Here is a 55,456-nt window from a genome sequence, read left to right as displayed (position 1 = left end):
TTTATCAGCTGGCCCTGAAATTCTACATCCTCAATTGCCCAGCGGGAAGTACTGTATTCCACAGGCCCGTTATAACGCAGAAGCTCCTCTACGGCATTATGGATGAGTTCCGGCTTCTCCCTCAGGAGCTGAAGCTGGCCTGGATTTTCAAGCAGGGAGAGGATTCCGTTTCCAATCAGGTTGACAGTCGTTTCATGGCCCGCAATGATCAGCAGGGAGACGACGCCATACAATTCTTTTTCAGTCAGCTTATCGCCATCATCCTCAGCATTGATAAGCTGGCTGATAAGATCATCCCGCGGATTCTCGCGCAGAAAGGCAAACCACTCGCCCAGATACTGCACAAATTCATTCATATGCTGCTGGATTTCATGCCAATTTTCGCCATTCGACCCTTCAATCAAAGAGTTGGACCAAATCCTGAATTTGTCCTGGTCTTCTGATGGGACGCCAAGGATTTCCGAAATGACGATGATCGGGAGGGGGAAAGCATAATCATCGATCAAGCTGATTTCTTCCTTATTTTCCATCCTGTCCAGAAGCTCGTCCGCTATTTCCTTGATCCTGCCGCGCATACCTTCGATCATCCTGGGAGTAAATGCTTTCTGGACGAGGCCGCGCAGCCGTTTATGGTCAGGAGGGTCAGAGAAAAGCATATTCTCTGTAAAAATGCTCTCATGATCCATATGGCCGCCGTACAGCTTGGAAAAGTCCTTGATGAAGCGCTTGTCCTTTAATGCTGCGACTGCGTCTTCATATTTCGTAATGACCCAGCCTGTCTGTCCATCAGGCATGACGGTTTTATAGACTGGCTGTTCTTCTCTGAGCTTCCGGTAGCCGGGATAAGGGTTTTGAATAAACTCTTTTGAAAAGATTCTGTATACTTCCGGGTTGTCATGATGGTTTCCGTTAAACACGCTAATCGCTCCTTTGCTAGTACATCTAATGCATAGGATAAGCGTAGCATAAAAGAGGATGTTAAAATATAACAATAACCATCGTGCTGGTGAAATTTCGTGCCATCGCCTCAGATGACCAGTCATGAATATAGGCTTATTTCCAGAACTTCCAACCTTTTTTTTCCTTTTCCCCGGCAGCAGCCTGGCGGAAGCCGACGACAAAATCCTGGAAGATATCTTCACGCTGCTTGATATCCACCCTATATTGCTCTCTCTCCTCATTCATGGCATGAAGATAGGCATCACGGTCCTTATTCAGTGTATCAATGAGACTGGTGATCTCGTGATTAGTTATTTCGGCAGATTTTGAAATATAGTGGATCATCGTTTTGAACTCTTCAGAAGCCGCTTCCGAGGAATCCGACACACGGGCCGTCAATTGGCGGATCTGTTCAGAAGTGCCTTCCGAAGCCCTCGCAACTTCTTCTGAAAAAGCTCCGAATGTTTCGGAAGTTTCCTCCGAAGCCTGTTCAATCTTGTGCGACAGGCTTTTCAGCTGGGATTTCGTCCCTTCAGCATTTTTGTATATAGAATCGGAAATCGTTTTAACCGTATGCAGCGATCCCCTGGAAATTTCTTTTTTCACTTCTTCAAGCACTTCTTTCCGGATGCCATTCCTTATTTCTGAACGTATATCGGCAAGAAAGCTTTCTTTGTAGCTATCAAGGGCCTCCATAAAGATTTCCATATCATTAACAGGAGTCGCCTCCGGGCTTCTTGTAACGGCCGGGGGGGATGCAGGCACTGGGCCGGCGTCTTCTCCGCGCCCGTCCAGGTGGATCTGCATTAGATGGCGGATCATTTCCTTGCTGAGGTTCTTCTCGCGCATCTCTTTGATTTTACCTAAAAGCTCAATTTCTGTATCTGTAAAAAACCTTACTCCCTGCTTGGACCTGGGAATGACAAGGAGCCCATTCAAATCTTTTTCCCATTGACGGAGCGTCCCGGAAGGAACCCCTATTTTCTTCGAAACCTCATTAATCGTGTAAGCTTTCATAAATTGAGTTTCCATAAAAAACACCCTTTCAATTATATTGAATATAAAACATGATTTTGCCAAAACGGATTAGAGCCGGTTTTATCATTGCCTGTTATATTCCGCAGTGCTGTCCTTATTCCTGCCGACTGACAAAAGCTCACAAAACTAGACGGAATCCATCATAGAAAGAGAAATAGCACGAAACTGGGGGAAAAAGGGAGGAGGATGGCAATATCAGCCGAGGCACCCTTATCTGTCCTTGACTGGAAAAAAAGGGAGGGAATGTGTCGGTAGAGTTAAGTTATCTTTAAATCGAGGCAAATTTCTTGAAAGAGCCCTCAGCAGCCTTAATAATGAAACTATTAGAATGTATGCAGCTAAGGAGAATTTGCAGATGAACAAAGCTTGGGGAACCGCTATTGCCGCCACAGTGGGTCTTTCTATTACTCTGGGAGGCTACCATTGGATGGATGCAGAAAACAAGGAGCCGGGAAAGGCCCTGGCAGCGGAATTACATAGTAAAGCAAAAAATGCGCCACTATCGAAAAATGAAATTATAAAGGAGGAAGTGATGCTGGACGTCCCATTGTTTAACCAGATGGCTGCCCCCCGGCTATATAACGGCTGTGAGGTGACAAGCCTCGCCATGCTTCTGAATTATAAAGGCTATAAGGTGACGAAAAATGAATTGGCGGATAGTATAGATACCGTCCCGCTCCGCTATAGTGACGGAAGCTACGGAAGCCCGAACGCAGGGTTTGTGGGGGACATGGCCAACGGGCCGGGTCTTGGCGTCTATAATGGGCCAATTTTCAAGCTGGCCCAGTCTTATGCCGGCGACAAGGCGGAAAACCTGACTGGCAAGAGCTTTGCTGAAATTCTGAAAAAGGTTAGTGAAGGCTCGCCCGTATGGATCATCACAACGGCCAGTTTAACGCCGGCCGCCTCCTTTGAAAAGTGGGACACGCCCGAGGGAGCGGTACAGGTCACATTCAATATGCACAGCGTCGTGATCACTGGCTATGATGATGACCATATCTATGTTAATGATCCTTATGGCACCAAAGACAGGAAAGCGGAAAAAGAAGCTTTCATAAAAGCATGGAAGATGATGGGCAGCCATGCTGTAACTATTAATTAGATCAATATAAATAATAAAGTGGGCCTGATCAGAGTTTTCTTGGAGAAACACTGTAAATGGCATTAGAGTCAGCATGTCTTTCAGCGCATAAAACAAATTGTGTTTGGTAAGACAACAATATTAAGCAAATGGCACCCCAAATAACACTTTGACAAAGAATATTGTCATCGTACAATTCAGGGTGCTATTTTACTTGCTATTTGGGATGTGATCTCCAGCTGCTTCAAGAAAACTATATGGCTATAATTGCTTTTAGCAGACACAAGTGGTTTTTAGGGAGTATAAGGGAAGATCATCCCACTATAAATCTCCAATAGCAGGGAACCTGGTTTCATTGTTTAAGAATGCAAAAGTTTAACGGAAAATCGCCTGTTCAACTATTGAGCGATTGAGTGTGTTTATTGAATAAGAACAACATATTAAATGTAAAAAGCCTGGGCTTATCCCAAGCTTTTTTGGTTTGTTAATTATCCCTGCTATTTACGTTGCGAAAACAAATGTTATTGAGATGTGATTTTAAGTTTTTAACGTTCTCCTTCGTGTCCGCCGGCGGAAATACCAGCGCAGTGCAGGCGGTACGGCGAAAAAGATAAAAAAGATCCGGAAAAGCTGATAGCCGGTAACTGTTGCCAGGTCTGCATGAACCTCATGTGCCAGGATTCCCATTTGGTCCATTCCACCTGGAGCAAGGCTGAGAAAGCTGGTGGCAGATGAAAGATCATACTCGAATGCCAGCAGGATACTCAATAATAGGGATATTCCGATAAGCAGAGCGCCGCTCAAAAGGGCAAGCGAGATGGTTTTGGTTTTGTGGTTGAGCTTTTCCGGCCTCATGAGGAGGCCGATATGGCCGCCGATGAAAAACTGGGACAGATCCAGCAGGGAAGGAGGAAGCGCAGGTCCACTCGTAAAATAAATCCCGATCAAGGCGGTTGCGACAATGGGGCCGAGCAGATAAGGTGTCGGCAGCCTTAATTTTTTCCCAAGATAAGCACCTGCCAGTGAAGCGATGGCAAAGGGTATGACAGCCGGAAACAAGGCATTCCACCCTGGTATTTCTTCCTGCAGAGTGGCAGCTGGCCCCGCTTCTCCTGATAAAAGCGGACCTAATACTAAAAAAGGGACAAAGAAGACGATCATCAGCAGTCTTGCAACCTGCAGAAAGGTAACAGTCGTCAAGTCGATGCCTTCTGATTCTTCTGCAAAAACAAGCATTTGCGAAAGCCCGCCAGGTATGCTGCCTGTAAGGACAGTCGGGAAATCAATACCGGAAATACGGGAAACGATGACGGCAAGGAGGACCGAAAATCCAATGGTAAGCAAGGTCATGGCGAGCATGCTTGGCAGTTTTCCTGACATCTGGATGATTGCATCCTTTGTGAATGACAAACCGATGCTGTATCCGACTATCAGGATTCCTGCATCCCTCAGCTTTCTAGGCCATTCCAGCTTGAAGGGGATGAACCGGCTGGCAGCAAGAATGGCCGTCAGACTGCCCAGCAGCCAGGGAATCGGCAGGTGTAGGACTGTAAAGATCATCCCTCCGGCAAGAGCGATGAAAAAAGCAGCCAGGATTCCTTTATTATTTGAAATGATTTGCATGTTGCAACCTTCTTTATTTGTTTAGTTTTCCTAAATATATCTTACCATTTTTTTGCTGATACCCCAAGAAGTGCAGGCTGGAATCTTTCCATAGAAAAAGCGCAAGCCATAAGGCCTGCGCTTTCAGCTGCATATGCAGCTCACGGAAGGTTCAGCTTTGCGGCCGAATCGGTTCTAAGTCCACCGATTAAGCACCAGGGTTCCTTGTGAACGGAAAACAAAGGAACCTTCCATCATGATGCCAAAATCAGAAGTCGCTGCTAATCGATCCATCGTTTATCAGTCCCTTCGATAGATTGGCTTTCCTTCTTTATTTACCCCATGCCCTGCTCATAAAACATTTAAATACAGCAGTCAAAAGATTAACACAATAAAAATCTGTCATGAATGCTATAATATACTAGTAGTGTTAATTTTTTCCTTGTGCTATAAAAAGGGGGACGCATTCTTGGCAGGTGAAATGATTCTGCTGGTTGATGATGATCCGGATATACAGGTTATTCAAAAGGCATATTTATCTAAAGAAGGCTTCCGGCTGGCATTCGCATCAGCAGGGGCTGAGGCGGTGCGACTGGCAGGAAGCCTGGAGCCGGACCTGATCATCCTTGATGTGGCTTTGCCGGATATGGATGGGTTTGAGGTTTGCCGCATTCTCAGGACAAAGACAAATGTTCCGATTCTTTTCCTCAGCGGAAGGGAAGATGATATAGACCAGATCCTCGGACACAGGATCGGCGGCGATGACTATGTTACTAAGCCATTCAGCCCTCCAGTGCTAGTGGCTAAGGTAAAAAGCCATATTAGAAGATTCAAAGAGCTGTCAGGAAGCAAGAAGGCTGATAACGGACAGGCAATGATTTTTGGGAAGCTGGCAATTGACAGGGACAGCTGTGAGGTTACGAGGGAAGGAAAGTCCATCTCTCTGGCTGCGAAGGAATATCAGCTGCTCTGCTGCTTTGCTGAAAACGCGGGCCGTGTCTTCAGTGCGGAGCATTTATTCGATTCTATCTGGGGAAAAGACAGCTTAGGGGATATCAGGACGGTCATGGTCCATATCAGCAATCTCCGCAAGAAAATCGAACGTGACCCATCCATGCCGGAATATATCATCACAGTCAGGGGCATGGGCTATAAATTCAATGGAGGTTGAGCCTTTTGGCGGATTTGAAGAATTCCCTGACTTCCTCAGCCGTCATGCCAAGCTTTCTTGCTTCTTCCATTAAACATATCCATTCACACATATTTTGTTCATAAGAGAGCGCTTTTTCTTCTTTCTTCATGCCCATTCCTCCAGATCATTCTCGTTGACTATATTATAAAATGGAAAGTTAAAGTTTTGTTAAAGCAGCATTAAAGTTTCGCTTAAATAAGAAGGTGGCCATTATGATTGAGAACATTAATCTCCCCGGATACCAGCTGATTGGCGCAGAAACAGAAAATGATGAGTTCTTGTTTTTGAAAGGCTACTCAGTCAAAGGCAGGGAACAGGTGCTGATTAAGACATATAAAAACGATGTGCTGTCAGATATGGAGATAGCCGCTCTTGTCCACGAATACCAGCTCACAAAGGAAATGGAAGAAGACAGCATCTTAAAAGCCGAAGAGATAATCATACACTTAAAAAAGCCATATCTGGTCTGCAAATACTTTCCTTGTATAACCTTAAGGGAGCTCTCCAGCACAAAAAATGCCGGCCTGACAGAGATGCTGGATATTTCAGCCAAACTTGCAGGGGCAATCCTGCAGGTGCACCAGCAGCATATTATCCATAAATCGATCAATCCTGGAAATATTCTTTTTAACCCCGTTGATGGCAGGCTGAAAGTCACTGGTTTCGGCCAGTCGACGCTTTTGAAGGAAGAACATCCTTCCTTGAACGCTGCCAGTCTGGCCAATTTTGCCCATTTGCCGTACATATCCCCTGAACAGACTGGAAGATTGAACAGGCTCGTTGATTATCGTTCAGATTTCTACTCAGCAGGAACTGTATTCTATGAATTATTTACCGGCGAATTGCCTTTCAAGGCTAAAGAACCGCTTGAGCTTGTATACGAGCATCTGGCAAAAAGTGTGAAAGATCCCTGTGACTCAAATCCCGACCTTCCCCCTATAATTAGCTCTATCATCATGAAGCTGCTTGAAAAAATGCCTGAAAATCGATACAGCAGCGCTTTCGGGATGCGCGCCGATCTTCTCCGCGCCGCCGAAAACCTGAAGTCCGGCAAGCAGCAAGAAGTATATCCACTTGGAAAAGACGATGACAGTATGCTGTTTGAAGCCGGAAGGAAGCTATATGGACGGGAAAGTGAAAAAGCAGAAATCCTTCATGTTTTTGAGGAAGTCAGCCGCGGTAGAACAGGCGCCGTGTTCCTGCCAGGTTCCCCCGGGATGGGAAAGACGGCTCTTGTACATGAAATCCAGAAGCCGCTCATCCGGGATAAAGGCTATTTTGTTTCCGGAAAGTATGACATGCTGCAAAGGCAGATGCCATATGCCCCAATCATTGCCGCATTCCGTTCTCTCGTTCTCCAGGTTATGCTTGAAAGCGGGAGCCGCAAAGAGAAATGGGCAGCTAAATTAAAGGAAGGCTTTACCGGCAATTATGCCGTCCTTTTCCCGGTTTTGCCAGAGCTGGCCTTGCTTATGGGAGAGCAGCTGGAAGAAGAAGAGCCAAATGAGGCTGACGCACATCAGCAATTTTTGTTTCATATCCATCAGTTTGTATGCCTGTTTGCAGATGAACAGCATCCGCTTGTCCTATTTCTTGATGATCTTCAGTGGGCGGATATTGCTTCGCTGGAGCTGATCGAATATCTCCTGCTGAAGGGCATGATACCCCATTTTATGCTTATCTGTGCATACAGGGACAACGAAACAGGGCCAAGCCATCCAGTAAGAAGGACACTTGCCAAGCTGGGTGAAGGAGAAACTCCCATTCATCACATCCCGGTCCGCACTCTCAGCCAAGGGGAGATTTATGAATGGGCAGGAAATGCCCTGAGAGATGATGGGGAAACGGTTCTGGAACTGGGAGGGCTTTTACACAGGATTACCGGGGGTAACCCGCTGTTCATCAGCCAGCTCCTTCTTTCCTATTTTGAGGATGGCTTCATCACCAGCGATCCAGAAGAAAGAAAATGGAAAGCTGATATCTGGAAAATAATGAACAGGCCAGTAAATGACGGAATATCCGGTTTTATGTTAGAGCGTTTTCAGAAGCTGCCTGAAAAAGCAAAAGAGGTTTTAAAGGCTGCCTCCTGCTTTGGAAACAGATTTGAATTCAAAACTCTTTCCCTCCTGTTCGAAGACAGGCCGGGCCGGCTCGCTGAATCTCTTTGGCTGGCTCTTGAATCAGGCTTTATTCTCCCTAAAGATCCTTTATATAAATATATTCATTCCAGCGGCTATGTGGATGCTATGCCAACAGAGTACAGCTTCCTTCACGATACCGTCCAGCAGGCAGTCTATCAGTCTATGAACCTGGAAGAACAGAAGGCCTCCCATTTAAGGATCGGCAGGCTGCTTGTCAGCATGAAGGATAATTCACCGTCCCGCATTTTCCAGATTGTCCACCATTTGAATTTCTGCAGTGAACAGCTTGAAGCGAAGGAAAGGCAACCGCTTGCGGAATGGAATGCCGCTGCCGGGCAATTGGCCAAGGATGCTGCTGCCTTTCGGGAAGCACTCTCTTATTTTCAGGCTGCACTTGAGCTCGCCGGGGAAGACTGGGACGGGAAATATGAACTGACTTTCCGCATATTTAAAGGTCTCGGTGAATGCTTTTATTTGACAGGAAAATTGGGTGAAGCTGAAAAAACCTTCGCTATAGTGCTTGAAAATGCGGAAACTGATTATGAGAAATTATCCATCTATAACCTGCAGATCACATTATTCACCCATATGCACAGGGTGAAAGAGGCGGTCAGCTCAGGAATAAAAGGCCTCAAGCTCTACGGGATCACTTTTGCACCAAGCATCGGCAAACATGCCATTATGCTGGAGTTTCTCCGTGCAAAATTTGCTTTGCGCGGCAAATCCGAAGAAGATATCATGTCCCTTCCTGAAATGACGGACCGGGACAAAAGGCAAATTCTGCAGACGCTCATCAACCTGAACGCTCCATCCTACCATGCAGACCAGAATCTTGCCTCCATGCTGATGCTGAAGGCGCTGAACTTCACCCTCGACAATGGATTGACCGATTTAAGCGCTCTGGTATTCAATAATTACAGCCTGATATTAAGCGCAGGTTTCAGCGATTTCAAGGGCAGCTACGACTACGGCAGGCTGGCAATCAAACTGTCTCATCATTTTGGTGTCACAGGCATTAAAGGCCGGGTGCAGTTTGTCTTCGGAAGTTTTGTCAGTCACTGGAGAAACCCGATTTCAGACAATCTGAACCACCTCACAGATTCACAGAGATACTGCCTTGATGCAGGAAATATCCATCTTGCCGGTGCTAATAGCTCATTCATAGTTATCACATTGCTTATGAAAGGATCGCCGCTTGAAGAGGCGCTGGATGGAATCCGGAGTCAGATCAGGTTCGTCAATAGAATTCAATATCCTATTTCAATCGGTTTTTTGACGGAGATGGAAGAATGGGTCCTCTATTTGATGAAGGAAAAAGAGAGTCATGATTGGACCTTTACTCCTGTGCTTGATGATGACTCTGCAAAAATCATCCATTACACGATCCGGCTTCAGATGAGCTATCTTTTCCAGAAAAATGAGTATGCCGGGGAGCTTATTCAGAAACTGGCACGGCTTGTCAGCAAAAGGCTGACACTTGTCATCATCCCTGAATACCATTTTTATCACGGTTTATGGCTTGTCCGTTTTTATGAACAGGAAAAGCTGAAAAAAAACAAAGCTTCCCATTTGGCTAAATTGAAGGACTCTTTATCAAAAATGAAACGCTGGGCAGCTCTTTCCCCTTCAAATTTCCGGCATAAATACTTGCTTCTGAAAGCCGAATACCGAAGGATTGCCAAGAGAGATCCCAATCTTTTCAACGTTTATGATGAAAGCATCCAGGAGGCGGAAAAGAACGGCTTCCTGCAGGATGCTGCAATTGCAAATGAATGTGCAGGCCGTTATTTTTCTGCACAGGGATACAGCAGGATGGCAAGCTCCTTTTTCTCAGAAGCGTTTAAAGGATATTGTCTTTGGGGTGCAGGAGCCAAGGCTGATATTCTGCGGAAAGAGACTAAAATTTCCTTGCTGAAGGAGCCGGAAAACAGGCATTCCATTCAGTTTGATGAGTACGCCCTTGTTTCCGCCGCCCAGAACATATCCAGGGAAGTAGTACTTGAAAATCTGCTGGCCCGGCTTTTGGAGGTTACCATGCATTACAGCGGGGCAGACAGGGGGATCCTCCTCTTTAAGCGGGATGGAATTTGGACCATCGGTGAATATGCAGGTGACGGTAATCGGCCAGAACGCTTCGAGCAGGTCCTCGGAAGAGAAATGCTGTCCGAACAGGCAGTAGAACTTGCAGAGCTGAGCAGGGAAGGAGTCATTCTGGATCATGCTCACGAAAACAGTCTGATCTCAGGGGACCCTTATGTCAAAAGGATGCTGCTGAAGTCGCTCATTTGTCTGCCAATCCTGAATAAGGGTGAAGTAAAGGGTATGATGTACCTGGAAAACAATCAGATTTCGCATGCATTTTCAAAAGATAATCTCCGGGTTCTTGAATTGATTGCATCTCAGGCAGCCATATCCTTGGAAAATGCCGATCTGTATGAAAGGATGGAAGCAAGGGTTGCCCGGCGGACAGAAGAGCTGCATGAAGCAAATATCAGACTTGAAAAAGCCAATAAGGAACTCGACTTCGCGAGGCAGGAAAAGAACAGCATAATATCGGACATCTCGCATGATTTGAGATCCCCACTAGCCGCGGTCAGGGGCTACATAGAAGCAGTGCAGGAGGGGACTGCCGAATCAGATGAGCAAAAAGGGGAATTTCTGCAGCGAAGCATCAGCCGCCTGGATGAACTGAATGCTTTAATCCGCGATTTGTTTGATTTATCCCGTATGGAAGCTGGCCAGATCAGGTTTGAGATGGACTATCTGCCGTTTGGCCAGCTGCTTGTCCACATATGGAAGCAATTCGAATTCGAAGCGGAAAGCAAGGGGCTTTTATTCACCCTGGACCTGAAGGAAACAGATGAGGCAGATATGGCTATGGTGGAAGCAGATCCCGGCCGGCTGCTTCAGGCCTTCTCCAATCTGATCTCAAACAGCATCAGGCATACGGAATCCGGCGGTATGACGCTGAGCGCCAGGCTGGCCGGCCAGGGCGACCTGGTCAGGATCTGCCTCTCAGATACCGGCAGCGGGGTACCTGCTGCCAGGCTTCCTTTCATATTTGACAAAAACTATACGAAAACAAGCAGAAGCAGCATGACGGCCGGGAATGGCCTCGGCTTATCAATCACAAGGGAAATCATTGCACAGCACAACGGGAAAATCTGGGCAGAGAGCAATGAAGGAGAAGGAACATCCATTTTCATTGAACTTCCTGTCTTCCGCTTTTCCGCAGAGGTGGTTTAGAAAAAAGATAATCGCTTTACGCGGGGGAGAAAAAAAGATACTATATAACTGATAATCTAATAAGCAACTACTGGGGGTGCCTGCGGTAAGCAGGCTGAGAGAAAAACTGGCCCGTTTTTTAACCCTTTGGACCTGATCTGGATGATGCCAGCGTAGGAAAGTAGCGAAATGAAACTATTTGCTAAGTTTTTATGCACACTTGCCAGGTCCTCTCAGGGGCCTGGCTTTTTTTATTGAAAGGAGAAAGTGGAATGAACAATAGAGAAATCGCAGATATGCTTGAAAAGCTGAGGGCTGAAAAGCCGCTTGTACATAATATCACCAATATGGTTGTCACCAATTTTACCGCTAACGGCCTGCTGGCACTGGGGGCCTCGCCTGTAATGGCGCATGCTGCAGAAGAAGCTGCCGATATGGCCGGCATTGCAGGGGCGCTGGTCCTGAACATCGGCACTCTCACTTCCCCTGTAGTGGAAGCTATGAAACTTGCGGGAAAATCAGCTGGCAGAAACTCTGTACCGATCATCCTCGATCCGGTTGGGGCAGGTGTAACAGCATACAGGACCGAAACAGGCAGAAGCCTTCTTGAAGAGCTGCCGATTTCCATTTTGCGCGGCAATGCGGCGGAAATCTCCCATCTTGCCGGAAAAGGAGGAGAAATCAAAGGTGTTGACGGGGGGGAAGCCGGCAACCCGGAAGAGGTAGCCCAGTTTGCTGCAAAACGGTTCAACACCATAACTGTTATTACAGGGAGGGAGGACATCGTATCTGATGGAAGAACTATTGTCCGTATTACAGGCGGAAGCAGCCTCCTCACGAAAGTTACAGGAACCGGCTGTCTGCTGTCGTCAGTTATAGGCGCTTTCCATGCAATCGAATCAGATCCACTGAAAGCCGCGGCGGCTGCGCTGGCTGTATATTCTGCAGCGGCAGAAATGGCAGCAGAAGCAGCGGGAAGCAAGGGGCCTGGAACATTTCAAATTGAGCTGCTTAACACCCTTGCCCTAATTAAGGCGGAGGATCTTGAGAAAAGGACGGGGATTACTGTCCTGAAAGGGGATATACAGAATGACAATTAAGAAAGCATTGACGATAGCAGGTTCGGACAGTGGAGGCGGAGCCGGAATCCAGGCTGATCTTAAGACCTTCCAGGAACTTGGTGTCTATTGCATGTCAGCACTGACAGCGATCACCGCTCAGAATACTACTGGCGTGCAGGGGGTCTTCCCAATGACGGCAGCAGCTGTCAGTAAACAGATTGAGAGCATTGGAAGCGACATGGGGACGGATGCCTTAAAAACGGGCATGCTTTTTGATGCAGACATTATTAAAGCTGTTTCTGCCGTAATCAGCCATTATAAATGGACGAAGCTGGTTGTCGACCCTGTGATGATTGCCAAGGGAGGGGCAAGCCTCCTCCAGGAAAGCGCCATGGCTGCCTTGAAGGATTATTTGCTGCCGCTGGCCCATATCATCACTCCCAATATTCCTGAAGCAGAAGCAATAACCGGCATAAAAATCTCTTCTTTAGCCGACCGGAAAGAAGCGGCCAGGAGATTGTGTGCGCTTGGCGCTGACCATGTAGTCATTAAAGGGGGGCATGATACAGTAAATCCAGAAGCTGCTGCTGATTTGCTTTTTGATGGGAGCAGCTTTGATGTGTTTGAAGGCAGGAGGGTTGATACAGTCAATACCCATGGGACCGGCTGCACCTTTTCAGCAGCCATCACGGCGGGGCTGGCGAAGGGGCTTGCTGTAAAGGACAGCGTCCGGCTTGGAAAAGACTTCATCCAGGCAGCCATTGAAGATGATCTTCTGATCGGAAGCGGCCATGGCCCGACAAACCACTGGGCTTATAACAATAGACAGAAAGCAGAGGGCTTGGCATATGGCGCGAATTGACAGTCAAAGAATGAAAGAGCTTTTAAAGGTTTATTTTATCATGGGGAGTACGAACTGCCTGAAAAATCCGGAGATGGTAATGAAAGAGGCGATTCAAGGCGGAATCTCCCTGTTTCAGTTCAGGGAAAAAGGGGCAGGATGCCTGAACAGAAAGGAAAAGTATGTGCTTGCAGAGCAGCTTCAGCAGTTATGCCGGGCCAGCGGTATTCCGTTCATTGTAAATGATGATATACAACTGGCATGTGAAATCGGCGCAGACGGCGTCCATATCGGGCAGGAGGACGAGCCGGCCGAAGCCGTGCGGGAAAAAATCGGCGATAAAATATTAGGGGTATCCTCCCATACTATTGAGGAAGCGAAGTCTGCTGTCAAGGCAGGCGCCGATTATCTCGGACTTGGCCCCATCTACCCGACTTCCACTAAACCAGATGCCAAGGCTGTCCGGGGAATGGCGCTTATCCAGGAATTGAGGGAAGAAGCCATCCTGGTTCCAGTTGTCGGCATAGGCGGAATCACCCCCCTCAATGCACGTGCTGTGATTCAGGCCGGGGCAGACGGCGTGTCTGTGATAACAAGCATCAGCCAGGCAGCAGATATAAAGGATGCTGCTGCAAATCTTAGAAGAAGTGTAATGATATAGAAGATTCAGAGCCTGCATACAGTGCAGGCTCTTTTATTTAGTCTATGATCAGGACAGTTTTCCCCATTCCCTGTCTGCTCTCTATCCAGGTATGGGCCTCGGCTGCCTCTGCCAAGCTGAAAGTTTTTCCGATTTTCATGCTCAGCCGGCCGGTTTCCAGCAAACACATGATTTTTTCGGCTGAAGCTCTTACAAGATGCGGCCTGTTCTTGCGCACCGTGCCAAAGCTGAAGCCAAGAAGGGAGCGGCAGCTGCTGTGGAGATCACTTGTCTTTACAGTGCCAGCTTTTCCGGAAGCATTGCCGAAATTGACGAGCCTTCCAAAAGGTGCAAGGCAATCCAGACTTTTTTCCGTCACTGCACCGGCAACAGAATCAAGGATAACATCAGCTCCTTTTCCTTCTGTCCATTCCATTACTTTTTCCGAGAAATCCTCCTCTGTATAACACACTCCGTAGTCGGCGCCTGCTTCCAATGCATATGCTGTTTTTTCAGGAGAACCAGCCGTAGTGATTACTTTTCCAGCGCCAAGTATTCTGGCAATCTGAATGGCTGTAGTTCCGACCCCGCCTGCGCCGGCATGTATTAGTACGGTTTCTCCTTTCTTAATTCTAGCGACTTCTTCAAGCAGCTTGAGCGATGTTATACCGGCAACCGGAAATGCTGCAGCCTGTATATCTGAGATGCTTTCCGGGATGGAGAATGTCAGCATAGCCGGGGCGACAGCATATTCGGCATATGATCCTTTAGAAGGAAACGCAATTACCCGCTGCCCTGGAATAAGACCCTCCACACCGTCCCCTAAAGCTTCTATCGTGCCGGTACAGTCTATACCAGGGATATAAGGGAGGGAACCGCCTCCTTTTTTGCCGTATCTCGCCTTAATATCGGCAAAATTCACACTGGCCGCCTTCACTTTAATCAGAACTTCCCCCGCAGCAGGCACCGGCCTTTCAGATTCAGCCAGAATCATATTTTCAGAACCGCCATACTCCGTAACATGTATCGCCTTCATGATAAGCCTCCTTATGTATGTATCTGCTAGTTTCTATTTTAGCTTTTAAACAGGAAGCTAGAAATGACCAGAATATTATAATTAACTATAAGAAAAACTTATGTTGTTATATGAGAAGAAAGGCGTTTCGAAAAAAAGTTAATTTTTGCCTTGCAGGAGTAAGAGAATTTTTTAAAAAGAGCCAATCCAGCCACGGAGGAACTAACCATCTTATAACTGCAAAATTGCCAACAAAATTATTAAACTCTGTTGATTGCAGTAGAAGGCACGCAGACTTCTGCGGGAGAAAGCGGCAATGCTGAGACCCCGCATGAGCGGAGCGAAGAGGAGGCTCAGCGTCGCCCCGCGGAAAGCGAAGTGCCTGGAACGGAAATCAACAGCCAGCATTAACAAGCAGATTTGAAATAAGGCTGCAGGGAAGTTGTATATATAGTTAGCATTTCTCTAAGAGTAAAAAAGTAATAGCCACAAAAGCTTTTTAAAGTCATTTCCGGTATAATTTTCTTTAAGATTACCAGGAAAAGAGGACTATGGATGAATTTCATTCGCAGCAAGTTCAGCTGGCGGTTTTTTATTTTTTTAATAGTGGCCGTCCTTATTACAAGAATGCCGGTCATTGGTGACTATGCAGGAATCATCAACACGCTCATCCACGAATCCGGCCATGCGCTTGTCGCCCTGTTCGGGGGGGAGGTCCACCATATCTCCCTTTTTGCCAATACAGAAGGTGTCACATATACAAGACATTCTAACTGGTTTGGGGGAGTGTTCACTGGAGCAGCGGGATATGTTTTTTCATCTTTTATGGCTTTCATCGCCTTTTGGCTGCTTGGGAAGAAAAAAGATAAAGTGCTAATTTTGATTCTGCTTGGCTTGATCGTTCTTAATCTGATTTTTTGGGTGCGTAATGCCTACGGAATTTTCTGGCTTATTTCATTTGGTGCCGGCTTTGCTTTTCTTTTGAAAAAAGGAAGCCCAACAGTCGTCCAGAATGTCCTGCTCCTGATTGCATCTATCATGCTCGTTGAATCTGTCACAAGCTCTTTTGAAATTATGCTGCTGAGCTTTATGACTCCGCAGGCAGCAGGGGATGCGACCAATCTGGCCTCTTCCATCCTGCTTCCAGCACAGATATTTGGCATTATCTTCTTCCTGCAGGCGATTTGGTTCTGTTATTTGTCCATTAGAAAAGGCGTATTCAAATTCAGCATTCAATAATGAAGTCATCTGGACAATCTGGCTGTCCTGTTTTAACATATTAACTAAAGAATTCTGTTAAATCCAACCAATATACAGCTCTGCTGAATGCTCATAAAGAAAGAGGGAGGCTCGATGAAACTGACGACTGTTATAAATCCTGCTATCCTTGTGGCTGTAGGGTTTGCTGCTTCTTATGCTTATGAAAAAGTACAGCCGGTCTCCTTAAAGTCAATAGCCATCTTCGTTTCTATGGGACTCATCGTGCCAGCAGCTGACTTTGCTCTAAAAAAGCTGTCACTGGACAAAAAGGAAATAAAAATGGAAACTGGCGTTTGGCTGATCATTGCCATTTTTCTTGGCCCGCTGGCACTTTCTTTAATTATGGATGTGTTCCGAGCAGGAGTATAACTAAATGAATAAGAATGAGGGTCAATATGAAACAAATTGTACAATATTATGTGATTAACTCTGATTTAAAGATGTCAGCCGGGAAAGCTGCTGCCCAGGCCGCCCATGCAGCAGCCATAAGTGTGCTTACATATATGGAAGAACCTCTTTTTAAAGAATGGCTGATGAGCGGACAAACAAAAATTATGCTCTCCGGCCGCGAATCCGAGCTCAAGAAGCTGGAAGATAAAGGTTATGTAACGGTCAAAGACGCCGGAAGGACTGAGGTTGCACCCGGAAGCCTTACAGCAGCAGCCCTGCCGCCGATGGATAAAGAAGAAGCCAAAATGATCGTCGGGCATCTTCGGCTGTATAAATAAGCTGGGAAAAGAGGTTTTTATGAAAACAACTATTCTCAAGGCATTGATTCTGCTTCTGGTACTTTTTCTGTTCCAGGAACGCCAAGAGGCTTTTTCTGCTCCCGATCCAGCTGAGGTAGAAGAAATGAAGCTGCAGGCGCCATTGCATCTGATCGGCAAGGTGGAAAACGACGAATTCTTTGGGGATGTACCAAACCAGGAATATCTCCAAACCAGAAAAATGACGATTTCCGCTTCAGAAGTTGTGAAGGCGCCCGGCAGCGCTCAGCAGGAAACAGTTTTCGAGATTTTTTACCGTTATATTCCATCCTGGATGGCAGATGAATTTATTGGTCCAGTCCGGATGGATATTACTAAGGGAGACATAATTGAGATTTGGCTTGAAGAAGGGAAGGAAGGATGGGAGCCTGTCCTGTCCGGTGCGACTGTCAATCATCTGTATTATGCGCCAAATCGTGATGAGGCACTCAAAGAGCCTTTTCTTCATAAAGCGGAAAGATTAGCACAAAATATTTACAGAAAAAGCGGTGTTTTCACTGCGCTGATATTCTCTGTCCTTCTTCTGGCCATTTTTCTTTTATCCAAAAGGAATTCCGGCAGAAAAGTAATTTGAATCGGAGACTTGCAGAGTTTGTATATTAAGCAAGAGGGAGAAGCTGTGTTCAACAATATGGCCGCATTTCTTCTTATGGAACAATCCGAGCCGGAGAAATATAAAATGAACTGATCCTGGATTTTCTGGGAAATTCACTGACCTAAATCTAAAAAAATGCAGCGCCCGAAGTCATGCCGGGCGTTTTTTTGTGCATCTGATTGTATTTATTTGCGGTCTGCATGAAACCAGCCTGCTTAACTTATCTAGTTTTGCTATGATCTATTTCCATTTACATTCCAATTTTCTGTTATTTCTTTGAAAGATTCGCGCATACTACTAATATCAAAGGAGGATCGGAAGATGGAATTTCATCATGACCCAAGGCTGACCAGCGCTGAAATAGCATATTTATGGAACACTTATATGGACGACAGTGCAATCGTCTGTATGCTTTACCATTTCAATCATCATGTTGATGATCAGGATATCAAGGTTTGCCTCGAGCATACAATTCAATTGGCAGAAAGTCATATGAAAAGAGTGGAACAGCTATTCAACAGCGAAAATATCCCGATACCGAGGGCTTTTCCGGCTGACCAGCATGTGAATTTTCATGCGGCCCGGCTCTATACAGATATGTTTTATTGTGATTTTATGCTTAATGCGGGCAGATTTGCAGTCCTTTCCCATTCAATGGGCTTGAACATTTCTTCCAGAGATGATGTTTTCACTCTCTATACCGAATTCTATGAAGAAGCGAACCGGGTTCTGAAGGAGATTCTTGATATGATGAAAGGGAAGGGAATCTTTGTCCGGCCGCCTTATATCCCTTATCCGGATAAGCGGGATATTGTAGAAAGGAAAAGCTTTGTCAGAGGATGGTTAGGAAAAAGAAGGCCGCTGCTTGCCATCGAGGCAGCCCAGCTCTTTGACAATGGCATTACCAACCAGATGGGCAAGGAACTGCTGACAGGATTCATCCAAACCGTCAGGCATGAGCAAATAAAGGATTATTTCTATAGAGGCAGAGAACTTGCTGCAGATTTTGTATCTAAAGTACAAGGCCTGCTCGAGGAAGACTTGGTGCCAAATGGTATGACCTGGGATTCAAAAGTGACAAAATCAACGGATGCTCCATATTCCGATGAATTAATGCTGTTTCTGGTCTCTACTCTTAATGCATTAGGGGTAGCGCGTTACGGACAGTCACTTTCTATGACACTGCGGAGGGATGTTGCGGCATATTATATGAGATGCTTTGCAGATACGACAGCCTATTCAGAAGACGGCCTTGACCTCCTAATCCAAAACAAATGGTTCGAACAGCCGCCTCAATGTCCGGAAAGGGATCAACTCGCGGGGAATTGATCTATGGGGGTAAGGGAAGTGCGGCTGCGCAGGAGGCATATACTAATATTCACTAGTCAGCAGCTAATCAGGATAAACAAGCCAGCCAATAAAGGAGCACTTTTCAGCAGTGCTTCTTTATTGGCTGACTTGGCTTTCAGCAAACCCCACCTAGTATACCAGTACACTCCGTTTCTCCACTAAACTTTGGCCCTAAGCCGGCTGCCGCATTTGCAGATGATGCTGTGCTTTAACTGTTTCTCAGTTGTTTGGCATTTAGGGCAAATCTTTTTGTTCATTTATTTCACCTTCTCATCCAGCAATGATTATTCTAAGGCCGAAACTTTGGCACATTCCATGCGTATATACAGCAGATTTCCATGTGGTGATGCCTGATTACTTAAGCAGTCAGGCGTGATAAAGCATTCTCAATTTCCTTCGAAACCGGATAGCTGAAATTCTTTATTTTCCCGCAGCCTTCGCAGATGGCATGATAATGAATCGCTGCGATAGCATTTGTATTTGCTGAGCCCGCTGCCGTAGGGAAGCTCGTCCAAAATCTCCAGCTTCACAAATAATTTCTATTATTACATACCATTGCAAGGCCCATATCGCTGAGCTACTGGTAAATTTCATCAGCTGCTAGGATGGTTATCAAGCTTCCCAGTGATTTCAATATGGCCATTCTTTGCGAAGTGATTCTCAGTCCGCTCTTTTTCAGGCAGGGAAGAAGCTGTTTAAGCCGGCAATCGTACATAAGCAGCACCCGCTTTGTTTATATATTGAACAGGCACCGGCCGAAGCAGGTGCCTGTAATTGAGAATATTGATGATTAATGAGAATACAGATAACGAGATGCAGATATATGATTATGCTTTAACCGGTAACTGCAAGCCCAGACCTTCTGCTACTTTCGTTCCGTATTCCGGATCTGCTTTGTAGAAATGTTCAATCTGGCGAAGTTTGATTTCATCACTTTCAACAGGCTTCATGGCACCGACTATATTTTCCACTAGGCGGGCACGCTCTTCTGCGCTCATAAGGCGGTAAAGATCGCCGGCTTGGGTGTAGTGGTCATTATGGTCATAGGAAACGCTGTCTGCAGCACCTGAAACGGTGAATGGTGCAGGCTTGTTTTCCGGTGTTTCTGCAGGGCCACCCAGGCTGTTTGGCTCATAATAAGCTGATCCGCCCCCATTAGAGTCAAATCTCATTTGGCCATCGCGCTGATAGTTATTCACTTCATTCTTCGGACGGTTGATCGGAAGAGCCTGGTGGTTTGCTCCAACACGGTAACGGTGTGCGTCATGATAAGCGAACAGGCGTCCCTGAAGCATTTTATCCGGAGAAACATCAATGCCCGGAACAAGTGTGCCAGGGGAGAAGGTTGCCTGCTCAACTTCTGCGAAATAGTTTTCAGGATTTTTATTCAATACCATCCGGCCCACCTCTATTAGAGGATAGTCCTTCTGGGACCAGACCTTCGTCACATCGAACGGATCAAAGCGGTATGTGTCCGCATCCTTTTCCGGCATAATCTGGACGCACAGCTTCCATGAAGGATAATCACCTTTTTCAATCGCATTGAAAAGGTCCTCTGTATGATAGTCGGGATTTTCCCCGGCTATTTTCGCTGCTGTTTCAGGTGCCAGATTTTTTACACCCTGCTCAGTTTTAAAGTGGTACTTAATCCAGACAGCTTCGCCTTCTTTATTGACCCATTTGAAGGTATGGCTGCCAAATCCGTGCATATGGCGCAATGTAGCAGGGATGCCGCGGTCAGACATAAGGATGGTTACCTGATGAAGCGACTCAGGGGAAAGGGACCAGAAATCCCAAACCGCATTCGGATTCTTCAGATGTGTCTGGGGATGGCGCTTTTGTGTATGGATGAAATCAGGGAATTTAATGGCATCACGGATAAAGAACACAGGTGTGTTATTGCCGACGATGTCATAATTGCCTTCTTCTGTGTAAAACTTAACAGCAAAGCCGCGCGGATCCCGGACTGTATCAGCTGAACCAAGCTCTCCGGCTACAGTTGAGAAGCGTATGAACAGCGGTGTCCGTTTGCCTGTTTCAGACAGGAATGCGGCCTTTGTATATTTTGTCAGGTCATTTGTGACTTCAAAATAGCCATGTGCACCTGCGCCTTTGGCATGCACTACACGCTCAGGCACGCGTTCACGATTGAAATGGGCCAATTTTTCCAGAAGATGGACGTCCTGGATAAGGGTCGGCCCGCGAGATCCAGCCGTCATGGAGTTTTGATTGTCGCCTACTGGGGCGCCCCAGCTTGTAGTCAATTTGTTATTTGCCATGTACAAATCACCTCTTAATTTAATAGATTGCTTGTTCCATGAAACCAATGATATCACTTCTCAATAAAAAATCAATACTTTTTTATAATTATTATTAACAAACAAGAGCTTTAAATAAAACACGATGAAATATCTTCACAAAGCTTTTACACCCTAACAATATCTGTATGCCAAAATGGAAGAGTTCATTACTTTGATGGGCGCCTGCCGCCATTCTTCTATGCTGAAAATAGGATTAGCATCATTCAGAAATGGGTATTAGCCAGAAATATACGAAAAAATTCCGGCTTTCAGCCAATATTATGATTGGGAAGTATTAATACATAACAAAACGATGATTTTATGGTAGGATTTAAGATAGATATTTCTATTATGAAGGGAACATTGGATATGAATGACACTGCCAAGCTACATGATGAAGCCTATGAGATGCTGAAAGAGACAAGCAGGACCTTTTTGATTCCGATCAGCTATTTGACACCGGGCCTGAAGGAGACCGTTTCATCCGCTTATTTATGCATGAGGGCGATAGATGAGATTGAAGACCATCCCGAACTTGAAGCGGAGTCAAAGGACCATCTTTTACGTTCCGTAAGCGAGCTGCTGAAGAAACCTGTTAATCCCGAGGATTTCAAATCTCTTTTTAATCCCTATAAAGCAAAGCTGCCCGAAGTGACGCTGCGCCTTTATGACTGGATCAGGCTCTGTCCTGCAAGCATCAAAGAAAAAGTCCTTGATTCTACCAGCACGATGGCAAAGGGCATGGCTGACTGGACGATGAAGGGCTGGAACATCAGGGATGAAAAAGACCTTGATGATTATACTTTCTATGTGGCAGGCCTTGTCGGCGTCATGCTGTCAGACATATGGAAATGGCATGACAATACGGAGACGAAGAAGGACTTGGCGATTGCGTTCGGCCGCGGGCTTCAATCTGTCAATATCCTGCGCAATAAAATAGAAGATAAAGAGCGGGGAGTCAGCTTTTATCCCGATGGCTGGGACAATGACCAGATGTTCCGTTACGCCAGAAGGAATCTCGCCCTTGCGGATGCTTATATCAAGGATATAACATCTGCCCCTATCTTGAATTTCTGCAGAATCCCGCTTGCACTTGCACATGGGACCCTCTCTGCCTTGTCAGAAGGCAGAGAAAAGATGAATCGCGATAGTGTTCATGCAACGGTCAAAAAAGTAGTGGCAGAATAAATGTTGGAAATCCGGCCGGCAAGCAGGCCGGATTTTTTTGCAGTGACCCATATTTGAGTGAGTCGAGAGGACGGATCGAAGCAAATGAAGGAGAACAGAAATGCGATCGTAACAGGAGCTTCCCGGGGATTCGGGCTGCTGATTGCGGTTGAAATGGCTAAAAGGGGATTCCAAGTTACAGCTGGAATGAGAGATCTATCGATGTCTGATGACCTGATGGAACAGGCGGAAATAACCGGGGCAGTGGATAAGATCACTTTGTATAAGCTCGATGTATCTTCGGAAGATTCTGTCCAAGCTTTCCGCAGCTACCTGCAGACCCTCGGCTCAGTTGATCTCCTTGTGAATAATGCCGGATTTGCAGGTGCGGGATTTGTTGAGGAAACAGATCTTGATGATTACAGGAGCCAATTTGAAACCAATGTCTTCGGCGTTTTTGCAGTTACTCAGGCTGTTCTGCCTTATATGCGTGAACAGAAGAGGGGAAGAATCATTAATATCAGCAGCATCAGTGGAAAAATGGGATTTCCCGGCTTGTCTCCCTATGTCGCTTCTAAGCATGCTGTAGAAGGCTGGAGCGAAAGCCTCCGCATTGAAATGAAGCCATTCAATGTCGATGTAGTTCTCATTGAACCGGGTTCATTCAAAACAGGCATCTGGACAACAGGCAAGAAGGTTTCCAAACGGTCGCTGCAGCCTGAATCGCCTTATTATACATACTATTCACAGCTGGAAAACCATTTGAGCAGAAGTGCAGAAAAATATGGTGACCCCAGGGAAGTAGCTGAGCTCTGCGGGAGGATTGCCGAGAAAGAAAAAACACGCCTTCGGTACCCTGTCGGAAAGGGGACAGCATTGACTTTACTGCTGAAAGAGACAATAGGGTGGAGGAATTGGGAAAGGCTGCTCCTGCGTATCTTATCAAAAAGGAAACGATAATATAATTATGTAAACAAAATATAGGCCCAGCCAATACTTGGCTGAGCCAGCTGCATTCCATCTCTTGAAAAAATAAATTTACATTTATGGAATTGGGAGATACCCCTGGCTGAGAATGCTTATTCGATAGACAATAAAATCTTATTCCCTGATGGATCAGCAGTCAAGACTGAATTTCCCTGCATGTCGGCATTATGGCCCAGCTCCCTGACTCTTTCGGCTGCTTCTCTGATTGATTTCAGGTCGGGATAAAGCAATTTATACTCTTTCATGCCTGCAGTATTTTCCCGTGCAGGAGGCGCACCAATCCCGTTCCACGTATTGATGCCTATATGATGGTGATAATTGCCTGTGGAAAGGAAGAGGGCCTGGCCTCCATATTCGGCAGCAATATTAAAGCCTAATCCTTTTACATAAAACTCCTGAGCTATCTTCAAATCTGAAACATGCAGGTGAATATGGCCAATGATCGTATCTTCAGGCATTCCAGTCCAGGGCTGATTTTTTGCAAGGGCAAGCAGCTCCCCGGCCTGCAGGGCAGCTGTATCCATTCTGACCAGACCGTCTTCCCAGATCCAGGATCCCGATGGCCGGTCCGAGTACAATTCAATTCCGTTTCCGTCCGGATCGGCAAGATAAACCGCTTCACTTACAAGATGGTCTGAAGCACCCTGCAGCGGCCAGCCAGTCTGGATCAGATGTGCTAAGGCGGATGCGAGAGACGGACGGTCAGGGAGGAGGAGGGCAAAATGGTAAAGCCCAGCCGACCTGGCAGCTTTTGCTTCAAATTCAGGAAGCTGCACGAGCTTAATTAGCACTGTTTTACCATCTGCTGTAAGCTCCGCCTTGCCTTCATCCTGGCAGAGAACCGTTAACCCGATGATCTGCTTATAAAATTGAATCGATTTTTCAAGGCTGGCAGCCTTAAGTGTTATTTGAGAAACATAGGTCATTGGCATTTGATGGAAGCTCATAATCTATTCTCCTTTAGTAATCAGCTTACGTTATGAAGTGAGTGTATGTAAATAGCTTCATTACGTCAAGGAAATGGCTTCGCTGATAAAGCATAAATCTTATAATGACAAAAATTTTTGTATACTTAGCTATAAGAGAATTGGATTGTGAATGTCTACGGCGAAAAAAGCCATGCATGACAGCATGGCTTTTTTTGCAAGAATTTTCTGGTCATATAGAATCAGCATTTTGTCTGCACTCTTTCCTTCAGCAGAGCAGAGGAGAAGCATGGTCCAGGCATTCTGATGCCCGTCCGATTTTCAGCTAGACCGCTAAAACTGCCTGTTTTCCTCCCAGGCTGAATAAAGCCCGCTTCCGCTGCAGCCAGGACACTCAAGCGAATTGGTATAATACACATATTCATTTGCATGATAAGCATTGAAACCGCGGCCAAAGCAGTCAGGGCATTTGTCAACTGCCCGCAGCCCGGCGATCCGGTTTTCTTCCCTAACAGCCAGCCAGTCCTGGAAGGATTTTAGAAGACCCATGCTGTTCACCTCCTTTTCCCTGAATAGTTTTATATTATCAGCCTTTTTTTATACCTATTTTTTCTTTATTATATTCAGAATATTATGAAATGTTAAGGGGGCACGTGAAATTTTTATTGCTGCCGGCACATTCATTTTTGCTTCGTTCATAAAAAAGAGTTAGGATGCTGTTAGGGATTGGATACCCAATTCTTTTTAATCCCTACTAGGAGGAGCTTTGTCCCAGCCTTGCTCCTCTTTTTAGGAGGTTATTTGCCTGAATAGAGATAAATGCGGCAGCCTTTTCCGGGTGCCATTTTTTTGCGTTCAAAGATTTTTGATTGGGTTTAAATTGTGGTAATCTAATATGGAGATCTAATAGAGAAGGGAAACACGATAGATGATTGTGAAAACAGAAGAAGATGTGAACGGGATTAAGGAAATCGGCAGCATTGTTGCGAAAATCCGGGATGAGCTGATTGAGAAAACTATTCCCGGGATAACAACAAAAGAGCTTGATGAACATGCCGGAAAGCTTTTTGAGCAGTACGGTGCCATCTCCGGACCCAAGGGGGAATATGATTTTCCCGGCTATACTTGCATAAGTGTAAATGAGGAGGTTGCACACGGAATTCCCGGCAGCCGCGTCATCCAGGAAGGCGATCTTGTCAACATTGATGTTTCGGGATCGAAGAACGGCTATTTTGCGGATACCGGTCTTTCCTTTGTTGCAGGAGGCAAAGCCGATGGCACACTGGCCAGGCTTTGCAGGACTGCCCAGCTGGCATTTGATGCCGGCCTGAAAAAAATAAGGCCGGGGAAAAAACTGAACGGAATTGGGAAGGCAGTTCACCAGACAGCTGCCAATGAAGGCTTTACAGTCATCATGAACCTGACCGGCCATGGAATCGGACGTTCTTTGCATGAAAAGCCCGACCATGTGCTCAATTATTATGATTCATGGGATACAGGTCTTCTCCGGGAAGGGATGGTCATCGCATTTGAGCCATTCATCTCAACAGGAGCAGAGGAAGTTGTAGAGCTTGGAGATGGATGGACATACGTTACAGAAGAAAAAAGCTTTGTGGCACAATGTGAGCATACGCTCATAGTAACAAAAGACGGCCCGGTCATTGTCACTTTATAATAGAATAGGAAAATCCCCCGGTTTCCCCGGGGGATTTCTTCGTTTAATAGGTTTCAGTGTTAACCGTTACTTCAATATTTCCTCTTGTAGCCTTGGAATAAGGGCAAACGCCGTGTGCCTTTTCTGTCAGAGCCTTAGCTTCTTCGAGCGAAACGCCGCTGACTGCCGCATTCAGGACAACCGCCAGGGCGAGGCCGCCATCATTTTCCTTCCCGATTGTCACTTCAGCCGTCACCTTCGAATCTATTTTTTTCCGGTCCTGCCTGGCAACGAGATTGAGGGCGCCATCAAAGCATGATGCATACCCGGCAGCAAAAAGCTGCTCAGGATTTGTCCCGTTTTCTGTCCCATTTCCGCCCAATGATTTTGGCATGGAAAGGTTAAAGTCGATATTTCCATCATCAGAACGTACCTTGCCGCTCCTGCCGCCTTCAGCCGTCGCTTTAGCTGTATACAAATTATCCATGATCATCACTCCTGTCCATTTTTCATTCTCTATATTGTTCCCTAATTACGCAAAGCGAAACAGGAGAAACACATTCATTAATCAAAGTGGAGGGAAAGCCTGATCATATCACGGCAGATGATCCCGTTTTCAATGATTTCACCTGCATAATTGCGTGTAAAATAATCAAAGTCTATCCCAATAATACGGAAGCCGGCTTTTTGGTATAAGGCAAGCTGCTGAACGCTGGAATTACCTGTGCCAATCTCCAAAGTATGGAATCCTGCTGCCTTTGTAAATTCAATAGCATGCTGCAGAAGGAGCTTCCCGAAGCCCTGTCCCTGGGAATGCCCGTAAACGGCCAGATTGACAATCTCAGCTGTCCGGGGCCTTGTGAAAAGGATGATACAGGTTCCTGTCAGTTTTTCTCCCTCATAAGCCCCCCAGCAGACTCCTTTTGCTGCATATTCTTTAATCGCTTCTTCTGAAGGATCTGCCATCAGCAGCAGATCCATTGGCGGCATTTCTTCCATCAGTTTTATAGCAGCCATACTATCACCTTCTTTAAACTAATCTTAAATGAATCAAAAACAGTTTAGCATCCGCCTTTTTTTGCCAAGATGATATTAAGCAGAAAGAAGGTGAGAAAGCATGAAAAAAACAGAAGTTTTTAAAATTCTATTTTTAATAGAAAGCAGCTATCCATTCTGCCGATTTAAAAATGAAACGGTCGAACAGTGGTTCAGACAAAGCAATGGCCTTGTATATCAGGATGTTTTCCGGCATGTCTGCCAGCATATGCGGAATAGCCCATACCCGCCAAGCTTTCAGGAAGCAGCGGGACTTTCTGCATCAGGTAAGTCCACTGAATGGATGGAAGAGTTTATCCCGCATAAAGGATATTGAATGCATCTTTACCGCTTCGCACATTGGAAAACCAGTTAAGACGAGTAGAATAGCCGCTCCTTATTGCTTTCTTGATTTTGCAGCAAGCGGGGCAAAGATGACATGAAGGACTATATCTGCACAAAAATGGGCCAGCATCGCCATTTCTATTCCATACTTCCAGTATAAATAACCAAAGAATATGCCGGGCACCATGTTGAGGAGAATGGTCCGCAGCGTCACTATGGATGACCTACCGTATATCTGATAGCTTGCCGGAAGGTGGCCTGCACCGAACAAGAAGGCAGCTGAAACTATTCCAATCCAGTAAATCCAGCTTCCATCAGACAATAATGAAAGCAGATAGACAACCAAAGTCATTAAAAACAGTCTCATAAGCACTTCTTCCGAAATCCCGCCATAAAAAGAAGCAAAAAAAGCTTGTTTTCTTGTTGGCGTTTCTGCTTCAGCTGGAGGCATTTTCTTGCTGAACAGCCGGTCCAGCAGCAGGATTGCCAATGCGGATGCTGCACCTCCGAGGATACTGAGCAGAAGTACAGGCCCTATTGAAAAGGATATTTCGGTGCCATTCAAATAACGGTCAAGCAGGGGCCATTGAAAACCGGTTTTTGGAGCCAGGTAGGTGCCTGTAAACGCCGCGGCACCCAGGAGGACTCCAGTTTGTAAAGCGCCGATAAGTGCAAGTACCGGAAGGGAAGGCAGCTTCTTTTTTGGCTGCTTTTCTGCCGCCTCCTGCATGCGGGCATGCAATATTTTAGTCTGATAAGGAATAACGAGTATGGCTCCAAGTACCGAAGCCAGCCAGAAAATATAAAATTCTGTCATCATGAACACCTCTTATGATTGATAAAAACAATGATAAGACGGTTTAAACCAGAAATCGTTCAGTCCTTTTTATATCCGCTGAAAAAATAAGAGGGAACCCCTCTATGGGATTTCCCTCAATGAATGTCCCTTTTTTTAAATCTCCCGCCGCGAACTTCAGCTATATCCCCTACAGCAAGAAAGGCTGAAGGATCATGATCTTCGACAATTTCCTTCAGCTTTGCTTCTTCCAGTCTGTTTATTACACAAAAAATCACTTTTTTATCATCCCCTGAATAGGCGCCTTCTCCTGAAAGATAAGTCACTCCGCGGCCAAGGCGGCTGTTGATGGCATCTCCGATCTGCCTGTAGTTGTCGCTGATGACCCATACCGATTTGGATTCTTCCAAACCTGTAATGGTAATATCAATCGTCTTAAAAGCTACAAAATAAGCGATGAGGGAATACATCGCCCGATCCCATGTAAAGACAAACCCTGCACTGCCCAAAATGAACAGATTGATGAACATGATGATTTCTCCCACTGAAAATGGCAGCTTTTTATTGGCCAGTATGGCCAGAACCTCACTTCCATCAAGGGACCCTCCGTAACGGATGACGATGCCGACCCCGATCCCGAGTACAATTCCCCCGAACACCGATGCCAGCAGAATGTCTTGTGTAAAAGCAGGCACAGGGTGAAGGAGGGCGGTTGTTATAGAAAGAATGGAGATGCCGTACAATGTAGAAATAGCGAAGGTTTTTCCAATTTGCTTGTAGCCGATAAAGAAAAAGGGGACGTTGAGCAGAAAGATGATTAGTCCGAGCTTGATTCCTGTCAGATGGGAAAGCATGATAGAGATTCCAACGATTCCGCCGTCGATAACCTGGTTGGGAACAAGGAAGATTTCCAGCCCGACACCCATAAGGATGGCTCCAATTGTGATGAGCAGAGCTCTTTTGAGTATTTTTCCTTTAGTCATTTTCCGGTGTGATTCTTTCAGAAAAACTCCCTGCTGTCCAATTTCCAATTCCGCCATCCGCATCCCTCCTTTTCATGTCTGGCAGATATCTGTACTGCCGGGAAAAGACTGCACTCACATCTTAAACAGTATATTCAATTGCCTGAAGCCTAAAACCTTTGTGCCGAAAAATAAAATAGAATACAGAATTGCCTGCATTTATTATATCGCTATCAGCTGAATATTCACACTATTTTGCGTAGCAATGAATCTGAATAATCATGTCAATAACTGATCCATTTCCCTTTTATATTCGTTTTAGTATAGAGCGGGCAGATAGAATTTACTTCCTGCACAGCACTTTCCGTTATAATAATAGAGCTAACCTGTAAAGAAGGAGGAATACGATGAGCAGAAGTAATGACAGCTTGCTTTATGAAAAGATACTTCGTAAAGATAAGCAGGCGCTTGAGGATCTGTATGACAAATACGAGAAAATTCTTTTCTCATTCTTATACAAAATGACAGAAGACAGAGATTTGTCAGAGGAAGCCCTCCAGGAAGTGTTTTTAAAGATCTGGCGAGGCAAGGGACATTATACCGAAGACAAAGGCAAATTCAGTTCATGGTTATTTACAATGGCGCGCAATACAGCGATTGACATCATCCGGAAAAGGGATAAAGGTCCTGTTACTCTCGAAGAAATTCAGCCGGCCGCCAGCCTGGAAAGCTCGGCGGAAGAACAGACAGAGTGGAAAGAAGAAAAAATGAAGGTACATAGTGCTGTCTCAAAACTGTCTGAAGATCAAAAAGGGATCATCGACCTTATCTATTTTAAAGGTTTTACACAGCAGAAAATCTCTGAATCATACAATATTCCACTGGGAACTGTCAAAAGCAGGGTCAGGCTTGCCCTGAAAAATCTCCGGAAATTTCTTGATGCCACTGAAGGGAGGGAGAAGGCATGAACAAAGATTATTGCGAACTATCAATAGACTATTTTAATGGCACACTGACACAGAAAGAAAAACAGGCTTTCGAACAGCATCTGCTGACTTGTGAAGAATGCAGGGCAGAACAGGAGGATTTAAAAATGCTATCCGGCCATCTTCCCTTCCTCTCAGAGGATACCCAGCCTCCTAAGGGGATGAAAGACCGTATTTTAAAAGAAGTATTCAAAGATGAAGAAAAACAGAGGGAAGCTATTGCAGAGAAAATTCATGAGCCAGCAAAATTTATAGCAAAACCGCAAAGAAAATGGCAGATGACAGCATTGGCAGCTGCACTGCTTCTATCAGTCATTGGAAATGGCTATGCAATTATGAAGCTCTCCGAGAAAGAGCCTGCGCAAAGGATCGAAGAAAAAATCTCTTCTATTGCCCTTAAGCCTGGAGAAAACTTCGACGGCAATGCTGAAGCCTATCTTATTCGGGAGAACAACGGCTTGAAAGTAATTGTCAATGCAGGCGGGCTTGAACAGACTGAAGGCGAACAAGTATACCAGGTGTGGCTGATAAAAGGCGGCAATCCGGTACCGGCAGGCTCGTTTGTCCCCGACAGCACCAGCAAAGGTGCAGCCTTCTATCATGCAGCAGACACGAGCAGTGAAAACTGGGATACCATAGCAATAACACTGGAGCCAAAACCGGGCAACTCCCTTCCTGAGGGGCAGATCGTATTGAGCTCGGAACTATAGAAATGACAGGCCGGCTTTCCCAATAGGAAGCCGGCTTTTTTTTATGCCGTTGGGCCTTAGAGCATGCGGCTCTGTTGATGGAAATCAAGTGTAATTGATTCTATTAAAACACACTGAATGTTTTCAAAATGAAAAATATTAAAAAATGTATATATATTGTGATCCAAATGAAAATTTACTGCGTTTAGTAGATGTAATCAAAAAATAAAATGACGAAAAGGAGAGTGCATCACATGAACTTAAAACAAAACCTGAAAAAAATGATTGTTCCTGTACTGGGGCTTTCACTTCTATTTCCTTCTGCAGGATCTGCTGCAGAACAGACACCAACGGTAAAAACACCAGCCGCCGATCTAAGGGCAACCCTGGATCAGCTTTTATCCGAGCATTATGTACTTGCGGTTTCATCTATGACCAAATCATTTGAAGGTGCCAAGGATGCGGAAGCACTAACAAACGCGCTGGACCAGAATGCACTCGACATGACACCTGCAATTGCCTCGATATATGGTGAGGAAGGAGCTGCTGGGTTTGAAAGGATTTTCCGCGGACATAACGGCTATGCAGACACCTTCGTGCAAGCAGCAAAGAAAAATGATGAAGCTGCCAGACAGGAAGCAGAAAAAGAAGTTGACGAATTTGTTGATGAATTTTCCACCTTCCTAGGCAAGGCAACAGAAGGGAAGCTGCCGGCAGAAGCCGCTGCAGAAGCAGTCAGCCTCCACGAAGACCAAGTCATTGAAACCTTTGATCATTATGTTGAGGGTGAATACGAGGAAGCATACAAAAGCTTCCGTGAAGGGTATAAGCATATGTTCTCCATCAGCAAAGCACTTTCATCAGCCATCACAGCTCAAATGCCGGAAAAGTTTGCAAATTCTTCTTCTGACACGCCAGCGGCCGATCTGAGGTCAGCCCTTAATAGCCTAGCTTCCGAACACTTTGCGTTGGCAGTCATGGGAATGGAAAAAGGATACGCTCAGTCAGAGGATTATGATTTCATCACTTGGGCAGAAAATGCCAACACTGCAGACTTCAAGGCAGCTATAGGCAGCATTTACGGTGATGCAGGGGCACAGCAATTTGAAAAAATATGGCAGACTGATCACATTAATTCCCAGGGCAAAATAGCGGCAGCTGAGCTTGAAGGAGATAAAGAAGCTGCCAAAGCAGCAAGGGCCCAGCTTGACCAATTTGCAAAAGATTTCGGCGAATTTCTCGGTGCGGCAACAGAAGGCAATCTTCCTGCAGCTGATGCTGAAGCAGCTGTAAAAGCACATGAAAACCAGGTCCTCATGGCTTTTGACCAATATAAAGCTGGGAATTATGAGGAGTCAGCAGGAACTTTCCGTGAAGGATTTGCTGCTATGTTCACGATTGGGGAAGTACTCGGAAATGCAATTGTCACTCAGATGCCTGAGAAATTTGCAGGAACGGCCATGCCGGAATCAATGCCTAAAACAGGCTTCGGAGGAGCAAGCAATCCTGTGGATTCGGCTTCGGTTCTGTGGATTGCACTTGGTGCGATGCTTGCAGCCGGAGGAGTATATTCTTTCAGAAGAAAAGCAGTAAAATAATTGCAATAAAATAATTGCAGCAAAATTGGGAAGGGGATTGGTCTCTTCCGGGTTTTGATTAACAGCAGGGCAGGGAGGCGGAGTCATGAAAAAACCAGCTTTATTGCTTGCCGGCAGCCTGATCTGTTTTACAATCGGAGGCTTTAGCAATAAAGACAGCATTGAATGGGAAGATCCCCCGATTATTAAACAAAAGCATGAGCAGTCTATAAAAAAGGCTGAGATTAAAGAAGAATTCCATATTGTTGAAAAGAAAGCTGAAACCAAGGAAATTAAGGATCTGAGAGGAATAGTACCCGTATCATTAAAAATCCCTTCTCTGGGAATAGAGGCCACGGTCGGCAAGGTAGGCGTTCTGGAGAATGGCGCGATGGGGGTTCCCGATGACAACGAATCCGCCGGATGGTTTGAACCGGGAATAAAACCGGGAGAAAAAGGAAGCAGTGTCATAGCTGGACATGTAGACAGTAAAGCAGGACCCGCTGTTTTTTTCTATTTAAAAGATCTTGCAAAAGGTGATCAAGTGATTGTAACAGCACAGGATGGACTAAGCTATACCTTTGAAGTTCAGGAACTAAAAAGCTATCCTTATGACCGCGCACCCATTAGCGAAGTTTTCGGTCCTTCTGAAGAACGGAGGCTTAACCTGATAACGTGCACAGGCACTTACAATCGGCAAACAAACACACATGAAGAAAGGCTTGTCGTTTACACAGTACTCACATCTGGTCAGGAAGATAGAGCAGAGACCGGCGAAGAACTGCCAGCGCCAGATCATGTAAAAATAAGCGGGGGTCTGCTTACCTGGCATGCAGTCAGAAGCGGTGATATTTCCGGATACCGCATATACAGCAGCACCGAAAATGGAGACTTCATCCATGCAGCCAGTGTTTCAGCTCATGAAAGAAAGAGCATAGCTATTGACGATGAACAAGCATTATCCTACTATATTACAGCAGTCAGCTCAACCGGCAAAGAATCAAAACCATCTGAGATTATCACAAATTAGCATCCTTTAAGTATATTTCTTAAGAGTATGTTAATCAGGAAATCCCATACTTTCGTATAGAATGTTAGCTTTTCAGCGAATCAGGGAATAGATAAACGAAGTATTTTATTCCTGGGAGAGATTATAATGGCAGAAACAGCAGAGAAAAACCTGTCTGAGCGCTTTGAAGCCGCGTTCAATCGCATTCACAAAGCATTGAAGCAATCAGTTAAAAACGCGCGCACCGACAAATTCCATAAGCTGGTCGATTTGGGGAAAAGCCATTCACTTGTAAGAAGTTACGAGGTTGATCTTTTTCAATTCGCCAAGCTGAGAAATGCAATCGTCCATGAAAAAATAGACCTCGGCTATTATATTGCAGAGCCGCATCTGGAAACTGTGGAAAAGATCGAAAAGATCGCCGATTATTTTGAGAAACCTAAAACAGCACTCTCTGTAGCAGCTAAGCCGGTCTTTTATTTTTATGAAGAGGGGAAGCTTTCAGATGTGCTTTCCGTCATCAATAGTTTCTCGCATTCACAATTCCCGATTTATAACGAAAAAGAAGAATACAGCTGGCTCCTTACTTCAGCAGAAATCGTCAAATGGATGTCTGAGCATTTTTCCGAGGATTCTGTCAGCCTGAAGGAAGTGAAAATCAAGGAACTTTATAACAGGAAATTCAAGCATCAAATCGCCTTTGCTCCAGCCGATTTGGATATCTTTGAAATTGAAAATATGTTCGAAAATCACCATGCAAAGAATGAAAAGCTGGAAGGAATCATTGTTACAGAGCATGGCGGCTATAATGAAAAACCGCAAGGCTTCATCACATCCTGGGATCTCCTTGAAGTGGAATCATTTGAATGAGGAAAGGACGGGCTCCTAAACAGCCCGTCCTTTATTTTTGGCTTTGTTCGTGTTCCAGAATCAACAACTATATTTAACACAGCCTTATTTTTATAATTATTAGTACCAGATACTAATAATTGGTGTTAAAATAATGATAAATCATGTCAACGAGGGAGGGGCAGCAGGATGTATAATTTTTTTGCCCGGCTGGCTATTGCGGTTTTTAAATCAAGAGGGAAGTTTATTATAGAAGGCAAGGAAAATCTGCCGGATGAAAAAGGGTATGTGATTGCCTGTACACACAGAAGCTGGGTCGATGTAGTCGCACTGGGTGCAGGAGTTTTTCCGGAGCAGATTCACTTTATGGCCAAAAAAGAACTGTTTGAAAAGAATTTGGCAGGCAGATTTCTAACAAGCATTAATGCTTTTCCTGTTAATAGGGAAAATCCTGGCACAAGCACATTGAAGGTTCCACTCCAGCTTTTGAGAAAAGGGAACACAGTGGGGATCTTCCCATCAGGCACAAGGTCGAGCGAGGAGGCATCCCTGAAGAGGGGGGCTGTCACAATTGCCAGCATGGCAAAGACGGTGATCGTGCCTGCTGCCTTTTATGGACCTGAAACCGTCAAGGCACTGCTGTCAGGCACGCCCATCCTGATTAAAATCGGTCGTCCCATTGATCTGAGCAGCGGCAAAAAAGGTAAGAATGAATTATCAGAAATAACGGTGCAGCTCTCTGAAACGATGCTGGCTTTGGAAGAAGAACTGAAATCCAATAAAATAAACAGCCGGAAATGATTTCCGGCTGCAGATTCAGTTTACTATTCCAAGCTCTTTCAGGCCGTTAAAAATGCCGGAATCTGACACAGTGGTCGTCTTTTTGTCTGCATACTGTAAAAGGTCAGGATGTGCATTGCCCATAGCGATGCCTGTCCCGGCATATTTCAGCATTTCTTTATCATTCATCCCATCGCCAAAAGCGATCGAGGCTTCCCGGGGAATGCCAAGCTCATTCATGACGACCTCCAGGGCATAGCCCTTATTGACTGTATCACGGATCACATCATAACAGTCGCGCATTCCATCTACATTAACCTGAGAAAGATGAATTCCATTACTTTCATAAAGATGCTGGTCTCCTTCTTTAAGAGAAAGGACTGTCATTCCGAGGATCTGATCGAAGTGCTCAGGCTTGATCAGCTCGTTTTTGTGAAGATGGAACTTAGCGAGGAAGTCTTTCATCTTACCGGCATCTTTATCGGTCAATAAGTTTTGTTCACTTGAATAAAGCACTGCTTCATGTTTGTGCTTCTTTGCCGTTTGCAAATATTCTTCAATCACTGGCCGCTCCATCGGCTTATCCAGTATCGTTTTGCCTTTGTGGACAGCAAAGGCCCCATTATATCCGATAAAAGAGGAAATATTCAGTTCTTTGCCGATGTCTGCTATTTCATGCAAAGGCCTGCCGGTGGCAAGGAACACTTCAAGACCTTTTTCTTTTGCCTGTGCGACTGCACGCCTGGTAGATTCCTGTATGGTATCATCAGGACGCAGGATGGTGCCGTCAATATCCAAAAAGATAATTTGATAAGCTGTCATGTTAATACTCCTTGTGGCTGGTTATTTAAAGGGGATTCTAGCACAAAAAAGGGGAGAAATCCATTATTACGGCAGAAAGCAAAAAGCGCCGGCTACTGCCGGCGCTTTTTGCTCTTTACCGGATAATCATATAGCGGCCATAAAACTGCGGACCCTTAGACCGGTAAGCAAAATGGGTCTTTCCCTCAATGCCAAACGATAAACGTGAAGTCGCTGTTAACCGAATCATCGATACCAGTCCCTCCTGATTAGTTTTGGCCCTGCCTCAATAACAGTGAGGCAGGTAATTAAAAGACAAGTACAGTGTTGAAATGGCCGTTAACGAGAAAAAGCGCCAATTCCTTGAATCGGCGCTTTTTCTCAATCCTGCGTAGAGGATCTGTGAAACCTGACATCGGGGCCGAATCGATGTTTACGTATATCGATTCAGGACTAGTGTCCCAATTGACCTGTCTGTAAAGGTTTCCTCTTGTGCAACGCCAAATACCAATCTTGAAGTCGCTGTTCTGCGATCCATCGCTTCCAGTCCCTCCTTTAATATCTTGGCTTGCATTATTTATATACCACGTGCCTCGGGCATCAAACATTTATATTGAGAAAAAGGTAATCAAACTTTTATAGACTCATATATTTGTGGTAAAATGAAATCTGTCATTTCCGACAACTGTATAAAAATCCGTTCCCGAAACGGTAGAGGTTCTAGCTACCCTCTCAAAAAAACTAAGAAAAACAGCACCGCTTTCTTAGTGGTGCTGTTTTTCTGTTAAAGGAGATAAAAACATGAAAAACGAAAAAGCAATTGTCGTCTTCAGCGGCGGCCAGGACAGCACAACCTGCCTTTTTTGGGCAAAGAAGAACTTTAAAGAGGTGGAGGCAGTCACCTTCAATTACGGTCAAAGGCATATTGCTGAGCTTGATTGTGCCAGAAGAATTGCCGCTGATCTAGCTATCCAGCATCATGTGCTTGATATGAGCCTATTAAATCAGCTGGCGCCAAACGCTTTGACAAGGAAGGATATCAAGATAGAGGAGAAGGCGGGAGAGCTTCCTTCAACCTTCGTCCCAGGCCGGAACCTGCTGTTTTTATCTTTTGCAGGCGTGCTTGCCAGCCAGGTTGCAGCCAAGCATATTATAACAGGAGTATGCGAAACAGATTTCAGCGGCTATCCCGACTGCCGCGACCAGTTTGTAAAATCGCTTAATGTTACACTGAATCTTTCAATGGACAGCCAATTTGTCATCCACACACCGCTCATGTGGCTGAATAAGTCGGAAACATGGAAGCTGGCTGACGAGCTGGGGGCGCTTGATTATGTAAGAGAGCAGACACTGACTTGCTATGAGGGCATCATTGCTGACGGCTGCGGGGAATGTCCTGCCTGCAGGCTGCGGAAGCGCGGGCTGGAAGACTATCTTGCTGAAAGGCAGGGTGTCTAATATGTATGGCTTCCGGATTGTCGACAAGCTTCAGAAAATAAATGAAGATATAAAGCAAAACCAGCTAAAATATCATACAAAAAGAGTATTGGTGAGCAAGGAATTCACTTTTGATGCGGCCCACCATCTTCATTGCTATGAAGGCAAATGCAAAAATCTTCACGGACATACCTACAAGGTCATCTTCGGAATCAGCGGGTATGTGGATCAAATTGGCCTTTTAATAGATTTTGGTGATATTAAGGAAATATGGAAAACACAAATTGAAGTTCATCTTGATCATAAATATCTGAATGAAACGCTCCCGCCTATGAACACTACAGCTGAAAATATGGTTGTCTGGATTTATGAGCAAATGTCTGCCTCCCTTAAGGATTACTCGCCTCAGCAGGATGCAAGGATAGAATTTGTGAGACTGTTTGAAACTCCGACCAGCTATGCAGAGGCCAGGAGGGAGTGGATGGAAAATGAGTAAGATTCCAGTCATGGAGATTTTCGGGCCTACCATCCAGGGAGAGGGGATGGTCATCGGCCAGAAGACAATGTTTGTCAGGACCGCCGGCTGCGACTACTCATGCTCATGGTGCGATTCTTCCTTCACATGGGATGGAACAGGCAAAGAACAAATCAGGCAGATGGATGCTGAAGAAATCTGGAATGAGCTTAAAGCAATCGGCGGGGAAGGCTTCTCATTCGTCACGATTTCCGGCGGCAATCCAGCTCTTCTGAAAAATTTAAACGAACTGATTGCCCTTTTGAAAAAAGAAGGGATCAAATTATGCCTGGAAACACAGGGCAGCCGCTGGCAGGACTGGTTTTATTCCATAGATGAGCTGACGATCTCGCCTAAGCCGCCAAGCTCAGGGATGATAACAGATTTCGAAATTCTTGATGATATTTTCGAAAGACTATCAAATCACTTTGCGCACCAGGTGAGCTTAAAAGTGGTTATATTTGATGAAAACGATTTTGAATACAGCAAAAAGGTTATGAAACGATATCCCGGAATTCCATTTTACCTGCAGGCAGGCAATGAAAATCTATCAACTGCAAACAATGATGAATTCCTGAGCGAACAGCTGAAGAAATACAGCTGGCTGATCGAAAAAGCAATGCTTGATGAAGAAATGAAAGAAGTCCGGGTTCTGCCCCAGCTGCATACATTTGTGTGGGGTAATAAAAGGGGAGTATGAAGATATAGGTAATGATGAAAGATACTTGATAATTAAAAATGCCATTGAATCTAAAAATCACAGTCTTGTCTGCTGTAGAATTTATTTTTCCTGTCATACGGTGGTTGATTTCTATAATTTTTGTCAAAACAGATAAAACGGATAGTTTCATTTGTCCTCGATTTATTTCAGTACAAATCCCGAAAAAAGCCAAAAGCAGCAGCCCTGCTTTTGGCTTTCTTGCTTATACCTGCTTCAATGCTTCCTTAACCGGTGTTTTCCCGTTCAGGATCTCAAATGTTTTCTTATAAGTATTCTCAAGGTCAACCGCTTCTGCCAGCACAGCAGCGACATCTTCACGGGTTATCTCTCTTGAGCCGTATTCCTGTATCTTTTCTTCCAGCAGGATTTTTCCCGTCGCAGGCTCATTGAGAAGTCCGCCCGGACGGACGATTGTATAATCCAGCCCTGATGAGCGCAGATGATCGTCAGCCAGTTTCTTAGCCACAAAATAATGCTTCATGGATTCTATACCTGTATCTGGAGTATCTGCATTCATGCTGCTGACAAGAAGAAAACGGCTGATCTTATGCTCTTTTGCCAGATCAATCGTCTTGATTGCACCCCATAGATCGATGAGGATGGTCTTATCTGCACCTGTATGCCCGCCGGAGCCCGCCGTAAATATGACGCAGTCCACTCCTTTGAAAGCATGTGAAAAGTCTTTTTCCAAGTCACCGATGACCACTTCATCAGCTCCAAGCTTCTTCAGGGCATCTGCCTGCTCTTCTTTGCGAACCATGGCAACTGACTTGTGTTCAGTTTCTGCCACTTTTTCAATCAGATGTCTGCCTATTTGTCCATTTGCTCCGACAATCAGGATATTCATGTTTCATTCTCCTTTCCAAGTACACGATTGTATAATAACAATCTACCCTGACAGACCCAAAACATTCCGCCTGGAGCATATCCCTTAACAGGAAATAAGAAATATTTCTCGGGAAAGCGCAGAATCTGACATGAAGGGACTTTTTCCTACCGAAAAACTAAGCATGCTGGCGTATTATGGCGCATCAGCACGAAAGACGACTTATTCGGAGCAGTTTGTTATAATAGGACACATACGAAACTTCATTTTCTATCTTAATGTTTTCGTTTTTGGAGGTGTAAAGTTCATGCTGCAAACAGCCAAAACACTTATAAATGCAGATGAAATAGAAGATATGCTGAAAAAGATGGTGGAAAAAGCGTATTTGGATATCAAGGACGACCCAATGCTGCTCTGTATTGACTGCAGTGATGTAGACCTCTATGTTGCCTCTTCAGGCAATCTGGAATTTGAAGAGCTGGTTAAAGCCAATTTTAAGCTGGATGAATACGGAGACCCAATAGACGATAAAGACTACCAGACATTGATGTGCGAACTTCATGACTGTTTCATTGAGCTTCATAAGTCGAGCGGAATGTTTGACTATTTCCCTGAAGGGGAGTATGAGGTAAAAGGAGAAAAACGGGAATCAGAAACAGATATGCTGGGGCCGAAGGGCGTTTTTTTCGCTCCGTTTGAGGATGCACTGCTCATCTAAAAAAGGAACGCTGCCTTACCGGGCAGGGTCCCTTGATTACAATGGCTGCTTTCCGCTGAATTCTTTTTCAGCCGCAGGGAAAATCAGTATGAATTCAGTCCCTTTATTCATATCGCTGATGATTTTATAGTGACCGTCAAGCCGTTTAATGATATCAAATGAAATAAGCAGCCCCAGGCCGGTGCCTTTGGTTTTTGTTGAATAATAGGGGCGGCCCAGCTGTTTAAGCTGTCCAGGTGAGAGGCCTGATCCCTCATCTTTTATTTTTACGGATACTTCCTTCTGATCCTGCTCTGCGGTGACAATGATAGAACCTCCGTCCGGCATTGATTCCACCCCGTTTTTTATGAGATTGATCAGCAGCTGCTTGAATTCATTTGCATTCCCATAAATATATAAATCATCCTGTATACGGCAGCTGATTTCTGTATCCGATAAAAGGGCAAAAGGCTTGATGAATTCAGCAATTTCCCTTACAAGATCTGTAACCGGCAGCTTCTCCTTTGAGGATATCGAAGGCTTTGCCAGCGAGAGGAAATCTGTGATTATATGATTCGCCCTGTCAAGTTCTTCAAGTGAAGTTGATACATATGATCTCTGGCCGTCAGTCAGGTTTTGTTCATCCTTCATCAGCTGCAGGAATCCTCTGATTGTCGTCATGGGATTTCTGATTTCATGGGCAACAGAGGCTGCAAGCTGGCTGATGGCATTGGATTTGTCTGCTGTTTGAAGCTTCTCAGCCATTTCTGCGTGCAATTTGTACATTTCCATAATATATATGGCAGCACACAAGCTTACAAATGATAAAAGAAAGAAAAGGCCGAGGTTCACAGCATTCTGAATATGCCCAGTCTGCAGGAAATATATCAGCCTGGTAAACGTGATAAAAAAATAAAAAGCAAAAGCAACGCTGTTTTTGCCGAGGATATTCATTGTTTGGTATTTTTTCCGTAAAAACAGCATTGGGATTGAAATGATAAAATAATTGATACAAGTAACATAAAGATTTTCTGCATTAAATAAGGCCATGAATATCAGAAGGGCCGCGATTGACAAGTATCCTCCCAGAGGTCCAAGATAGAAAAAGCAAAAAAATACAGGTATGAATTTCATATCAAATTCAAGGCCATTAGCCATTCTCACAGGAAATGCCAGAGTCAGCATCAAGGAGGCAGCAGCGGCAAAAAACATGAGCCATGCTCTTTTTTCATGCTTTATGCTTATATTGTGCATAAGCGGGATGATCAGCATGATAAAAAAATGAAGAAACAAATTCTCGGCAAATTCCCGCAACATCATCAGCTCCCACTCTAAAAGTCCTATCAAAAATATTATAGCAAATATTATGAAAATTAATAGACAGCATTTAAAGAGCCTGCAAAGGACTCTGCAAAATAAATAAAAAAAATAAAGGAATGGTAGTTATGGACAATCAAGACAGAAAAATGATCAGAATGAAAGACATTGTCAGAGAAGGAGACCCAATTTTACGGCAAAAAACAGCTGAAGTGGAGGTTCCTCTCAGCCAGGAAGACCATGAAATCATGGAAATGATGATGGAATATCTAAAAAACAGCCAGAATCCTGAATTGGCAACAAAATATCAGCTCAGGCCTGGAGTCGGCCTCTCTGCCAACCAAATAGGGGAGGATAAAAAAATGTTTGCTGCCTTATTCAGGGATGAAAAAGGGGAAGTGAACGAGCTGAGGGTTATCAATCCTAAAATCATCAGCCATTCTGCGGCAATGGTCTATCTTCCGGAAGGTGAGGGCTGCCTTTCTGTTGACAGGGAGGTTAAAGGCTATGTTCCCCGCTATGAAAGAATCAAGATTAAATATTCCGATGAAAAAGGGGAGCAGGTGGAAATGCGCCTGAAAGGGATTGCATCTGTCATCGTCCAGCATGAAATAGATCATCTGAACGGCATCATGTTTTATGACCGCATCAACAAAGAAAATCCATTTGAGCTGCCTGACGGTGCAGCAGCTGCAGAGTTGTTTTAATAGAATAAAAGCCACATGTGAAAGGAGCGGCCCGCTCCTTTTTTTCATAGTGGCCTTTCCAGAGAAAAGAATCCAAGCTGTACCGGTGGAAGCAATATGCTGAATGATAGAGATTTGAAGCATGAGTCTCCGCTATTCCGGCGAATTCCTGCTTTGAAAGAGAGCCTCTTCTTACCAAACAAGCCGATATCTATCCACCAGGAACAACGCAATTGGCCGACAAAACCATTTTACACTTTCCTGCACCGCTAGAATGGCTGTTCCAGCCCGCTTTATGAAAAGGCAGGGAAGTTCACTGTATATCAGCAATAAAAAAAACAGCCTGCCAGGCTGCTTTTCCAGTTCAATTCTACACAGGCATAAGGTCGGCTTCCTGTCTTTTCGATGGTTCGCCCACGATGCCCTGCACCTCTGCACCTTCTAGTGTTTCTTTCTTCAGAAGGGCTGCAACCAGGCACTCAAATTCGTATTCATGGGTTTGAATGAGCATTTCTGTTTTCGCTAAAGCCTGCTGGAACAGCTCCTGCATCTTGGCTTCTTTTTCCGCTTTCACAAAGGTCAGGTTGAAACCGTCCTGGAATAAGCCGATTTCCACCATCTGCTCAAGGATATGTTTAGCCTGCTGGACATCGCCGCTGACCCCGATGCTGTGCTCGCCGAGGTACAGCCTTTCCGCCACTCCGCCAGCCAGAATCATGCTGACCTGGTCAAGGAGCTCACTGGAAGTAGACAAATGAAGCTCCTTTGGTATCGGTGCGACATATCCAAGCGCCTGTCCACGCGGTATGATTGTTGCTTTTCTAACTGAACCAGGCTTGGTAATGGCCGCAATCAAGGCATGTCCAGCTTCATGGATGGCAACCCTCTTTTTCGTTTCAGGGTCCTGAAGCGGGCGTGTTGTGCTTCCAAGCACCGTCCGGTCGATGGCAAAATCAAGGTCTTCTTTATCTATCTTTTCTTTTCCGCTGCGGATGGCCCTTCTGCTTGCTGTCTCAAAGAGAGAGCTGATGTCCGCCCCTGAGAAGCCGGAAGTGCTTTCGGCCAGTGCAGGCAGGGAAGCTGCGACATCTTCTGCAAGAAGCTTGCCTTTTGTGTGGATGCTGATGATTTCCTGCCTTCCTTTTGTATCCGGAAGCGGAACAAGGAAAGAGAAGTCAATCCTGCCTGGACGAAGGAATGCATCATCTAGCATATCCTTGCGGTTGGTTGCGGCGATGAAAAGAATGCCGTCATTTGAATGGCCGCCATCAAGCTGGACAAGCAGCTCAGTCAGTGTTTTCTCGCTTTCGTCCCCGCCATGCTGCTTCCTCTTGCCGGCAAGGGCATCAACTTCGTCAATGAAGACGACTGCGGGTGAATGCTTCCGGGCGTTCTGGAATAAGCTCCTGACCCTTGAAGCTCCGACGCCGACGAACATTTCATTGAAAGAAGATCCGCTGGTTGAAAAGAAAGAAGCGCCGATTTCCTTGGCGATCGCCTGCGCCAGCAGCGTCTTGCCTGTGCCTGGAGGGCCGTAAAGCAGGATTCCCTTTGGCGGCTTTACACCAAGCTGGATGGATGCTTCCCTGTCTTTAATGATAGAGAGTGTCTGGAGAATTTCCTCCTTCATTTCATCCTGAAGGCCGCCGATATCATCCAGCGTGATGGATGGAAGAGGCTTTGCCTTGCTGGCGCTGTTTTTCATTGAATTGGCTGTAGATATTCCTTTGCCGGATTTTTGGAGGTAAAGGCCGATCCCGGCAAACAGGATCAGTGTTCCACCCAAAATCCAGAATGTATATGGATTTGCGGAAGAGTAGCTGTACTGGATATTGTAATTTTCGATCAGTTTGGCAACCATCTGGCTGTTTGGAGGCACCTGTGAGACATACTCAGCTGCACCTGCAGTCAAGTGCAGTGTGCCATTTTTCATTTCTTTTAGAATGACATTTTCACTAGGATGATCCTGAATGATATTTTCTATGGAAGAAAAGGGAATGGTAACTTCTTTGCTGCCGGACAGGCTGAACCACAGTGCAGCAGCAGCTATTAGAATGGCCAATGAAATAAGGGGGACAGGTTTCGAAATTTTTTTGAAAGTGGATTTCAACAATTTCCCTCCTAAATGAATCTATCTCCATTATAGGAAAACTTGTTCGGACTGTATAGATTTATCCAAGCGAAAAAACATGTAATTATTGGAAAAAGGTTTCACCGTTATTTTATAGGGTATTTAAAAAGCTTCCTGATAAAGAAGTCGAGGACCGGCTTGTTTACTGCGGATACCCCCAAGATAATTAGAATTCCCCCGATGCTGCTGTGCAGCGGAATTTTCTCGCCGAGAATAAGGATTGCTGCCAGCAATGTAAACAGCGGTTCCAGATACATCATGACCGAAACCTGTGTCGCTTCAAGCACCTCAAGCGCCTTTCCCCAGTACCAGTAGCCCAGGGCCGATACAAATATGCCAAGAAACAGCAGGTGCAGCCATCCGTCCATGGGTAGGGTATACAAAATTTCATACCCGCGATTTCTCAAGAGGAAGGGCAGAGTCGCCAAACAGCCTATCAGGCTTGTCCAAAATGTGATGGCAAGGGAAGAATAGGGAAGTGCAAATTTCTTGGACAAAATGGAATAGACCGCCCAATTGAAGGTGCTGAAAAGCAGGAGAAAATAACCAAGACCAGGCTTGAATTGAAGTGTGCCACCTGTATTTTCCGCCGAAATAGCCAAAACTCCTATTATAGCAATCACCATCCCCCCAACTTTAGGGAGTGAAAGCTTTTCAGATAAAAAAAGGAAGGAAAGCAAACTGGTAAAAACAGGCGTGAAAGAAATCATCCAGCCAGCAGCAGAGGCATCCAGCGTCAGCATTGCAGAAGCCTGTACCATTTGATGAATGAACACACCAAGTACAGAAAGTATAAAAACATGGGCGAAATGCTCTTTTTTTATGTAAAAAGATTCTTTAAATATTGTAAGAAGGCAGCCCAGGAAGATGGCAGCAATCAAAAATCTTAAAGAAACCAGGGCACCCGGGGCCAGATAATCGACCAGCCATTTGACTGATACAAAAGAACACCCCCAGAATGCAATCGCCAAAAGGGCGTACCATAAAGATAGAACGCGATTGACCTGCATCATTCCCACCTCCCAATTGTCTTCTCCTATTTTTATTCAAGTAGAATGGGAAATAGACTGGAATGTGATTGACAGTTATTTTCGCTTTAAGAGATTTGCCATCGGGAGGCAGGGAATATGATTTCTTCATACAAGGCAGTATATGGACATACCCGAAGCAGGCTGTCATTATAAAAACTTATGATATGCATTTCACTTCCGGGGAGGAAATCCATTGGCTGTATCAGCTTAACAGAAGCTGAACAGGAAACTGCAGCAGTACATCTTGACAATCGAAAAGAAATAGCGTATATTTAATTCCAACAAAACTTATAGGATTACTCTTATCCAGAGAGGCGGAGGGAATTGGCCCTATGAAGCCTCGGCAGCAGACTCCTTGCGAGAACTGTGCCAAATCCAACAAGCGGAAGCTTGGAAGATGAGAGGAGCGGCAGCCATTCGCGCATAAAAGCCTCTTCTGCTTCCGGGCCACCGGGCAGAAGGGGTTTTTTTATTGAAGGAAAAATTAACAATGACAAAAGAAGATAAAAAGGATCAGCTGATTTCAGAGCTGCTGTCTATGGGTATATACAAACAAGAAGGCCTGCAGCTGTTCCAGGTGCCGTACGAAGAGCTGTTAAAAATTTACCATGAAAACCGATCTTATAAGAATGAATAGAGGGAAGGGACTATATATGTCAGAAAGCATTCTAATACCCTGGAAGGATAAGCACCTGTGCGGATCGATCGATTATCCGGCAGGGTTCAGCAAAAACCGCCGCTATCCCCTTGTCATCATCTGCCATGGGTTTACAGGCAGCCGGATTGGTGTCGACAGGCTGTTTGTTAAAGCTTCCAACCGTCTCACTGCGGAAGGTTATCTGGTCCTCCGCTTTGACTATGAGGGCTGCGGGGAGAGCCCGGGGGAATATGGTGAAACAGGTCTTCCCGATCTGCTGGAGCAGACTTTCACTGCCGTCGATTTTGCAGTGAAGCTGAAATATGCGGATCCTTATTCGCTTTCACTCATTGGCCATAGCCTCGGCGGTGCCGTTGCCGTCCTGGCTGCAGCCAAGGATGACCGCATCCGGAAGCTTATTATATGGTCGGCTTCTGCAATGCCATATGAAGATATCGCCTCTATTGTCGGCAGTGAAAAGGTAAAGGCACTGGGCAAGGGAGCTTCATTGGATTATCTGGGCTATCAATTAACAGAAAAATACTTTTCTTCGCTGAAAAGATATGAACCATTGGAAGAGCTTGCGGCTTACCGGGGCGATGTCCTGATTGTACATGGAACTGCAGATCATGATATCCCGGTATCCCACTCAGGAAGATATGCGGAAAAATTCAGGAAGCGGAAGGAAGGGTCATGTTCCTTGCATTATGTGAATGGAGCCTGCCATACCTACTCAAGCGGAAGCTTTTTTGCAGAGCTGATTCGCTGCACTTCAGAGTGGCTCACTTCTTTCAGTGAGCAGCAGTCATATGCATCCTCATGAACTGAATGAACGCTGAAAAGGACCGGATTCTAATAGAACCGGTCCTTTTGGGTCATTTTAGGATGCCATCCAGGTAGCTGCGGAGAGTTTTTTCTATTCTGCCCGGTTTCAGGCGTTCAGGCTCGAGCATGCTGTGCAGCGCAAGTCCATCAATGAAACTGTATAATTTTTCTGTCTCAAGATCGTGATCCAGGTTATCCTTCAGCTCGCCATGGGACTTAAGGAAATCTATCATCTGTACAATCCCCGTATAAATCCCCTGCTTCAGGCTTCTAAATTCTTCCTTATGCCTGCTGTATGCAGTAAACGCAAACCAAACCTCCATTTCTGCCATTTTATCATCTGTTGTTGGAACGATTTCAAGTAGGATCTCATACACTTTTTCCCTTGGCGGCAAATCTCTCCGTGCAATCTCGGTAACCCTGTTTATCACATTTTCATTTACCAGTTTCATTGCATAAACAAGCAGTTCTTCTTGTGTGGAGAAGTAGTGGCGCAGGGCGCCAAGAGAAACTCCTGCTTCTGCTGCGATATTGCGGACAGTTGCACCTTCCATCCCTTTGTCCAGAATAACCTGCCAGGTGGCTTGGGCAATCCTTTTTTTCCTTTGTTCATGATCAACTATTTTAGGCATGGTTCCAGTTTAGCAGACCATAAAACAGTATTCAATTTTAAATGATACACTTGTATTGCTAAAAAGGTGATGATATGATGAGTTTAAACAATACAACAGTACTGGAAGGGGTAGGTATGAACTGGATATTGTGGGTTATCATTGGGTGTGAAATCGGCTTTTGGGTTTTGATATTGGCCGGCCTTTCAATGCGTTATCTTTTCGAAAAAAAGAAAACCGGTCTCGTCCTGCTGGCGATGACTCCTGCAGTGGATCTGATCCTGCTGGCAGCAGCGGCAGGGGATTTGTACAGAGGCTCGGATGCAACTCAGGCCCATGCATTGGCTGCCGTGTATATCGGTGTGTCGATTGCTTTTGGAAAAAGTATGATCCAGTGGGCGGATGACAGATTCTTATATTACATCGCCAAAAAGGGCAAAATGCCGGAAAAAAGATATGGTATGGAACATGCAAAGCACAATATTAAAGGCTTTGCAAGGCATGCAGCTGCTTATATCATCGGCTCTGCCCTGCTGATGGGAACTGTGCATCTCGTGAATGATGCAGCAAGAACAGAGGCGCTGTTAAGCGTAGTGAAAATCTGGTCTGTTGTTCTTGCAGCCGATTTGATCTACACTGCCAGCTACTTCATATGGCCAAAAACCCCGCGTAAAAGCAAGGAACTGAATCTGTAAAAAAAATCATCCCGCCTCTGGCAAGAGGACGGGATGATTTTCATTTAACACTTTCTTCTTCAAATTCCTCTTCCATGACCAGGACCGGGACTTCACGCCTCTCCAGCTCATCAACGAATTCCTTCCTGTGTTTAAGCGAATTCAAAGCAATATTAAAAGGTGGAAATCCGGTTGCTTGATTGATCTTCACCAATTTTTTCTTTCTTGCAGGAAGCCTTTCAATGTACTTTTCTTCATCCTTCACGATAACCCCCAGAAAAGCATTTCCATGGGCTTCATATGGAAAGATACCCTGGAAATCTTCCCAGACAATGAGACCGGGGCCGCCTGGACCATTGACTTCCAGGCCTTCTGTGCTGAAAGAAACCATTGGGGCTTTGTCATAGATCATACTTGCAAAAAGCAGGGCACATCCGAACATTAAAACAGCAAACAAACAATAAACAATCAACATAATAGTTTCTCTGTTTTCTTCATGCAAAATCATATCAGCAGCCAGCCAGGCAAAGAATGCACCAGCAGCCGATACAATCAGCATAAACAGAAAGAATTTTCCTTTAGCCGCATAAAATTGTTTTTCCATCCTGTCCCCCTTAGCGATTAATTGGACCTAAATGGAAAAATACCCCTTTTACTGAAATGTAAACCCAAAAAACCATGCAGAAGCAATAATTCGAATTTCGAAACGTCTGAGTAGAATTTAAACTTAAAAAGATAAATAATAGAAGCAATCATAGTTGAAGGTGTGGTTTTTTATGTCCCAGCAAGACTTTACACAAGGGAATATCCTAAAGCAAATGTTCATTTTTTCCACCCCCATCATGGTGACGAACCTGCTGCAGGTTTCTTACCAGTTTGTCGACAGCCTTTGGGTGGGAAATCTGCTTGGAGCCTCCTCCCTCGGCAGCATTGCGGTTTCAAGTACTGTCATATTTACGGTGCTGTCATTCATTATCGGAATCAACAATGCTGCCTTGACAATCCTGTCACAGCAAAAGGGAGGTGATGATGAAAAGGGGCTGAGGCAATATCTCAATAGCTTTGTGATCATCCTCACCCTCCTTTCGCTGGGGCTGGGTGCCGCTGGATATTTGGCATCAGAGCCTATACTCCAATGGCTCGATACTCCGCAGGCCATGATTCCGGAAGCGGAATCATATTTAAAGATCAATTTCCTCGGTATCCTCTTTTTATTCGGGTACAATTTTATCGGCACAATCCTTCGTTCCCTGGGGGACAGCAGGACGCCGCTGATTTTCGTGATGGTCGCAGTAGTCCTTAACAGTATATTGGACCCGGTGTTCATTTCTGTCCTGGGATGGGGGATTGACGGAGCTGCTTATGCCACTCTTGTCGCCCAGGGTATCGCATTCATATCAGGCATGTATATTGTGCTGAAAAGAAAGCTTGCACCATTTTCCCTGCCATTCATGCCTCATAAAGAAGAAGTATGGACAATCCTGAGATTAGGGATACCATCTGGATTGCAGATGATGGTGATCTCAGCAGGGGTTATGGCGATTATGAGTGTGGTGAATTCCTTTGGCACTGATACAGTAGCAGGCTTTGGCGCAGCCCAGAGGATAGACAGCCTAATCATGCTGCCGGCTTCGGCGCTCGGCACGGCGGTCAACAGCATGGCTGGGCAGAATATTGGGGCTGGTCAGTGGAAAAGGGTCCACCAGATCGCACTGTATGGATCTCTCTATAATCTGGGCATCATGCTCTTGATTGCCGGCGGTGCTGTTGTTTTGGCAAGAGCAGGGATTTCGCTTTTCATTTCAGAGCCGGGAGCCGTTGAATTTGGCACAAGCTATCTTATATCGATCGCTTTCTTTTATCCGTTCCTCGGTCTCAATTTTGTTTTGAATGGCATAGTCAGGGCAGCCGGCGCTATGTTCCAGGTGCTTGTGCTCAACATCATCTCTTTTTGGGTGCTGAGGTATCCCTTGACCTATCTCTTTGCACTGTGGATGGGGGAAAAGGGGATCGCGTTTGGTATGGGAACAAGTTTCATCATCAGCAGCGTGATCGCTTTTTCATATTATAAATTTGGCAGGTGGGATCGGAAAAAGCTGTTTTCATCTGAGGATTAACCATGAAAAGACACTCCGCTTGAGAGTGTCTTTTTTTCTCTTATCTTAGCGGTCAGTGTTATGGTGCAGACTATACAAATATCTCTCCAGCTTTTCTTTAATTTCTTCGTTTTTCAATGCAAATTCTATTGAAGCCTGCAGGAAGCCAAATTTGTCGCCGGTATCATAGCGGCGGCCTTCAATCAGACATGAATACATAGATTCCTTCTTCAGGAGCTGCGACAGTGCTTCTGTCAGCTGAATTTCTCCTGAATGGTCAGGCTGCAGTGTTTCCAGTATGGAAAAAATCTTAGGAGTAAGGATATAGCGCCCGATGATTGCCTGATTGGTCGGGGCCGAATTTTGTGAAGGCTTTTCAACAAGCCGCTCAATTTTGCACGTGCTGCCTGCTTTGAATGAGTAATCAATGATTCCGTATTTTGAAACATCTTCCCAGGGAACTTCCTGCGCGCCAATCATACAGGCTCCTGTTTCGTTAAATTGGCCGATCATTTGCGAAAGGGCCGGGATGCAGGAATCGACCAAATCATCACCCAGGAGGACGGCAAAAGGCTCATCACCGATGAACTGCTTTGCACAAAGAACCGCATGTCCAAGCCCCAGCGGCTCCTTTTGCCGCACATAGTGGATGGAGGCCAGATTGGAGGCAGCTTCGACCTTCTTTAAGAGATCATATTTGCATGTCTTCTTAAGCATAAGCTCCAGTTCGACCGATTTATCAAAATGGTCTTCGATTGCGCGTTTATTCCTGCCGGTAATAATGATGATATCCTCTATGCCGGAAGCTATTGCTTCCTCAACGATGTATTGGATCGCAGGCTTGTCGGCAACCGGAAGCATTTCCTTTGGCTGGGCTTTTGTAGCGGGCAGAAAACGGGTGCCAAGGCCGGCTGCCGGAATAACCGCTTTTCTGATCATGCTTTGTACCTCCCAGCAGAATTTACTTGAAAAAGTTCACTTTACTGAACATATGAACGGGGACAAACGGGATATGCAGCTTTTAATCAGGAAAAAAAGGAATAGTTCTCCTGGGCCCGGCACAATTTAATAGCAATGCAAGAGTTGGCGGGGTGTATGAATTGACCGGAAATTTATTACGGAAAGACCGAAAGAATATCTTCATGGCGCTGGCTGTCATTGCTTTGTATGTAAGCCCATTATTCATACTTGGAGAAGATGCGCATATACGCGTTCATGACAACCTGGATTCTAACCTGGCGTGGTATAAAGTCCTTAAAGAAAGCGGCCAGACATATGGAACGGCAGAGGCAGTCATACCGCAGGTAATCAACGGCCTGCCGCGCAATGCCTTTGGAACTGAATTCAGCGGCATTGTGTGGCTGTTTTCTATTTTTCCGACCATGACAGCTTATGCCCTAAATCAGCTTCTTACAAGATGCGCAGCCTTCCTGGGCATGTATCTTTTGCTGAAAACGCATTTTACCAGGAAACCAGAATGGTCAGCCATCAGGGTTGGGGCAGCGCTGGCCTTCGCACTGACTCCCTTTTGGCCTTCTGGAATGCTGAGCACCCTCGGTATGCCCCTGGCTCTGTGGGCTTTTTTGAATATACGGCAGGGGAAGGCCGACTGGAAAAGCTATCTTGCGCTCACCCTGCTTCCTTTTTACTCCAGCTTTGTTCTCGGATTTTTCTTCTTCCTTGCTGCAATGGGAGGAATATGGCTGTTTGACATGTTCAGGGGAAAAGGCCTCAATCTGCGATTCGCTGCGGCTATTGCCGGCATGACACTTTTATATCTGCTGGTCGAATACCGTCTTGTCCTTTCGTTTCTTTTTTCAGAAGAAGATAACAGCCGGGATGAATACTTTCATGCAAGGCTGACATTCGCTCATTGCGTCAGGCTCGCTTTTAAAAACTTTGTTTTGGGCCACACGCATGTCATGACGGTGCATGGACTGATTATCCTTCCTGTCACTCTTTATGCTTTTTTTCTGGTCTTGAAGAATAAAAGCTGGAAGCAAGAGAGAATTTACCTCTTTTTATTTGCTTTGAACTTTCTTCTTTCTGTCTGGTACGCTTTCTGGTTCTATAAAGGATGGCTCCCATTGACAGAGCGGTTCCATTTTATGGATACCTTCAATTTTGCCAGGTTCCATTTTTTGCGGCCGCTGATCATATATGTGTCATTTGCTCTCGCTCTAAAGATAGTCTGGATTTCGTCAAACAGCAGAAAGAGCATCCTGGCCGTCATTATCGCTCAAATCCTTTTACTGGGAGCTTTCAATGATGAAATCATTTACAGCAGGAAGCCTTCTGTCAAAGAATTCTATGCCGAAGATCTATTCACAGAAATAGAAGAATATATAGGCAGGCCGCAGGCGGATTACCGGGTCGCAAGCATAGGCATCCATCCGGCCATTGCTCAGTACAGCGGCTTTTACACCCTGGATACGTATAATAATTTCTACTCTCTTTCTTATAAGCACCGGTTCAGGAAAATAATTGCGGAGGAATTGGCAAAAAATAAAACCATCCGCCGCTATTTCGATGAGTGGGGGGGAAGATGCTATATTTTCACAGCCGAGCTGGGCAAGCATTATATGTTTAAAAAAACTTCCAAAAAGACACTCAAAAATCTGGAATTGGATACTGGTGCCTTCAAGGATATGGGAGGGGAATATATTTTTTCTGCCGTCCCGATTGTTAACAGCGGTGAGAACGGTCTGGAGCTGGAGAAGAAATTCACATCAGGGGACGCTGCCTGGAAAATTTACCTTTACAAGGCAACTTAGACATCTAGGAGGAAGCAGAATGACTGAAACCATATTGACGATCGTTGTACCCTGTTATAACGAAGAAGAGATGTTGTCATATTCAATAGCAGAGCTCAGCAGGCTGCTGGAAGATCTTGAAGCGGAAGGGCTGATCTCCAGGGCTAGCAAGCTTCTATTTGTGGATGATGGGAGCAGGGATAAAACCTGGAATCTTATCCATAAAGAAAGCCTGAAATCAGATAGGGTGACAGGGCTGAAGCTGTCCAGGAATTCAGGGCATCAAAATGCGCTTCTTGCAGGAATATTCACCAGCATGAAATCATCGGACTGCATTGTCACGATTGATGCAGACCTGCAGGATGATCCCGCTGCAATCAGGGAGTTTCTGGTAAAGTATCACGAAGGCTGTGATATTGTCTACGGTGTCAGAAGCAAGCGCGAAAAAGATACCTTTTATAAACGGGCAACGGCTCAGGGCTTTTATAAAATGATGGGTATGCTTGGCGCCAGCCTGGTCTACAACCATGCTGATTTTCGTCTCTTAAGCAGGCGCGCGGCTGCGGAGCTGGCCCAGTTTGGGGAGGCAAATATGTTCCTGCGGGGCATCATCCCCCTTATCGGCTTCCGCTCTGCCCAAGTCATGTATGAACGGAAAGAGCGGATGGCAGGGGAAACGAAATATCCGCTGAAAAAAATGATTTCATTTGCCCTCGACGGTTTAACTTCTTTTTCAGTGACGCCGATCCGGCTGGTCTTAATGGCAGGCATTGTCTCATCATTTATCAGCATCTTTTTCGGGACTTATTTTCTTTTCCTTAAGTTTACGGGAAGCACAGAAGCGGGATGGACTTCCCTCATTTCGTCCATCTGGCTCATAGGTGGGGTGCAGCTTATCGCAATCGGAATGATTGGGGAATATATAGGCAAAATTTATAAAGAAACGAAAAGGCGTCCCAAATTTATCGTCGAAATCGATTCCTACACTTTGCCGGCGTCGCTTCAGCTGAAAAACAGGGAGATGGAGCAGGATGAAGGATACAGCATCAAGTATCGCCAGCTTCCTGAAACCAACTGATACACTTATCCGGTTTCTGTTTGTCGGTGCAATCAATACGCTGATAGGACTTGGCAGCATTTATTTTCTATTATGTGCCGGGGCAGGCTATTGGATCTCTACATTCATTGGGAACGGGACCGGTGCTGCCGCCAGCTATTTTCTTAATAAAGCTTTTACTTTTAAAAGCACACAGCCCTTCGTAAAAAGCGGGTTTCTCTTTGCTGTACTGATTGCCTTCTGCTATTTCATTTCCTACAGTGCCTCAAGAGGGGCGGTTCTTCTTTTGGGCAGCCATCTGCCGTTCCATCCTGAGAGGATGGCAGTCCTGATTGGAACCGTGTTATATACATTTTTGAATTATCTGGGGCAGAAATATATTGTATTTAAAGGATAGGCAGCTGCCATGAAGCTGCCTATTTTTTAATTTTTACTTCCCACTGAATTGTTAGATAATTATGGTAATATAAGGTGGTAGAAAGGAGGAAGCCATGAAACAGTATTCTGTCATTTTATTTGATCTTGATGGGACCCTTTCAGATCCCTACCCTGGCTATGGGACAGAGGAGGAATTCCGGCAGTCTCCTGATAATGCACCCACTTATATCATTCATACGGTTGAAGAACTATTTCAGAGGTTTGGCCTAGAGACAGAAACTACCATAAAGTAAGGGCGGGAAAATAATGTTCATAGTAAATGCAGAAGGAGCAGTCCATAAAGAAGGCAAATGGCTGATCGGGAAAAGAAGCAGCCAGGAAAGCCATGCAGGCGGGATGCTGGCACTGATTGGAGGCAAGGCGGAGAAAGAAGGCCACTCCAGAGATATTTTGGAAAGAACGGTAAAAAGAGAAGTCCTGGAGGAAACAGGAATTCTAATAAGAGACGAAATGGAGTATGTATGCAGCAGTTCTTTCATTGCAGATGATGGATCACATGTGATTGATATTGTATTTTTATGTGAATATGAAAGCGGGGAAGCGAGGTCTGTGTGTCCGGATGAGAACGAAGAAGTAATGTGGATGACCACCAGGGAAATCCTTCAGCAGCCGGATGCTCCTATCTGGCTGACAGCCAGCATTACGGCGGCAGAAGAACTTTTGCAGAAAAAAAATGAAAGGTCTGCAGGGGACATGCATGTTTGGTAGAAAGCGAAAACCAATCTCAATTCTTAGGAGGTGCATGTCATGGAATTTACCGTAAATGGAGAATGTTTATATGAAAGCATTAGTGAGGCAGCGAGGATAGCAGGCGGACCCCATTCTGATGATGCTGACAGGGCTGTTATGATTGAGGCGCACGGTGAAGGTCTCTCGGTCTCTTCTGGAAGCCGGGACCGGTCTGTTATCTTTGTGCTTCCATTAAATAGCGGCAAGAGTGCCGGTTTGGATATCCTGGCACACGGGAAGCTTGCAGCTGATGGCAGGATGCTGTCTGAAGTGATCAGAAAAATGCCTGGCCGTTTAAGCATCAAAGCAGGAACTTCTTCTAAAATTTTCATCAGCTCACTTGACGAACCGATTTCTGCAGCGATTGCAGGGTACTCAACAGACCAGGGACATAAATTTACTCATGGAGAGTTTTCTTATACTTATACAATGGAAACAGCTGACCTTGCTGCAGGGCTCAGGAACACGGCTGCTTCTGCGGCAAAAACGAGCTCAAGACCTATTCTGGAAGGAGTCAACCTGGCCTTTGATGAAAATGGATTGACGTTTACCGCGACCGATTCAAGCAGGCTTGCCATGTGGAAAACAGCAGTACCCGCGGGGTTCAGCCAATCTATCACTCTGCCGGCCAGGAATGCAGCAGAACTGCTTAAACTGATTGGAAAG

At 45.3% G+C, this 55,456-nt stretch carries 57 protein-coding genes and 3 riboswitches (2 of these 60 only partly in view); of the genes, 37 read left to right on the top strand and 20 right to left on the bottom strand.

Annotation, left to right across the window (positions count from 1 at the left end; genetic code table 11):
• Together AC4E8B_RS12860 and AC4E8B_RS12855 are read right to left on the bottom strand one after the other, a co-directional pair.
• Window positions 1–917, bottom strand: the 5' portion of a protein-coding gene (locus AC4E8B_RS12860) for a cytochrome P450 family protein (protein WP_490213786.1). It extends 292 nt beyond the left edge of the window; only the first 917 of its 1,209 coding nucleotides appear in the window; its start codon is at window positions 915–917; its stop codon lies beyond the left edge, outside the window.
• 136 nt (window positions 918–1,053) lie between these two features.
• On the bottom strand, window positions 1,054–1,971 hold the full coding sequence (locus AC4E8B_RS12855; RefSeq protein ID WP_490213785.1) for a MerR family transcriptional regulator: 918 nt from the start codon (window positions 1,969–1,971) through the stop codon (window positions 1,054–1,056).
• A 361-nt stretch (window positions 1,972–2,332) separates the two neighbouring features.
• Between AC4E8B_RS12855 and AC4E8B_RS12850 the strand changes: the two genes are divergently transcribed.
• Window positions 2,333–3,079, top strand: coding sequence for a C39 family peptidase (locus tag AC4E8B_RS12850; RefSeq protein ID WP_490213784.1), 747 nt, complete (start codon window positions 2,333–2,335; stop codon window positions 3,077–3,079).
• 516 nt (window positions 3,080–3,595) lie between these two features.
• Here the strand turns inward: AC4E8B_RS12850 and AC4E8B_RS12845 are convergent.
• Entirely contained in the window at window positions 3,596–4,681 is a 1,086-nt protein-coding gene (locus AC4E8B_RS12845; protein WP_490213783.1) for an AbrB family transcriptional regulator, read from the bottom strand.
• A 448-nt stretch (window positions 4,682–5,129) separates the two neighbouring features.
• Here AC4E8B_RS12845 and AC4E8B_RS12840 point away from each other — a divergent pair, with 448 nt between their 5' ends.
• Complete coding sequence (locus AC4E8B_RS12840) at window positions 5,130–5,831, top strand: response regulator transcription factor (protein ID WP_490213782.1); 702 nt, start codon at window positions 5,130–5,132, stop codon at window positions 5,829–5,831.
• Here the strand turns inward: AC4E8B_RS12840 and AC4E8B_RS12835 are convergent.
• Window positions 5,818–5,961 (bottom strand): anti-repressor SinI family protein, encoded by a 144-nt coding sequence (locus AC4E8B_RS12835; RefSeq protein ID WP_490213781.1) that lies wholly within the window; start codon window positions 5,959–5,961, stop codon window positions 5,818–5,820. The genes AC4E8B_RS12840 and AC4E8B_RS12835 overlap by 14 nt on opposite strands.
• Window positions 5,962–6,064: 103 nt before the next feature.
• On the opposite strand from AC4E8B_RS12835, the gene AC4E8B_RS12830 reads away from it, so the two are divergent.
• From AC4E8B_RS12830 to thiE, 4 genes are all read left to right on the top strand, one after another.
• Window positions 6,065–11,239 (top strand): AAA family ATPase, encoded by a 5,175-nt coding sequence (locus tag AC4E8B_RS12830; RefSeq protein ID WP_490213780.1) that lies wholly within the window; start codon window positions 6,065–6,067, stop codon window positions 11,237–11,239.
• A gap of 62 nt (window positions 11,240–11,301) precedes the next feature.
• Window positions 11,302–11,415, top strand: a riboswitch (TPP riboswitch).
• A 75-nt stretch (window positions 11,416–11,490) separates the two neighbouring features.
• A complete protein-coding gene (thiM, locus tag AC4E8B_RS12825) occupies window positions 11,491–12,318 on the top strand; it encodes a hydroxyethylthiazole kinase (protein ID WP_490213779.1) in 828 nt (275 codons plus the stop codon).
• The gene (gene thiD / locus AC4E8B_RS12820) at window positions 12,308–13,141 is read left to right on the top strand and encodes a bifunctional hydroxymethylpyrimidine kinase/phosphomethylpyrimidine kinase (protein ID WP_490213778.1); all 834 of its coding nucleotides are present in this window, start codon (window positions 12,308–12,310) and stop codon (window positions 13,139–13,141) included. Before thiM ends, thiD begins: the two co-directional genes overlap by 11 nt.
• The gene (gene thiE, locus AC4E8B_RS12815) at window positions 13,128–13,781 is read left to right on the top strand and encodes a thiamine phosphate synthase (protein ID WP_490213777.1); all 654 of its coding nucleotides are present in this window, start codon (window positions 13,128–13,130) and stop codon (window positions 13,779–13,781) included. The genes thiD and thiE overlap by 14 nt, the downstream gene beginning before the upstream one ends.
• Window positions 13,782–13,818: 37 nt before the next feature.
• Here the strand turns inward: thiE and AC4E8B_RS12810 are convergent, their stop codons facing one another.
• Window positions 13,819–14,796 carry a quinone oxidoreductase family protein gene (locus AC4E8B_RS12810; RefSeq protein ID WP_490213776.1) on the bottom strand — a complete coding sequence of 326 codons (978 nt, stop codon included), beginning with the start codon at window positions 14,794–14,796 and terminating at the stop codon, window positions 13,819–13,821.
• Between the two features lie 249 nt (window positions 14,797–15,045).
• Between AC4E8B_RS12810 and AC4E8B_RS12805 the strand changes: the two genes are divergently transcribed.
• The 6 genes from AC4E8B_RS12805 (at window position 15,046) to AC4E8B_RS12780 (ending at window position 18,726) form a co-directional block, all read left to right on the top strand.
• Window positions 15,046–15,186: a multidrug transporter gene (locus AC4E8B_RS12805; protein ID WP_490213775.1), complete on the top strand. Its 141-nt coding sequence runs from the start codon at window positions 15,046–15,048 to the stop codon at window positions 15,184–15,186.
• 144 nt (window positions 15,187–15,330) lie between these two features.
• Entirely contained in the window at window positions 15,331–16,014 is a 684-nt protein-coding gene (locus tag AC4E8B_RS12800) for a M50 family metallopeptidase (protein WP_490213774.1), read from the top strand.
• 114 nt (window positions 16,015–16,128) lie between these two features.
• Window positions 16,129–16,404 (top strand): hypothetical protein, encoded by a 276-nt coding sequence (locus AC4E8B_RS12795; RefSeq protein WP_490213773.1) that lies wholly within the window; start codon window positions 16,129–16,131, stop codon window positions 16,402–16,404.
• Between the two features lie 26 nt (window positions 16,405–16,430).
• The gene (locus AC4E8B_RS12790; protein ID WP_490213772.1) at window positions 16,431–16,763 is read left to right on the top strand and encodes an aminoacyl-tRNA hydrolase; all 333 of its coding nucleotides are present in this window, start codon (window positions 16,431–16,433) and stop codon (window positions 16,761–16,763) included.
• Window positions 16,764–16,782: 19 nt separating this feature from the next.
• Window positions 16,783–17,376: a hypothetical protein gene (locus AC4E8B_RS12785; RefSeq protein WP_490213771.1), complete on the top strand. Its 594-nt coding sequence runs from the start codon at window positions 16,783–16,785 to the stop codon at window positions 17,374–17,376.
• A 342-nt stretch (window positions 17,377–17,718) separates the two neighbouring features.
• Window positions 17,719–18,726, top strand: coding sequence for a DUF3231 family protein (locus AC4E8B_RS12780; protein ID WP_490213770.1), 1,008 nt, complete (start codon window positions 17,719–17,721; stop codon window positions 18,724–18,726).
• A gap of 848 nt (window positions 18,727–19,574) precedes the next feature.
• Here AC4E8B_RS12780 and katA read toward each other — a convergent pair.
• Entirely contained in the window at window positions 19,575–21,026 is a 1,452-nt protein-coding gene (gene katA, locus AC4E8B_RS12775) for a catalase KatA (RefSeq protein WP_490213769.1), read from the bottom strand.
• Window positions 21,027–21,416: 390 nt separating this feature from the next.
• Here katA and AC4E8B_RS12770 point away from each other — a divergent pair, with 390 nt between their 5' ends.
• Complete coding sequence (locus AC4E8B_RS12770; RefSeq protein WP_490219656.1) at window positions 21,417–22,235, top strand: squalene/phytoene synthase family protein; 819 nt, start codon at window positions 21,417–21,419, stop codon at window positions 22,233–22,235.
• Between the two features lie 84 nt (window positions 22,236–22,319).
• Entirely contained in the window at window positions 22,320–23,174 is an 855-nt protein-coding gene (locus AC4E8B_RS12765) for an SDR family oxidoreductase (RefSeq protein ID WP_490213768.1), read from the top strand.
• 119 nt (window positions 23,175–23,293) lie between these two features.
• On the opposite strand, the gene AC4E8B_RS12760 is transcribed toward AC4E8B_RS12765, so the two are convergent.
• Both AC4E8B_RS12760 and AC4E8B_RS12755 read right to left on the bottom strand, forming a co-directional pair.
• On the bottom strand, window positions 23,294–24,148 hold the full coding sequence (locus tag AC4E8B_RS12760) for a VOC family protein (RefSeq protein WP_490213767.1): 855 nt from the start codon (window positions 24,146–24,148) through the stop codon (window positions 23,294–23,296).
• 312 nt (window positions 24,149–24,460) lie between these two features.
• Window positions 24,461–24,676, bottom strand: coding sequence for a methionine aminopeptidase (locus tag AC4E8B_RS12755; protein ID WP_490213766.1), 216 nt, complete (start codon window positions 24,674–24,676; stop codon window positions 24,461–24,463).
• A 379-nt stretch (window positions 24,677–25,055) separates the two neighbouring features.
• Here AC4E8B_RS12755 and map point away from each other — a divergent pair, with 379 nt between their 5' ends.
• On the top strand, window positions 25,056–25,802 hold the full coding sequence (gene map / locus AC4E8B_RS12750) for a type I methionyl aminopeptidase (protein WP_490213765.1): 747 nt from the start codon (window positions 25,056–25,058) through the stop codon (window positions 25,800–25,802).
• 43 nt (window positions 25,803–25,845) lie between these two features.
• Here the strand turns inward: map and AC4E8B_RS12745 are convergent, their stop codons facing one another.
• Window positions 25,846–26,268, bottom strand: a complete 423-nt coding sequence (locus tag AC4E8B_RS12745; RefSeq protein WP_490213764.1) for an organic hydroperoxide resistance protein — start codon at window positions 26,266–26,268, stop codon at window positions 25,846–25,848.
• A 77-nt stretch (window positions 26,269–26,345) separates the two neighbouring features.
• A complete protein-coding gene (locus tag AC4E8B_RS12740) occupies window positions 26,346–26,798 on the bottom strand; it encodes a GNAT family N-acetyltransferase (RefSeq protein WP_490213763.1) in 453 nt (150 codons plus the stop codon).
• 100 nt (window positions 26,799–26,898) lie between these two features.
• On the opposite strand from AC4E8B_RS12740, the gene AC4E8B_RS12735 reads away from it, so the two are divergent.
• Window positions 26,899–27,153 carry a replicative helicase loader/inhibitor gene (locus AC4E8B_RS12735; protein WP_490213762.1) on the top strand — a complete coding sequence of 85 codons (255 nt, stop codon included), beginning with the start codon at window positions 26,899–26,901 and terminating at the stop codon, window positions 27,151–27,153.
• A 60-nt stretch (window positions 27,154–27,213) separates the two neighbouring features.
• Here the strand turns inward: AC4E8B_RS12735 and AC4E8B_RS12730 are convergent, their stop codons facing one another.
• Both AC4E8B_RS12730 and AC4E8B_RS12725 read right to left on the bottom strand, forming a co-directional pair.
• On the bottom strand, window positions 27,214–27,981 hold the full coding sequence (locus tag AC4E8B_RS12730) for a CPBP family intramembrane glutamic endopeptidase (protein ID WP_490213761.1): 768 nt from the start codon (window positions 27,979–27,981) through the stop codon (window positions 27,214–27,216).
• Between the two features lie 113 nt (window positions 27,982–28,094).
• Window positions 28,095–28,940, bottom strand: coding sequence for a YitT family protein (locus tag AC4E8B_RS12725; RefSeq protein WP_490219654.1), 846 nt, complete (start codon window positions 28,938–28,940; stop codon window positions 28,095–28,097).
• Between the two features lie 386 nt (window positions 28,941–29,326).
• Between AC4E8B_RS12725 and AC4E8B_RS12720 the strand changes: the two genes are divergently transcribed.
• The 6 genes from AC4E8B_RS12720 to AC4E8B_RS12695 all read left to right on the top strand — a co-directional run bounded on the left by AC4E8B_RS12720 (window position 29,327) and on the right by AC4E8B_RS12695 (window position 34,830).
• Entirely contained in the window at window positions 29,327–29,887 is a 561-nt protein-coding gene (locus AC4E8B_RS12720) for an RNA polymerase sigma factor (RefSeq protein ID WP_490213760.1), read from the top strand.
• Window positions 29,884–30,615 (top strand): anti-sigma factor, encoded by a 732-nt coding sequence (locus tag AC4E8B_RS12715; protein ID WP_490213759.1) that lies wholly within the window; start codon window positions 29,884–29,886, stop codon window positions 30,613–30,615. The genes AC4E8B_RS12720 and AC4E8B_RS12715 overlap by 4 nt, the downstream gene beginning before the upstream one ends.
• Before the next feature lie 233 nt (window positions 30,616–30,848).
• The gene (locus AC4E8B_RS12710) at window positions 30,849–32,192 is read left to right on the top strand and encodes a copper amine oxidase (protein WP_490213758.1); all 1,344 of its coding nucleotides are present in this window, start codon (window positions 30,849–30,851) and stop codon (window positions 32,190–32,192) included.
• 85 nt (window positions 32,193–32,277) lie between these two features.
• Entirely contained in the window at window positions 32,278–33,201 is a 924-nt protein-coding gene (locus AC4E8B_RS12705; RefSeq protein ID WP_490213757.1) for a class F sortase, read from the top strand.
• Window positions 33,202–33,327: 126 nt separating this feature from the next.
• The gene (locus tag AC4E8B_RS12700) at window positions 33,328–34,050 is read left to right on the top strand and encodes a CBS domain-containing protein (protein ID WP_490213756.1); all 723 of its coding nucleotides are present in this window, start codon (window positions 33,328–33,330) and stop codon (window positions 34,048–34,050) included.
• Window positions 34,051–34,218: 168 nt separating this feature from the next.
• Window positions 34,219–34,830: a lysophospholipid acyltransferase family protein gene (locus AC4E8B_RS12695; protein WP_490213755.1), complete on the top strand. Its 612-nt coding sequence runs from the start codon at window positions 34,219–34,221 to the stop codon at window positions 34,828–34,830.
• Between the two features lie 15 nt (window positions 34,831–34,845).
• Here the strand turns inward: AC4E8B_RS12695 and AC4E8B_RS12690 are convergent, their stop codons facing one another.
• Entirely contained in the window at window positions 34,846–35,631 is a 786-nt protein-coding gene (locus AC4E8B_RS12690) for an HAD family hydrolase (protein ID WP_490213754.1), read from the bottom strand.
• Window positions 35,632–36,318: 687 nt separating this feature from the next.
• Window positions 36,319–36,361, top strand: a riboswitch (PreQ1 riboswitch).
• A 50-nt stretch (window positions 36,362–36,411) separates the two neighbouring features.
• Between AC4E8B_RS12690 and queC the strand changes: the two genes are divergently transcribed.
• From queC to queE, 3 genes are read left to right on the top strand one after another with little or no spacing between them, the layout of a single operon-like run.
• On the top strand, window positions 36,412–37,068 hold the full coding sequence (queC, locus tag AC4E8B_RS12685) for a 7-cyano-7-deazaguanine synthase QueC (RefSeq protein ID WP_490213753.1): 657 nt from the start codon (window positions 36,412–36,414) through the stop codon (window positions 37,066–37,068).
• Entirely contained in the window at window positions 37,061–37,543 is a 483-nt protein-coding gene (gene queD, locus AC4E8B_RS12680; RefSeq protein WP_490219652.1) for a 6-carboxytetrahydropterin synthase QueD, read from the top strand. The genes queC and queD overlap by 8 nt, the downstream gene beginning before the upstream one ends.
• A complete protein-coding gene (gene queE, locus AC4E8B_RS12675) occupies window positions 37,536–38,261 on the top strand; it encodes a 7-carboxy-7-deazaguanine synthase QueE (RefSeq protein ID WP_490213752.1) in 726 nt (241 codons plus the stop codon). Before queD ends, queE begins: the two co-directional genes overlap by 8 nt.
• Before the next feature lie 223 nt (window positions 38,262–38,484).
• On the opposite strand, the gene AC4E8B_RS12670 is transcribed toward queE, so the two are convergent.
• Window positions 38,485–39,129 carry an SDR family oxidoreductase gene (locus AC4E8B_RS12670; protein WP_490213751.1) on the bottom strand — a complete coding sequence of 215 codons (645 nt, stop codon included), beginning with the start codon at window positions 39,127–39,129 and terminating at the stop codon, window positions 38,485–38,487.
• 286 nt (window positions 39,130–39,415) lie between these two features.
• Between AC4E8B_RS12670 and AC4E8B_RS12665 the strand changes: the two genes are divergently transcribed.
• Window positions 39,416–39,826 carry a hypothetical protein gene (locus AC4E8B_RS12665; protein WP_490213750.1) on the top strand — a complete coding sequence of 137 codons (411 nt, stop codon included), beginning with the start codon at window positions 39,416–39,418 and terminating at the stop codon, window positions 39,824–39,826.
• Window positions 39,827–39,862: 36 nt separating this feature from the next.
• On the opposite strand, the gene AC4E8B_RS12660 is transcribed toward AC4E8B_RS12665, so the two are convergent.
• Window positions 39,863–41,125, bottom strand: coding sequence for an ATP-binding protein (locus AC4E8B_RS12660; protein ID WP_490213749.1), 1,263 nt, complete (start codon window positions 41,123–41,125; stop codon window positions 39,863–39,865).
• A gap of 125 nt (window positions 41,126–41,250) precedes the next feature.
• On the opposite strand from AC4E8B_RS12660, the gene def reads away from it, so the two are divergent.
• Window positions 41,251–41,829 (top strand): peptide deformylase, encoded by a 579-nt coding sequence (gene def / locus AC4E8B_RS12655; RefSeq protein WP_490213748.1) that lies wholly within the window; start codon window positions 41,251–41,253, stop codon window positions 41,827–41,829.
• A gap of 349 nt (window positions 41,830–42,178) precedes the next feature.
• Here def and AC4E8B_RS12650 read toward each other — a convergent pair whose 3' ends face one another.
• Window positions 42,179–43,918: an AAA family ATPase gene (locus tag AC4E8B_RS12650; protein WP_490213747.1), complete on the bottom strand. Its 1,740-nt coding sequence runs from the start codon at window positions 43,916–43,918 to the stop codon at window positions 42,179–42,181.
• 107 nt (window positions 43,919–44,025) lie between these two features.
• Window positions 44,026–44,952 (bottom strand): DMT family transporter, encoded by a 927-nt coding sequence (locus AC4E8B_RS12645; RefSeq protein ID WP_490213746.1) that lies wholly within the window; start codon window positions 44,950–44,952, stop codon window positions 44,026–44,028.
• A 317-nt stretch (window positions 44,953–45,269) separates the two neighbouring features.
• Window positions 45,270–45,374, top strand: a riboswitch (SAM riboswitch).
• Window positions 45,375–45,442: 68 nt separating this feature from the next.
• On the opposite strand from AC4E8B_RS12645, the gene AC4E8B_RS12640 reads away from it, so the two are divergent.
• Window positions 45,443–45,607, top strand: a complete 165-nt coding sequence (locus AC4E8B_RS12640; RefSeq protein WP_490213745.1) for a Fur-regulated basic protein FbpA — start codon at window positions 45,443–45,445, stop codon at window positions 45,605–45,607.
• Window positions 45,608–45,623: 16 nt separating this feature from the next.
• Entirely contained in the window at window positions 45,624–46,430 is an 807-nt protein-coding gene (locus AC4E8B_RS12635) for an alpha/beta hydrolase family protein (protein ID WP_490213744.1), read from the top strand.
• Window positions 46,431–46,482: 52 nt separating this feature from the next.
• Here the strand turns inward: AC4E8B_RS12635 and AC4E8B_RS12630 are convergent, their stop codons facing one another.
• Window positions 46,483–47,064 (bottom strand): TetR/AcrR family transcriptional regulator, encoded by a 582-nt coding sequence (locus AC4E8B_RS12630; protein ID WP_490213743.1) that lies wholly within the window; start codon window positions 47,062–47,064, stop codon window positions 46,483–46,485.
• A 116-nt stretch (window positions 47,065–47,180) separates the two neighbouring features.
• Here AC4E8B_RS12630 and AC4E8B_RS12625 point away from each other — a divergent pair, with 116 nt between their 5' ends.
• Window positions 47,181–47,738, top strand: a complete 558-nt coding sequence (locus AC4E8B_RS12625; protein ID WP_490213742.1) for a hypothetical protein — start codon at window positions 47,181–47,183, stop codon at window positions 47,736–47,738.
• A 40-nt stretch (window positions 47,739–47,778) separates the two neighbouring features.
• On the opposite strand, the gene AC4E8B_RS12620 is transcribed toward AC4E8B_RS12625, so the two are convergent.
• Window positions 47,779–48,321 (bottom strand): STM3941 family protein, encoded by a 543-nt coding sequence (locus AC4E8B_RS12620; protein WP_490213741.1) that lies wholly within the window; start codon window positions 48,319–48,321, stop codon window positions 47,779–47,781.
• A 172-nt stretch (window positions 48,322–48,493) separates the two neighbouring features.
• Between AC4E8B_RS12620 and AC4E8B_RS12615 the strand changes: the two genes are divergently transcribed.
• Entirely contained in the window at window positions 48,494–49,834 is a 1,341-nt protein-coding gene (locus tag AC4E8B_RS12615) for an MATE family efflux transporter (RefSeq protein WP_490213740.1), read from the top strand.
• Window positions 49,835–49,879: 45 nt separating this feature from the next.
• Here the strand turns inward: AC4E8B_RS12615 and galU are convergent, their stop codons facing one another.
• Window positions 49,880–50,752, bottom strand: coding sequence for a UTP--glucose-1-phosphate uridylyltransferase GalU (gene galU, locus AC4E8B_RS12610; protein ID WP_490213739.1), 873 nt, complete (start codon window positions 50,750–50,752; stop codon window positions 49,880–49,882).
• Window positions 50,753–50,955: 203 nt separating this feature from the next.
• Here galU and AC4E8B_RS12605 point away from each other — a divergent pair, with 203 nt between their 5' ends.
• The 6 genes from AC4E8B_RS12605 to dnaN form a co-directional block, all read left to right on the top strand.
• On the top strand, window positions 50,956–52,587 hold the full coding sequence (locus tag AC4E8B_RS12605; RefSeq protein WP_490213738.1) for a DUF6044 family protein: 1,632 nt from the start codon (window positions 50,956–50,958) through the stop codon (window positions 52,585–52,587).
• A 19-nt stretch (window positions 52,588–52,606) separates the two neighbouring features.
• Window positions 52,607–53,644: a glycosyltransferase family 2 protein gene (locus AC4E8B_RS12600; protein WP_490213737.1), complete on the top strand. Its 1,038-nt coding sequence runs from the start codon at window positions 52,607–52,609 to the stop codon at window positions 53,642–53,644.
• On the top strand, window positions 53,598–54,020 hold the full coding sequence (locus AC4E8B_RS12595) for a GtrA family protein (RefSeq protein WP_490213736.1): 423 nt from the start codon (window positions 53,598–53,600) through the stop codon (window positions 54,018–54,020). Before AC4E8B_RS12600 ends, AC4E8B_RS12595 begins: the two co-directional genes overlap by 47 nt.
• Window positions 54,021–54,114: 94 nt before the next feature.
• A complete protein-coding gene (locus tag AC4E8B_RS12590; protein ID WP_490213735.1) occupies window positions 54,115–54,294 on the top strand; it encodes a hypothetical protein in 180 nt (59 codons plus the stop codon).
• Window positions 54,295–54,307: 13 nt separating this feature from the next.
• Window positions 54,308–54,769 carry an NUDIX hydrolase gene (locus tag AC4E8B_RS12585; RefSeq protein WP_490213734.1) on the top strand — a complete coding sequence of 154 codons (462 nt, stop codon included), beginning with the start codon at window positions 54,308–54,310 and terminating at the stop codon, window positions 54,767–54,769.
• 39 nt (window positions 54,770–54,808) lie between these two features.
• Window positions 54,809–55,456, top strand: the 5' portion of a protein-coding gene (gene dnaN, locus AC4E8B_RS12580) for a DNA polymerase III subunit beta (RefSeq protein ID WP_490213733.1). Its footprint extends 531 nt past the window's final position; the window shows 648 of its 1,179 coding nt (coding positions 1–648); its start codon is at window positions 54,809–54,811; its stop codon lies off the right edge, out of view.

Source organism: Bacillus sp. SRL543 (assembly GCF_984799205.1).
Note: the sequence above shows the minus strand (reverse complement) of the source record. Positions and strands in the feature narration are given on the sequence as shown.

Excerpts from the sequence above, each read along its gene's own strand:
- AC4E8B_RS12725 (WP_490219654.1), bottom strand. The coding sequence starts at position 28,940 with ATGACTAAAGGAAAAATACTCAAAAGAGCTCTGCTCATCACAATTGGA.
- AC4E8B_RS12625 (WP_490213742.1), top strand. The coding sequence starts at position 47,181 with ATGAACTGGATATTGTGGGTTATCATTGGGTGTGAAATCGGCTTTTGG.
- AC4E8B_RS12765 (WP_490213768.1), top strand. The coding sequence starts at position 22,320 with ATGAAGGAGAACAGAAATGCGATCGTAACAGGAGCTTCCCGGGGATTC.
- queC (WP_490213753.1), top strand. The coding sequence starts at position 36,412 with ATGAAAAACGAAAAAGCAATTGTCGTCTTCAGCGGCGGCCAGGACAGC.
- AC4E8B_RS12755 (WP_490213766.1), bottom strand. The coding sequence starts at position 24,676 with ATGGGTCTTCTAAAATCCTTCCAGGACTGGCTGGCTGTTAGGGAAGAA.
- AC4E8B_RS12615 (WP_490213740.1), top strand. The coding sequence starts at position 48,494 with ATGTCCCAGCAAGACTTTACACAAGGGAATATCCTAAAGCAAATGTTC.
- AC4E8B_RS12670 (WP_490213751.1), bottom strand. The coding sequence starts at position 39,129 with ATGAATATCCTGATTGTCGGAGCAAATGGACAAATAGGCAGACATCTG.
- AC4E8B_RS12850 (WP_490213784.1), top strand. The coding sequence starts at position 2,333 with ATGAACAAAGCTTGGGGAACCGCTATTGCCGCCACAGTGGGTCTTTCT.
- queE (WP_490213752.1), top strand. The coding sequence starts at position 37,536 with ATGAGTAAGATTCCAGTCATGGAGATTTTCGGGCCTACCATCCAGGGA.
- AC4E8B_RS12705 (WP_490213757.1), top strand. The coding sequence starts at position 32,278 with ATGAAAAAACCAGCTTTATTGCTTGCCGGCAGCCTGATCTGTTTTACA.
- AC4E8B_RS12845 (WP_490213783.1), bottom strand. The coding sequence starts at position 4,681 with ATGCAAATCATTTCAAATAATAAAGGAATCCTGGCTGCTTTTTTCATC.
- AC4E8B_RS12710 (WP_490213758.1), top strand. The coding sequence starts at position 30,849 with ATGAACTTAAAACAAAACCTGAAAAAAATGATTGTTCCTGTACTGGGG.
- AC4E8B_RS12665 (WP_490213750.1), top strand. The coding sequence starts at position 39,416 with ATGCTGCAAACAGCCAAAACACTTATAAATGCAGATGAAATAGAAGAT.
- AC4E8B_RS12645 (WP_490213746.1), bottom strand. The coding sequence starts at position 44,952 with ATGATGCAGGTCAATCGCGTTCTATCTTTATGGTACGCCCTTTTGGCG.
- AC4E8B_RS12785 (WP_490213771.1), top strand. The coding sequence starts at position 16,783 with ATGAAAACAACTATTCTCAAGGCATTGATTCTGCTTCTGGTACTTTTT.
- AC4E8B_RS12730 (WP_490213761.1), bottom strand. The coding sequence starts at position 27,981 with ATGATGACAGAATTTTATATTTTCTGGCTGGCTTCGGTACTTGGAGCC.
- AC4E8B_RS12810 (WP_490213776.1), bottom strand. The coding sequence starts at position 14,796 with ATGAAGGCGATACATGTTACGGAGTATGGCGGTTCTGAAAATATGATT.
- AC4E8B_RS12770 (WP_490219656.1), top strand. The coding sequence starts at position 21,417 with ATGAATGACACTGCCAAGCTACATGATGAAGCCTATGAGATGCTGAAA.
- map (WP_490213765.1), top strand. The coding sequence starts at position 25,056 with ATGATTGTGAAAACAGAAGAAGATGTGAACGGGATTAAGGAAATCGGC.
- AC4E8B_RS12695 (WP_490213755.1), top strand. The coding sequence starts at position 34,219 with ATGTATAATTTTTTTGCCCGGCTGGCTATTGCGGTTTTTAAATCAAGA.
- AC4E8B_RS12760 (WP_490213767.1), bottom strand. The coding sequence starts at position 24,148 with ATGAGCTTCCATCAAATGCCAATGACCTATGTTTCTCAAATAACACTT.
- AC4E8B_RS12720 (WP_490213760.1), top strand. The coding sequence starts at position 29,327 with ATGAGCAGAAGTAATGACAGCTTGCTTTATGAAAAGATACTTCGTAAA.
- AC4E8B_RS12590 (WP_490213735.1), top strand. The coding sequence starts at position 54,115 with ATGAAACAGTATTCTGTCATTTTATTTGATCTTGATGGGACCCTTTCA.
- galU (WP_490213739.1), bottom strand. The coding sequence starts at position 50,752 with ATGATCAGAAAAGCGGTTATTCCGGCAGCCGGCCTTGGCACCCGTTTT.
- katA (WP_490213769.1), bottom strand. The coding sequence starts at position 21,026 with ATGGCAAATAACAAATTGACTACAAGCTGGGGCGCCCCAGTAGGCGAC.
- AC4E8B_RS12585 (WP_490213734.1), top strand. The coding sequence starts at position 54,308 with ATGTTCATAGTAAATGCAGAAGGAGCAGTCCATAAAGAAGGCAAATGG.
- AC4E8B_RS12630 (WP_490213743.1), bottom strand. The coding sequence starts at position 47,064 with ATGCCTAAAATAGTTGATCATGAACAAAGGAAAAAAAGGATTGCCCAA.
- AC4E8B_RS12605 (WP_490213738.1), top strand. The coding sequence starts at position 50,956 with ATGGCGCTGGCTGTCATTGCTTTGTATGTAAGCCCATTATTCATACTT.
- AC4E8B_RS12745 (WP_490213764.1), bottom strand. The coding sequence starts at position 26,268 with ATGGATAATTTGTATACAGCTAAAGCGACGGCTGAAGGCGGCAGGAGC.
- AC4E8B_RS12790 (WP_490213772.1), top strand. The coding sequence starts at position 16,431 with ATGAAACAAATTGTACAATATTATGTGATTAACTCTGATTTAAAGATG.
- thiM (WP_490213779.1), top strand. The coding sequence starts at position 11,491 with ATGAACAATAGAGAAATCGCAGATATGCTTGAAAAGCTGAGGGCTGAA.
- thiE (WP_490213777.1), top strand. The coding sequence starts at position 13,128 with ATGGCGCGAATTGACAGTCAAAGAATGAAAGAGCTTTTAAAGGTTTAT.
- AC4E8B_RS12715 (WP_490213759.1), top strand. The coding sequence starts at position 29,884 with ATGAACAAAGATTATTGCGAACTATCAATAGACTATTTTAATGGCACA.
- AC4E8B_RS12660 (WP_490213749.1), bottom strand. The coding sequence starts at position 41,125 with ATGATGTTGCGGGAATTTGCCGAGAATTTGTTTCTTCATTTTTTTATC.
- AC4E8B_RS12795 (WP_490213773.1), top strand. The coding sequence starts at position 16,129 with ATGAAACTGACGACTGTTATAAATCCTGCTATCCTTGTGGCTGTAGGG.
- AC4E8B_RS12800 (WP_490213774.1), top strand. The coding sequence starts at position 15,331 with ATGAATTTCATTCGCAGCAAGTTCAGCTGGCGGTTTTTTATTTTTTTA.
- AC4E8B_RS12600 (WP_490213737.1), top strand. The coding sequence starts at position 52,607 with ATGACTGAAACCATATTGACGATCGTTGTACCCTGTTATAACGAAGAA.
- AC4E8B_RS12740 (WP_490213763.1), bottom strand. The coding sequence starts at position 26,798 with ATGGCTGCTATAAAACTGATGGAAGAAATGCCGCCAATGGATCTGCTG.
- AC4E8B_RS12700 (WP_490213756.1), top strand. The coding sequence starts at position 33,328 with ATGGCAGAAACAGCAGAGAAAAACCTGTCTGAGCGCTTTGAAGCCGCG.
- def (WP_490213748.1), top strand. The coding sequence starts at position 41,251 with ATGGACAATCAAGACAGAAAAATGATCAGAATGAAAGACATTGTCAGA.
- AC4E8B_RS12830 (WP_490213780.1), top strand. The coding sequence starts at position 6,065 with ATGATTGAGAACATTAATCTCCCCGGATACCAGCTGATTGGCGCAGAA.
- AC4E8B_RS12835 (WP_490213781.1), bottom strand. The coding sequence starts at position 5,961 with ATGAAGAAAGAAGAAAAAGCGCTCTCTTATGAACAAAATATGTGTGAA.
- AC4E8B_RS12690 (WP_490213754.1), bottom strand. The coding sequence starts at position 35,631 with ATGACAGCTTATCAAATTATCTTTTTGGATATTGACGGCACCATCCTG.
- AC4E8B_RS12595 (WP_490213736.1), top strand. The coding sequence starts at position 53,598 with ATGAAGGATACAGCATCAAGTATCGCCAGCTTCCTGAAACCAACTGAT.
- thiD (WP_490213778.1), top strand. The coding sequence starts at position 12,308 with ATGACAATTAAGAAAGCATTGACGATAGCAGGTTCGGACAGTGGAGGC.
- AC4E8B_RS12780 (WP_490213770.1), top strand. The coding sequence starts at position 17,719 with ATGGAATTTCATCATGACCCAAGGCTGACCAGCGCTGAAATAGCATAT.
- AC4E8B_RS12855 (WP_490213785.1), bottom strand. The coding sequence starts at position 1,971 with ATGGAAACTCAATTTATGAAAGCTTACACGATTAATGAGGTTTCGAAG.
- AC4E8B_RS12735 (WP_490213762.1), top strand. The coding sequence starts at position 26,899 with ATGAAAAAAACAGAAGTTTTTAAAATTCTATTTTTAATAGAAAGCAGC.
- AC4E8B_RS12620 (WP_490213741.1), bottom strand. The coding sequence starts at position 48,321 with ATGGAAAAACAATTTTATGCGGCTAAAGGAAAATTCTTTCTGTTTATG.
- AC4E8B_RS12635 (WP_490213744.1), top strand. The coding sequence starts at position 45,624 with ATGTCAGAAAGCATTCTAATACCCTGGAAGGATAAGCACCTGTGCGGA.